Source organism: Pseudomonas peli (genome assembly GCF_050563605.1).
Lineage (GTDB): Bacteria > Pseudomonadota > Gammaproteobacteria > Pseudomonadales > Pseudomonadaceae > Aquipseudomonas > Aquipseudomonas peli_A.
On the sequence record NZ_JBNXUH010000014.1, the window covers coordinates 131 to 57,367 of the forward strand.

Here is a 57,237-nt window from a genome sequence, read left to right on the forward strand (position 1 = left end):
GGGCTTTAGCCGCGAGTTTTAACAGCAAAGTCGCGGCTAAAGCCCCTCCCACGGTTCACCTGATCTACCGGTACACCCATGACTGATGCACGCTCCCCTTCCCTGCTCGATGCCCTGCTGCCGATTGGCGTGCTGGTATTGCTGCTGGGCCTTTCCGTTTACCTGTATGGCGACAGCTCCTCCAGCGGGCCGAACCAGATCGCGCTGATGAGCGCCGCCTTTGTCGCCGGCCTGGTCGGCCTGAAGAATGGCCTGCAGTGGGCGCAGATCGAGGAAGGCATCCTCGCTGGCATCCATATGGCGATGAAGGCCAACCTGATTCTGCTGGCGGTCGGCGCGCTGATCGGCACCTGGATTCTCGCCGGCACCGTGCCGACCATGATCTGGCTGGGCCTCAAGCTGATTTCCGCAGAATATTTCTACGTCACCAGCTGCCTGATCTGCGCACTCACCGCGCTATCCATCGGCAGCTCCTGGACCGTAGCCGGCACCCTGGGCATCGGCCTGATGGGCGTGGCCGCCGGTTTGGGCCTGGACCCGGCGATTACCGCTGGGGCGATCATTTCCGGCGCCTACTTTGGCGACAAGCTCTCGCCGCTGTCGGATACCACCAACCTGGCGCCCGCCGCTGCCGGGGCCGAGTTGTTTGCGCATATCCGCCTGATGCTGCGCACCACGGTGCCGGTGCTAGGCATTGCCCTGGTGCTGTTCTTTATCCTCGGCCAGCGCGCCGATGGTAGCCATGACACCGCGCGTATTGCCGAGGTGCTGCAGGCGCTGGAAAGTCAGTTCAGCCTGGGCTGGCATCTGCTGCTGCCAGTGGCGCTGCTGCTGTTTCTCGCGGTGCGCCAGTGGGCGGCCTTTCCGGCGGTGTTTGTCGCCGCGCTGCTCGGCGGCGTGTTCGCCGTGGTCTTTCAGCCCGAGGTGATGGCGCGCCTGGCTGACCCGGCGGCCGGCAACCTGGCGCCGCTGAAAACCGTGTGGACCGCGCTGTTCGCCGGCTATGAATCCAGCAGCGGCAACCCGGCGCTGGACGGCCTGCTGTCCAAGGGCGGCATGGCTAGCATGCTCACCACGGTGTGGCTGATCATCTGCGCCATGTGCTTTGGCGGCGTACTGGAAAAGCTCGGCCTGCTCCAGCGCCTGCTGCAAAGCACCCTGCACCTGGCGAAAAGCACCAGCAGCCTGATCGCCAGCACCATTGCCACCACCATCGGCACCAATATCATCACCGCCGACCAGTACATCGCCCTGGTACTGCCGGGCCGCATGTACCGCGCCGAGTATGAAAAACGCGGGCTGGCGCCGGTCAATCTGTCGCGCGCCCTGGAGGACGGAGGCACCCTGACCTCGGTACTGGTACCGTGGAACACCTGCGGCGCCTATATGGCCGCCACTCTGGGCGTGGCGACCCTGAGTTACCTGCCGTACTGCTTCTTCAACCTGCTGATGCCGCTGTTGGCCATCTGCCTGGCGTTTATCTTCCCGCCACAGCCCGTCATGCCGGCCAGCGCCGAACGCGACGACCTGTCGCAGGCTTGACCCCACAGCCGCCCGCAGCTGCGCATAACCGCGCCGCTGGGGCGCGGCAGCGCTAACCAATCAGTCAGAAAAACCCTGCGCAAGTCGCAGGCAGGCTCGCTGCGCGATAAATCCCCTCCCAATTTCTGAGCAATTCAGGCATCTTCGTCGACGCATCAAAAGCCTCCGGCACCTCTAATTCAATAAAAAAGCCCTGCAAATGGAATTCTGACCATGTATGCGTTGATGGCATTGATCTTTGTCCTCGGTTACCTGTGCATCGCCCTCGAACATCCCCTGAAAATCGATAAAGCCGCGTCGGCCATCCTGACTGCGGTGATTTGCTGGACCCTGCTGGTACTCGGCGCGGACAGCATTCTGCCGCTGATTGGTGCCGCCACCGCCGGGGCAAGTGGCAATGACCATCACGTCACCGAAGAGCTGCGCCATCATCTGGGCGAAATCTCCGAGATCCTGTTCTTCCTGATGGGCGCCATGACCATCGTCGAGCTGATCGACGCCCATGAAGGCTTCAAGGTCATCACCGACCGCATTCGCACCAACAAGCGCGTCACCCTGCTCTGGGTGGTGGCGCTGATCACCTTCTTCCTCTCGGCCGTACTGGACAACCTGACCACCACCATCGTCATGGTTTCGCTGCTGCGCAAACTGGTCGCCGATCAGAAAGAACGCTGGTTCTACGTCGGTATCGTGGTGATCGCCGCCAACGCCGGTGGCGCCTGGTCGCCGATCGGTGACGTAACCACCACCATGCTGTGGATCGGCAATCAGGTCACCACCAGCGGCATCATCGCCAACCTGTTTATCCCCAGCGTGGTCTGCCTGCTGGTGCCGCTGCTGGTGCTGAGTATGACCATGAAGGGCGAAATCCAACGCCCACTGCTCAGCGAATCCGATGAAGAGCGCCGCGACCCGACGACACCGTTCGAGCGCAACCTGGTGTTTATCCTGGGCATCGGCGCCCTGGTATTTGTCCCAGTGTTCAAGACCGTGACCCACCTGCCGCCGTATATGGGCATCCTGTTCGGCCTGGGCGTGCTCTGGGTGGTCACCGAAGTGATTCACCGCGGCAAGAACGACGAAGACAAGCACCCGCTGTCGGTCGTCGGCGTACTGCGACGCATCGACACCACCAGCGTGCTGTTCTTCCTCGGCATCCTGCTGGCGGTCTCCAGCCTGGCCACTGCCGGCCACCTGACCCAGGTCGCCACGCTGCTGCGTGAAAGCCTGGGCAATGTGTACGCGATCAATATCGCCATTGGCCTGCTGTCATCGGTAGTGGATAACGTGCCGCTGGTAGCCGGTGCGATGAAGATGTACCCACTGATCACTCCGGAAGCCCTGGCACTGGCCGGTGCAGACACCGCCTGGCTGAGCAACTTCCAGGTCAACGGCACCTTCTGGGAAATGCTCGCCTATTGCGCCGGCACCGGCGGCAGCTGCCTGATCATCGGCTCGGCGGCCGGTGTAGCGGCGATGGGCATGGAGAAGATCAACTTTATCTGGTACCTGAAGAAGATCAGCCTGCTGGCCTTCCTTGGTTATATCTCCGGTGCGGCCACCTATATAGCGATCGCCACCCTGAGCTGACCCTCAATCAGGCCGTGCGCCAGTGGCGCACGGCATCAAGCCAGGAACAGGACCCATGGACGTCAGTAAAACCCGCACCAGCTTCTACCGCCGTCTGTATGTCGCTTGGCTAATCGACAGCGGCGCAGCCACCAGCGTGCCGGCGCTGATGACCGCCACCGGCATGCCGCGGCGTACCGCCCAGGACACCCTGGCCGCCCTGGCCGAGCTGGATATCGACTGCGCCTTCCAGCAGGAAAGCGGCGAACGCAATAACGCCGGGCACTATGAGATTCGTGACTGGGGCGCGATCAATCCGCAGTGGATTGCCGCCAATCTGCCGCAGATCAAGGCCGTGCTTGGTTATCCCTGAACGAAACTGTCAGGCCAGGTGTAACCCGCTGCGCAGCTGATTTACTGCTATCGACAAGCACGCCGCGCCCAGCTGTGGGAAAATCCCGCGCCCCAAGCCTTAGATCCGCCTGCCATGTCCCTGCCGCCGAAACGCCCCAGCCGTAAACCTGCCGCACCACGCCCTGCCCCGAGCAAGCCCACCGGTACGCCCGATACGGCCAAGGGCCAGCTGCACCCGCGCAATCGCCACCGGGGGCGCTATGACTTTCCCGCGCTGATCAAGGCCAGCCCGGAGCTGGCGGCCTTTGTGATCATCAACCCCTACGGCAATGAGAGCATCGACTTCGCCAACCCGGCGGCGGTCAAGGTGTTCAACCGGGCGCTGCTCAAGCAGTTCTATGGCATCCAGCATTGGGATATTCCGGCGGATTATCTGTGCCCACCGATCCCCGGCCGCGCCGATTACCTGCATTACCTGGCCGACCTGCTGGCCAACAGCAATGGCGGCGAGATACCGCGCGGTGCCAAGGTGCGCGCGCTGGATATTGGCGTGGGCGCCAACTGCATCTACCCACTGCTGGGTAACCGCGAATATGCCTGGCAGTTTCTCGGCTCGGACATCGCCGCCAGTGCCATCGCCTCGGCCAAAACCATAGTGCAGGCCAACCCAGGCCTGGGCGAGGCCATTGAGCTGCGCCAGCAGAGCGACAGCACGCATATCTTCCAAGGGCTGCTGCAGCGCGATGAGCGCTTCGATCTGACCCTGTGCAACCCGCCCTTCCACGCCAGTGCGGAAGAAGCCAGCAGCGGCAGCAAGCGCAAATGGCGCAACCTCGGCAAACTCGACCCCAAGCGCAAACTGCCAGTGCTGAACTTTGGCGGCCAGTCGGCGGAGTTGTGGTGCAAGGGTGGCGAAGCGGCGTTTGTCAGCCAGCTGATCAAGGAAAGTGTCGAGGTCGGCCAGCAGGTGCTGTGGTTCAGCAGCCTGATTTCCAAGGCCGGCAACCTGCCGGGCGTTTACAGCGCACTGAAGAAGGCCGACGCGTTACAGGTACAGACGGTGGAAATGGCCCAGGGCCAGAAGCAGAGCCGCTTTGTCGCCTGGACCTTTCAGACGCCCGAACAGCAGCAGGCCTGGCGGCAGAACCGCTGGAAATAACGGCTTACCAGGGCAGCCAGCCGCCCAGCCCTAGCCACAGCCCCGCCAGGCCCATGCTGAGCAAGGTCACCGGCACGCCGCTACGGGCAAAGTCGACAAAGCTCAGCGGTACGCCCTGACGCCGCGCGCTTTCGGCGACGATCAGGTTGACCACGCTGCCGATCAGCAACAGGTTGCCTGCCAGCGTCGACATGATCGCCAGCCCCACCAGCATCGACTCGGACGCCTCGGGCTGCACGCCCAGCAGCAGAATCACGAAAGGCACATTGCCAATCAGGTTGCTGGCCAACAGCGACGCACTGGCCAGGGAAATCACTCCCTCGGGTAACAACCCCCACTCCCCTAGGCTGCTGGCCATACCGGCGACCTGCGGCAGGCTGAGCGCCGCGCCGGTGACTACAAACAGACCAGCGAACAGCAGCAACAGGTTCCAGTCGACCTTGTGCACATAGTCGCGGCTATCCACCCGCCGCGAAATCATCACCAGCGCGGCAATCAGCAGCGCAGAAACCTCCCGTGGCATGTCGGTGGAAAACAGCCCGAGCAGTACCAGGCTAGCCAGCAGCGGCTTGAGGTAACTGCGCAGACCGTAGATGCGCTCCACCGGGGTTTCTGCCTGCACCAGCGGCTTGGCCGTGCCCCAACGCTTGCGCCACTGCAGCCAGATCACCGCGTAGGTAATGGCTAACGCCGCCAGTGCCGGCGGGCCGGCAATCCAGGTGTAGGACCAGAAATCCAGGCCGCCGGCCTGGCCGATCAGGATGTTCTGCGGGTTGCCGATCAGGCTCGCAGATGAGCCGGCATTGCACGACAGCGCCAATGCCAGGAGAAACGGCCGCGGGTCGAGGCCACGGGCCAGCAGGCTATGGCACAGCAGCGGGGTCAGGACGAAGGCGACGATGTCATTGACCAGCAACGCCGACAGCACGCCGCCCAGCAGTACCACGCCCAACAGCAGCAGCGCGGGCTGCTCGGCATAGTGGCTGAGTTGCTGGTTAAGCCAGGCGTATACCCCGGAGAAGTCGAACTGCGCACTGATCAGCATCAGCGCCAGCAGCAGCAACAGCGCACCGGCATCCAGATGGCTGGCCGACTCGCTGGGTGACTGCGCGCCGCTGACCAGCAGCAATACCGCCGCGCAGCCGGCAATCCAGCTGCGATCGACGCGCAGGCCACGAATGCCCCCTGCGGCCATGCCCAGGTAGGTCAATACAAACAGAATTGAAACGACCCAGAAGGTCATGCGCCAGCCATCCCCTGTTACCCGCACGATTGCGCTGCAGCACTCTAAAGGGCCCGAGGCTGGCGGGGAACTGGCCGCCAAGAAAAAAGCACCAGGAGTGATTTTCAACGTCGCGCAGCGACGGCCAGAAGGGTGGCCGCCAGGGATGGCAGGCCATAAAAAGCCGGCGCAAAGGCCGGCTTGTTTGGCACTCGGCCAGACGCATGCAGCGCGCCTGGCCGGCAACAGGCGTATTACTTGAGCAATTCGAACAGCGCGACGTTGCCGCTCTTCTCCAGGCCGGTGACCAGGAAATGCCGACCGTTGTGTTCAACGTGAGCCAGACCTTCCGGCGCCAACAGGCCGGAACCTGCGCCTTCACCGGCGCCGATTACCTGCAGCACCTTGGGTTGCGCCGCTTGGTCCAGATCGATCAGGGCCAGGGCATCCGCACGCTCCAGGGTAGCCACCGCCAGACGCTTACCGAAGGCATCAAAACTCACCACACCTTCCGGTTCGCTGCCTTTGTTTGGGCTGCGTACATCCGGATAAACACCGGCCTGGGCGGCCATATCATCGAGCTGGCTGCCGGTGTCGCCGAGCAGCTTGCCGCTCATGGCATCGAACACGCTGACTGTGCGCCCACCACCGCTGGGCAGGCCAGCCTTGGTCTTGGCGATTTTCGGGTCGGTATCGCCTTCATCGGCGCTGATCAGGTAACGACCATCGGCGCTCACCGCCAGCGCATCGGGCTCGCGCAGGGCAAACAGCTCGGCCGCCGGTGCGTACTTGCCGTCATCGACGATATCCGCCGCATGGCGCACAGTGCCGACGCCAAACACCTTGTCCAGCTTGCCTTGCAGCACATCCACCACGGCAATCGCGTTGTTCTCTTGCAGGCTGACGAAGGCCCGCGCGCCGTCCGGGCTGAAGGTCACGTATTCCGGCTCGATATGCTCCGGGCTGGTGCCGAACGGCACTTTCAGCTCTTCGCCGTCGATCACCCGCTCCAGCAGACGCTGATGCTCGGCCTGAGTGGTGCCCTCGACACCCGCCAGGTCCGGCAGTTTGATCAGGCTGTGCTTGGCCGCTGCAACGCCGCCGCGCAGGTCGATCAGACTGATCGAGCCTTCGCCACTGCGGAAACCCTCACCGTCGCGCACATAGCCTTCGCCTTCGTTGGCCACCACGATGAAGTCACCCTTCGGCGAGAACGCCAGGCTGTCCGGCCAGATGCCGATTTCCACGGTGTTGAGCAACTTGCCATCGGCCACCGAACGCAACTCGACCCGGCCGTTTTTCAGGCCATCGCTGTTGCGGATGCACACGGCAAACAGGTCTTCGCTGGGATGGAAAATCGCCGAGGTGATTTCCCCCGTGCCTGCTGCCACCAGGTTATGCCGGGCAATGCGGTTGAGGCCCTTGGTCGGGTCCAGCTGCAGTACATCCACCAAGCCTTCGGCGCTGTTGGAGACAATCACGCGCATGCTCGAGGCCTGTGCACTGACAATTTCAGTGCCGGCGGCAAAACCGCTCTGATACAACGCCAAGGGTTTAAGCTCCAGGGCCGAGGCCAATGGAGCCAGGGCAAACAGCGCACACAGTGTAGGGATTCGCAGCACAGCAACTATCCTTATGCAAAGACACGGGGATTGGACAAATCCGCAGCAGTCTTCACGCGCGCGATGACGTTTTAATGAAACATTAATGGCGTTTTATCTGCGCCTGCGCGGTGGTATTACTGGCTTATAACCACACGTACGCGATATTCCCGGTTGTCACTAAGGGGCTTCAATGAAGTGGAAAAACCTGTTCGTCGCCTTCTGCTTGCTGCTGGGCCTGCCCGCGCAAGCCAGCGAACAGCCTGAGCTGAAGATCAGTGTCGGTGACTGGCCGCCTTATCTGTCCAGCGAGTTGAAACACAACGGGGTGATCGCCCACCTGATCAGCGACCTGCTGGCCGATGAAGGCTATCGCGTCAGTTTCCAGTTTCTGCCCTGGCCACGGGCCTATGCTGCGGCGGCTGCCGGCCGCTTCGACGGCACCGCGGTGTGGATGCACAAGGCCGAGCGCGAGGCGGATTTTCTGTTCAGCGCTCCACTGCTTGATGAAAAGTTCGTGTTCTTTCACCTGAAAAGCCTGCCCTTTGACTGGCAGCGCTTTGACGACCTCACCGGCATGACCCTCGGCGGCGGCCTGGAATACAGCTACGGCGCGGATTTCGACGCCTTTCTCGCCGAGAACAAGGTGAAGATCGAGCGCGTCTCCAACGACCAGCAGAACTTCGACAAGCTGCTCAAGGAACGCGTGGTGCTCTACCCGCAGGAGATGAACGTGGGCTACGCCGCCCTGCGCAGCCACTTCAGTACGGAGGATCAGGCCAAGATCACCCATCACCCCAAGCCGCTACTGGTCAATCTCAGCTACCTGATGCTGTCGAAAAGCCTGGAAGGCAGCCCGGCGCTGCTCGAGCGCTTCAATAAACGCCTGCAGCTCTACCGTGACAGTGGGCGTTATCAGCGTTATTTCGATGATCTACAGCAAGGCAAGTACCAGCAGGAGCCATCAGCATCAACGGCAAGCGAGTAAAGCCCGGTCTTTTATGCACAACTGACTAGAGTGTTTTAGAGGATCACATGCATACCCAGAATAAGAAGAAATGGAAGGACGGGCCCTGCAGTGGCCTGCAACCATGGCAAGGAGCCTATCGATGACCTTTCGACAGCGGCTGTACGGCCTGGTCACCAGCTGCCTGCTGCTGCCGGGTTTTGCCAGCGCAGCGGAGCCTGGCCTGAGCACGGATGAAGTACGGATCGGCATGGTCAACGCGCAGAGCGGCCCTGCGGCGGCCCTGGGTTTGGGCATGCTCAATGGCGCCCAGGCCTACTTCAAGCGCGTCAACGCCGAAGGCGGAGTGCACGGCCGACGGATCAACCTGCTCAGCCTGGACGACGGCTACGAGCCCAGCCAAACCGCCGCGCATACCCGCAGCCTGCTGAAAACCCAACAAGTGTTCGCCCTGCTCGGTTATGTCGGCACGCCCACTTCACGCGCCGCCGTGCCGCTGGCGTTGCGGGCGCAGGTGCCTTACCTGTTCCCGTTCACTGGTGCAGAATTCTTGCGTACACCGGCGAAACCTGGGGTATTCAATATTCGCGCTTCCTATATCGAGGAAACCGAGCAACTGGTCGAGCGCGTGACCCAAGACCTCAAGCTGAGCAAGATCGCCATCCTGATGCAGGACGACTCCTTCGGTGAGTCGGTCAAGGGCGGCCTTAACGGCGCCCTGCTCAAGCGCGAGCTGAAGATTCATGCGCAGGCGCGCATCCAGCGCAACTCGCTGGACGTGACTGCGGCCATCAAGGCCCTGCAGCGCACCCAACCGGAAGCGGTGTTCTTTGTCGGCACTTACAGGCAGCTGGCGGCCGTGATCAAGCAGGCGAAAGCGCTGGGCTTCAATACGCGCTTTATCAGCGTGTCGTTTATCGGCACCGAAGGCTTTATCCGCGAGGCGGGTAACGACGGCGACGGGGTCTATATAACCCAGGTGGTGCCCTCCCCGCACGACAGCTCGCTGGCTCTAGTGCAGGCCTATCAGGCCGATATGCAGCCCGCAGACTTTGACCATGCTTCGCTGGAGGGTTATATCGGCGCGGCGGTGTTTACTCAGGCGCTGCGCAAGGCCGGCGCTGAACCGACACGGGAGGCGTTTCTTGACGCGCTGGAACACCTCGAAACGGACCTGGGAGGCTTCAAGGTGGCGTTCTCTCGCAGCCAGCATCAGGGCTCCAGCGCGGTATACCTGACCCGTATCGAGAATGGCCAAGCCATACCCGTCAAGACCATGCGCTAGAGCTGCCGCGCAGTTGCGGCTTAGCGCCCGGCCAATTGCCCCTGCAGCAGATCGGCCACCGGCAGCGCCACACCGAGGCGGCTGAGGTTCCAGTAATGCCCTTCCAGCGTGCGATTGACCAGCAAGGTAGCCGGTGCCGGTTGCAAGCTGCCCAAGGCCCCCAGCACATCGGGCAACAGCCGTTGCACCTGTTCATGCAGCGGCGTGGCGGCAAAGTCCCAGTGCACACCAGGCTGCAACAGCGGCCCGAGCAAACCATGCAGCTGGCGGTACAAACCATAGGGCGTGGTGGATTTCGGCTGGCGTGTACCGAGCGCCTGGAAGGCCTTTTCCAGCTGCTCGCCGTCGCGGGCCTGCAACGCCTTGTAGGTTTGCACATAGGCCGCCAGTAGCGGCGCGGACAGCGCCTGCACGCAGCCGAAGTCATACACCACCAGCTCACCCGCCGCGGTGTAGGCGAAATTGCCCGGATGCGGATCGGCATGCAGCAGACCCAGCTCGAAGGCCTGAGCACTCAACCAGCGCACCAGGGTCAAGGCCAGCCGCTCACGCACCTCGGCACTGGCCTGGCTGACCTCGGCAAACGGTAAGCCGGCTTCCTCGCTGAGCGCCAGCACGCCGGGTCGGCAAAGGTCTTCCTGCGGTTGCGGCAGGCGCAAGCCCGGCCAATCGGCGAAATGCGCGCGAAAGTCCTGCAAGCGACGCATCTCCGCGGGGTAATCCAGCTCGGCCTCAATCACCGCCGCCAGTTCCTGATACAGGCCTTCCAGCTGCTCGGCCGGCGCGCGGAACAAGCGCCCCAGCGGTAGCAAACGGCGCAGTTGACGCAGATCCGCCTGGCAGATTTCGGCGATACCGGGATATTGCACCTTGAGCACCAGCGCCCGCCCATCCGCCGCTATAGCGCGATGCACCTGGCCGAGGGACGCGGCGGCAAAGGGATGTTCGTCGATCTGCTGAAAAAACTGCCCGAGGTCCGCGCCATACACCTGCTGCAGATGCCCGCGCAGCGCGCTGAAGGGCAAGGCCGGCACACGGTTCTGCAGCGAGGCCAACGCCAGTGCCACCGGCTCAGGAAGCACACCCTGCCACTGCGAAGCCATTTGTCCCAGTTTCAGCACCGGGCCTTTCATCTCGCCCAGCACATCGGTGAGCAGATCGCCCACCGGCTGCCAATCAATCCCGCTGCGCCCTGGTCGCAAACTCTGCCCCAACACGCTGCCACTAATACGCGTAGCGGTGCCCGCCAACGTAAGAAAACGCCCAAGCGCAGAGGCAGACGGTGGAGCGGCGGGAGACTTGGCCATACGGCAATACTCATCGAGGCGAAGCACGATCATGCGCCTGCGCTTGGCAGGCACCAAGCATTAACCGGCTCAGGGCTGAGAACGTGCCAGAAAATCCCGCACCTGCTGCTGATAGGTCACCGACTCGCGCTGACGCTCAATTTCATCCCAGATACGCGCGGCATACGCGGGGTTAGCCGCCACATAGGCATTGGACAGCATCAGGTAGTAGGCCTTCTCTTCCAGCGGCAGTTTGACCTTCTCCAACCGCGCCGCCAGCTCAGGGTTGGCCTGCAGCACAAAGTCGCCGCGCAGACTCTGCAGCGCCGCCGCTTCGATGCGTTTATGTCTAAGCATCTGCAACAGCGCCAAGGGATCGCGGCTGGTTTCATCCACCTCGGCGCCCTGGGCACGAATAAAATCGACAATCGAAAAGCCGCTCAGGGAACCAACTCGCCCGTGCAACTGGCGAAACTCCTCGCCGTTCCAGCTCACCGGGCTGCCCTTGCGCCGGTACAGGGCGTAGATAGAGGTGTGCAGGCGTTTGCGCTCATCCAGGCGACCATCGGCATCCTGCGGGTAGCGGCCAAGAAGCAGACGCTCCTCCTTGAAGCTGGAGGCAAAGGCGCCGTCATAAGTGCCTTGGGCGAGCCCGGACAGGCAGCGCTTCCAGGGCACGGCAACGAAACTGAACTGCAGCGGCAAGGCCTCGTCGACCAGACGCAGCAACTGCAGATTGAGCCCGCTGCCGTCGGTCATCACCCAGGGGTAGGAGTTTTGATCCTCATAACAGAGAGTCAAGGCCTCGGCCGAACGCGGGGCCGCATGGACATCAACAACCAGGCAATAGCAGCACAGCAGGCAGATCAACAGCTTGACCAAGTGCAATGCTCCGAGACAGAGGTAACCGCAGCTCCTGGCGGATTTAGAGACCGCTTCCTGCGCGCTAAGCCTCAGTATAGGTAGGCATGGCCAAAGCAACGCTGGCGCAGATCAATTGTCCCGCGCATTCACCGCAAAGCGCTTATCCAGGCCGCTGTAGCCCATGCCGACACCCTTGTGCACTTTCAGCTGCACGGGGATGCGCTCCTTGAGTGCCTCGACGTGGCTGATTACGCCAATCATCTTGCCGCTGGCATTGAGGTTATCCAGGGCGTCCAGAGCCACTTCCAGGGTTTCACCGTCCAATGTGCCGAAGCCTTCATCGAGAAACAGCGAGTCGATGCTGGTCTTGTGGCTAACCAGATCGGACAGCGCCAAGGCCAGGGCCAGGCTGACCAGAAAGCTCTCGCCGCCGGACAGGGTCTTGGTGTCGCGCGCTGCATCGGCCTGCCAGGTGTCGATCACCTCCAGCTCCAGTTCACCACTGCTGCGCCGCGCCAACTGGTAGCGACCATGCAGGCGCTCGAGCTGCTGATTGGCCAGGTAGACCAGATGATCCAGGGTCAGGCCCTGGGCGAACTTGCGGTATTTGGCGCCATCGGCCGAACCGATCAAGCTGTTGAGCTGCTGCCACAGGTCGTATTCACCCTGCTTGGCGCTGATCGCGGCGAACAGGCTCTGCTGACTTTGCCGGCGCGCATCATCGCCCTGTAGCTGGGCGCGGATTTCGCCCTGGCGTTCACTCAGGGCTTTGAGCTGGGCATTAAGGGCGAGCAGTTCTTCATCCAACTCCGCCAGGCTGAGCATGGTGGCCGGGCTGGCTTGTAGAGCTGCCAATTGCTGCGCGGCAGCACTGGCCAGGGCCTGAGCATCGCTCAAGGCTTTATCCAGACGCTGACGCAATTGCTGCAACGCGGCGCGCTGAACGTCATCAAGCAAAGCGGCCCGATAATCGGCCTCGGCATTAAAGGGGCTGGCAACTAGAGCGGCCGACCACTGCTGTTCGGCCTGTTGCAAGCGCGCCTGGTCACCCTGCAGACGGCTGGCCAACGCCTGACGGCTACCAGCCAACTGCTGCTGACGGCGCTGCGCCTCTTCCAGCTGAACCTGCGCCTGCTGCAAGGCTGCCTGAACATCGGCGAGCTTGCCCAAGGCCGGCTGATCGGCCAGATCCAATGCAGCCCAACGCTGCTGCCAGAGTTGGGCCCGTTGCACAGCAGCCAGCAGGCCATGGTCCAGCTCACTGAGTTCGCGCTGTAAATCCAGGTTTTGCTGCTGATTGTGCTGCCAGCGTTGCCACTCTGTTTGGCGCTCGGTGAGCCAGGCGCTGGCGTCGTCCGGCAGCTGATAGCCGAACGACGCCAGGGCTTGGCTTAGGCTGGCGGTGCGTTCGTCGGCAACCTGCAACAGCTGCTGCAGGCGCAATTGGCCTTGGTCAACCTGCTCCTGGCGTTGCTGCATTTGCAGACGATTAAGCGCCTGCTGCTGTTCCAGCTCGGTGCACAACTGCTGCAAGACCAACCGCGCCTGCTGGCGCTGCTCAAGGTTGCTGTTGAGCTGTTGCAGCTGCGCAAGGCACTGCTGCAGTTGTTGCAACTCAACGCTCTGTTGCGCCTGTTGCTCAGCCAGCGCACTGGCATCGGCCAGTGGGTTTTCCAGCTGCGCATTAAGCGCCTGCCAGCGCTCGCCCTGCTCAGCCTGAGTCTGCTGGCCACGCTCAAATTGCTGTTGCTGCTGCTCCAGGCGTGCGGCGAGCTTTTCCAGTTCGCCAGCCAGTTGCCGACCTTGTTCGGTCAGGGCCTCAAGCTCGTTGCGCTTGCTGTTGAGCAACGCCTTGGTCGCCGAAACGTCCAGGGCCTGATAAGCGCTGATTGCCGGGTGCGACTCGGAGCCGCACAGCGGGCAGGCCTCGCCGGCTTGCAGTTGAGCGCGATGGGCTTCCAGGGCCTGGATACGCTGCTCCTGCTCCAGCAGTTTTTCTTGGGCTTGCACCTGTTGCTGCAAGTCCTTGTAACTCAGGCGCAACTGAGCCACCTCGGCACCCTTGGCCTGATGCTGCTCACGCAACAGCGTCAGGGCGCTGACCAACTGGGTTTGCTCGATTGCCAGACGCTGTTGGGTCGTGGCCAATTCGCTCAGTTGATTCAGTAGGCCGCCCTGGATATGCAGCTGCTGCCAGCGCTCACGCAAGGCTGCCTCACTGCGCCCGGCCAGCAACGCATGCTGTTGCTGCTGCGCGGCGTCTTCCTGCTCGCGCGCTTGCTGCAGACGAACCTGCTCAGTGCTGAGCTGTTCCGCCTGCTGGCCGAGATGCGTTTGCAAGGCGGCGATGGCTTCTTGCAGTTGCTGCTGGCTCAGTTGCAGCTGGGCGATTTCTCCGGCCAGTTGCTGACGTGTTTTAAGTTGCTCGCCCCAACTGCCCAGTTGCTCACCCAGAAGGCCATGCTGCGGCTGCGCGGCCAGTTGCTGCTGCAACGCCTGCAGGCGCTCGGCCAGCTGCTGACGCTGCGCTTGGCAATCGGCAAGCAGCAAGGCGCTAAGTTCGCGGGCCTGCCAGCTGTGCTCCGCAATGGACTGATCAACACTTCGCTGCTCGGCGGTATTCTGCTGTAGGCCCTGCTCGGTCTGCGTCAGGCTGTGGCGGGCCTGCTGCCAGTCATGGTGCAACGGCTGCAAACGCAGTGCCGGTTCGCTGGCGGCCAATTGCGCCAGCTGCGGCTCGGCCTGCTGTAAGTCACCCTGCGCCGCCTGCTCAGCCTGCTGGCTGGCGTGCAACTGAGCCTGGGTTTTGCTCAGGTCTTCACACCAGCGGCGCTGGCGCTGCAATTCGTCTTGCTGTAGGCCCAGCGCTGCTTCATCAATAGCCAGCTGCTCGGCCTGCGCTTGCAGCTCAATGCGCTGCTCTTCGCTGAGCAGTTCGACGCCTTCGGCCTTGGCGCGTAGCTGGTCGAGGGCGACCTTGACCTCGCGACACTGCTCAAACACCCGCTGGGAAATCTGCCCGTAGATATCGGTGCCGGTCAGCTCTTCCAGCAGCTCGGCACGCTGGTTGGCATTGGCTTCGAGAAAGGCTGCAAAACCGCCCTGGGCCAGCAGCATGGACTTGGTAAAACGCTCGAAATCGAGGCCCGTCAGGCGCTCGGTTTCGCGCAGCTTCTCGTTGATTTTGTCAGTGATGATCTGACCATCGGCGGCGGCCAGTTCCACCTTGGGTGCTTGCAGCGCGCCATCGGCTTTATCGCGGGCACGGCGCTGGCTCCAGAACGCGCGGTAGACAACGCCTTTGACCTCGAATTCGACCTCAGCCAGGCAGTCTGCAGTGTGTCGACTCATCAACTCATTGGCGCTGGCCGACACCGTATTCATACGCGGGGTGCGGTGATACAACGCCAGGCAGATGGCGTCGAGCAGCGTGGTTTTGCCCGCGCCAGTCGGCCCGGTGATGGCGAACAGACCGTTGTCTTTAAACGGCTCGGCGGTGAAATCGATCTTCCACTCACCCTTGAGCGAATTGAGGTTTTTCAGGCGCAGGCTAAGGATCTTCATACTTCGCCCTCGCGCAATTCGCTCACCACCTGTTGATACAGCCCCAGCAGGCGCGCCTGCTCGGTTTCGTCCAGGCTTTCGCTGCTTAGCCGTTGGGCGAAAACATCCTCCACGCTGAGCTCATCCAGGGTTTCCTTGGCCTGGCCCTGCAGGCTGGCGCTGGCATTGCCACGCTCGCGGCGGATACGCAACACTTCCACCGGCCGACCCTCACACAGCTCGGCGATACGCAGTTGCAAGTCACTCAAATAGTCATCGGTGCCGACCAGCACTTCCAGCCAAACCGGCTGCTCGGCGCTACCCTGCTTGGCCGCTTCCTGAATGGCGACTTCAAGTTCTTTAAGCGAGCCGCGCAGCGACAACAGCGGCTGAAAACGCGGCACCGGCAATGGCTGAATACTGCGCAAACCGCTGCCATTCAGCTCAACCAGCAGCACTTCCTTCTGCTGCCTGGCTTCATCGAAACTCAGCGCAATCGGCGAGCCGCAGTAGCGGATATGCTCCAGGCCGCCGACCTTCTGCGGGCGGTGAATATGCCCCAGGGCGATATAGGCCGCTGGCGGGAAAGCGCTGGTGGGAAAGGCCTCCAGGCTGCCGACATAGATCTCGCGCACCGAGTCGCTGGTGCTGGCACCGACTGTGGTCAGATGGCCCGTGGCAATAATCGGCAGCTCGCCGCCCAGCTCGGCACATTTCGCCTCGGCCAGGGCATAGAGGCTCTGGTAGTGCTGCTGGATCGCCTGCTGCAGCGACTGCTGTTTGTCCTGCGCACTCTGCCCGGCCTGGCTTTGCAGCACATCGCGTGGGCGGATAAAGGGGATACCGCAGAGAATCGCCCCCGGCGAGCCATCACGCCGATGCAGCACCAGCAGCTGCTCTTCCAAGTTCTCGCTAACGCCGGGAATCACCCGCGTACCCAGTTGCGCCAACAGCGTCTTGCTCTCACCGAGCATGGCCACCGAGTCATGGTTGCCGCCCAGCACTACCAGTTCGCAGCCGGTGGCGCGCAGCTCGACGATAAAGCGGTTGTACTGCTCGCGGGCATAGCTCGGCGGCGCGCCGGTGTCGAAGATATCGCCGGCGATCAGCACGACATCGACGGCCTGCTCGCGTACCTGTTCGATCAGCCAGGCGCAAAACGCCTGATGCTCGGCCTGGCGGGTCTTGCCCATAAAGTGCTGGCCAAGGTGCCAGTCAGAGGTGTGCAGGATGCGCATGCTTAGAACACCCAATCCTTGACCACCATATGAGTCTTGACTTTCTGCATCCCGGGAAAGTTCTCGATCTCGCCGCGAATCTCACTCAAACGCTGCATCGACGCGGCCTCGATGGACACCAGCATATCGGTCTCGCCACTGATGCCACTGCAGCGGCGCACCTCGGGGAACACGCGCATCAGCTCGACATAGTGCTCACAGCGCCCACCCTGGTAGAACAGCTCCAGATAGGCCTTGATCGCCCCATCGCCCGGCGCCGTCACCTGGGCGTGATAGCCGCTGATCACACCGGCCTGCTCCAGCTGACGAATGCGCTCGCTGACGGCCGAGCGCGACAGATTGACCTCGCGAGCGATCTGGCTGACGGGCAAACGCGCATCGGCGCGTAACAGGGCGAGTATCTGCTGATCGAACTTGTCCACAGGTCTTTCTCGACAATAAGGACCTGCTCAGAGGCTCGCGAGCTAGAGGTAAACGGTGGCGAAAAAACCGAGGAAGCGGAGTTTACGTGTTGTAAATGAGCATTCCGAGGCAGTTTTCAACGCCGTTTAGCCGAAGCGCAGCAGCCTGTGAGCAGGTCCGAGGCAATTTGACGGCCAATTCCGTCACTTTACCGGGTAACGCCGACGCTTCTACGGCGGTGTTTTGCAGGGCCGCGCCCTACCATAGCCGGCAAAACGCCAGAGCATACAACATGAGTCGTCTGAACCAGGAATTGGGCCTGCTGCAAGGGATTGGCCTGCTGAGTACCTCGCTGCTGGGCACCGGGATTTTCGTGATCCCGGCGCTGGCCGCCACTGCTGCCGGTGAGGCATCTTTATGGGCCTGGATGCTGTTGATCGCCCTGGTGCTGCCGGTGGCTTTTACCTTCGCTCAGCTGGGCCGCCACTTCCCCCATGCCGGCGGCGCGCCGCACCTGATTGGCCGCGCCTTCGGTGCACGGATGGAACGCCTAAGCGCCCTGCTGTTTCTCGCCGTGCTGCCTGTGGGTTTGCCGGCGGCGCTAAATATCGCCAGCGGTTTCTGGCAGGCGCTATTCGATCTCAGCCGTGGCCAGGCCTTGGCCATCCAACTGGGCACGCTCGTCGCCATGCTGTTGCTCGGCCAGCGCCCAGCCAAGGCCAGCGGGATGATTCAGGGCGCTATTGCCGTGGCGATTATCGCCACCATTGCGCTGATCTGGTGGGTCGGCGATCTGCCCGTCAGCAGTCAGCCACTGCTGCCACCCATCAACGGTTCCTGGCATCTGCTGCCGGCAGCGCTGGGGGTGATGTTCTGGTGTTTTGTCGGTATCGAGGCCTTTACCCATATGGGCGAGGAGTTCAAGAACCCCGAGCGCGACTTCCCCCTGGCCCTGCTGTTTGGCGTGCTGCTGGCTGGCCTGGTGTATTGGGCCTGCTCGGTGGCGGTGCTGAGTTTGCATACCTACGGCGATGTGCAGACCGATGCGGCATCGCTGCCGCGTATGCTCGACCTGCTGCTGGGCGACCAGGCGCGCTGGATCGCCGCCACTGTGGGTTACCTGGCCTGCTTCGCCTCAATGAACGTGTATATGCAGGGCTTCGCCCGACTGATCTGGAGCCTGGCCGACGAGGGCAAGCTGCCAACCAGCCTGGCCCAGCGCAACCAGCACGGCGCACCGGCCCGCGCCCTGTTGCTGGTGATCCTCAGCTGCGCCCTGTGCGCCAGCCTGGCCAGCGTGCTTGAGCTGACGGTGGATGACCTGATCCGCTACGCCAATGGCAATTTCGTCCTTATCTACCTGCTGAGCATGGCCGCCGGCTGGGTACTGCTGCGCGGCATCTGGCGCTGGCTGGCCGCATTCAGCGCGCTGCTGTGCGCCCTGGTGCTGCTGATGCTGGGTATGGATGCCGGGTATGCCCTGGGCTTGCTGGTGGTGCTCGGGTTACTAGACCGCTGGCGCGAGCAGCGCAGCATGCGCCTGGCTGGCGTAAGCAGCTGATCAGAACACACTCGGCATTTAGCTTGGCCAGTCATTGCGGCTATCCTCAGCCAAGTTAATGACAAGGACTGACCATGCGCCGCATTCTTCATGACCTGAAAATTCTGATCCTTACCAACCTGTGGATCGTGCCGGTAATTGCAGGCTTGGTTGGCGCGCTGTTCTATTTCGCTGCGCCGCCGCCACCGATGCATGCGCGCATGGCCACCGGCGCCGTAGGTGGTGGCTACCATGCGTTTGGCGAGCGTCTGCAGGCTGAGCTGGAGTTGCAGGGCTTTACCCTGGAATTGGTTGAGAGCGCAGGCTCTGAAGACAACCTGGGCAAACTCGGCAGCGGCGAAGTGGAGCTGGCGCTGGTGCAGAGCGGCCAGGAACTAACCCTTAGCGACGAAGCGCGCGGCAAGCTCAATGGTCTGGGCGTGATGTACCGTGAGCCGCTGTGGCTGTTTCTCGGTGACAAGGTCAAATTCGAGCGGCTGAGCGATCTGATGAAACTGCGCCTGGCTGTAGGCTCGCAGGGCAGCGGCACCCAGGCGGTGACTGCAGCCTTGTTCGCGGCCAATCGTATTGAACCGGCGCAGTACCCCAAGCGCTGGCAGCAATTGGGCGGCAGCAACGCCGCCGATGCGCTGATTGCGGGCAAGCTGGACGCCGCCTTCTTTATCGGCCCGGCGGAAAACGCGCTGATTCAGCGCCTGGCGGCGGAACCCAAGGTGCGCCTGGTCAGCCTACGGCGCACCGAAGCCTACCTGGCGCGCTTGCCGTATCTGAGCCAGCTGCAGGTAGGCGAAGGCATGCTCGATATGGCGCAGAACACTCCGGATCGCGACATCGTCACCCTCGGCCCGGTTGCCACCCTGGTAGCCGGCGAGGAGTTCCACCCCTCTCTCACCCCGCTGATCCTCGAAGCAGCGAAAACCGTGCTGAAAAACGGCAGCCTGCTCGATCCGGCCGGCAGCTACCCGGCCAAACCGCCGCTGTCACTGAACACTCTGGGCGAAGCCGATTACTACTACGACAAGGGCCTGCCGATCCTGCAGCGCTACCTGCCGTTTCGCATCGCCTCGCTGGCGGACCGCTACATCATCCTGGCCATTCCGCTGCTGGTGCTGCTGTTCCCGCTGTTCAAGGCCGTCGGCCCGATCTATCAGTGGCGCATCCGCGCGCGTATCTACCGCTGGTACAAGCACCTGCGCGAGATCGATCAGCAGCTGTACAAGGGCAAGCTGCCCAGCGACCTGGACGCAGAGATCGCCCGCCTGGAGCGTTTGGAAGACGAGCTGGCACGGGTCGAAGTGCCGCTGTCCTACTCCAGCGAGCTGTACCAGCTGCATATGCACCTGCGCTATATGATCGAGCGCCTGAACGCGCTGAAGCAGCGCCAGTTGACGGCCAGCTAAGCCCGCCGAACAAGCCGCCGCCCACAGTTATTGCAGACAAAGAAAACCCCGCCAAAGCTAAGCCCTGGCGGGGTTTTGCATTTCAGCCGATCACTTGATCCAGTGTTTACCCCAGTGGGTGATGTCGTAGCTCTGTGCACTACGCGCCACACTCTTCTCGGCCGTAGCGGCCTCGATCTGGTCATCCACCACTTTGGTGGAGAACGACAACCAGCTGGTCACAAAGGCCATCGCATCGCCGTTGATCTCCAGGGCACGCTGCGCGATGTTGTTCAGGTCATCGCAACTAGCGTGGTAGCAAGGGTCAAGCGCGATACCCGCCGTGCCGCCATAACGGGTTGCCTGCTCCGGGGTCTTCAACACCTCAGCACCGGTGAACAAACCACCGAAGGCGATGCCATCAAGGAAGAACTGCGCGTAATCCGAGCGGAAGGTGATCTCGTCGCCCTCAGAAGGCAGGCCGCGCAGTTTGTAGTACTCCTCAAACAGCTTCTCGATGGCTGCCGAACCGGGTGGGCCTTGCAGACCGAACGCAGAACCGTCGCCGTCATAGATGAAGTAGGCAAAGTTTGGCGAAGCGATCATGTCGAAGTTCAAGTACGCCTTGATCTTGCTCTTCTGCTCGGCTGGCAGCTGGCTGACATAGTAAGTCGAGCCGACCAGCCCTGACTCCTCAGCACCCCACCAGGCGAAGCGCAGCTTGTTCTTCGGCCGTACTTTCTGCAGCTGCAACGCCAGCTCCAGCAACGCGGCACTGCCTGATGCGTTGTCGTTGATACCTGCGCCCTCATACACAGAGTCGAGGTGAGCCCCGGCCATCACCACATTGTTGGCATTGCCGTGGCGACTCTCGGCGATAAGGTTGAAGGTCTGCGTGCGCTCGCGCACCACGTCGGCCAGCATGCGCACCTGGGTTTCAGTGCTCTGCGCCAGGCCAACCCCGACATCGTAGGTGGCGAAGAACACCGGGACACCGCCGGCATAGCTGTCGCCCAGGGTGGCGTTAAGCAGGCCCTTGCGGTCCTCGGTATCGCCCTGGTTGAAGATAATCACCCCTGAGGCTCCGGCCGCAGCGGCGTTCTCCGCCTTTATCTGAAAGTTACAGGTACCGCGCTGCAACAAGGCGATGGAACCGGAGGGGAAGTCGACAAAGTCCTCCGCCTCACAACCACTGCTGGACAGGTTGCCTGCGCCCAACGCGATATCCACAGCCGCCACTGGCGCACTGACGTCACCGTCTTCGGTTTGCGACAGGTAGGTGAAATCCACATCCCACTCAAACACCGCCGGCGTAGGCGCCAAGGCCTGCAGCTCGCCGGGCCCTTGCGGGTAATAGGCGGTAAAGGGGAATGGCTGAACCTCTACGCGATAGCCGGCACTTTCCAGGGTGGATTTCACGTAGTCGATTGAACGCTGGTAACCCGGCAAACCTGCAGCCCGATTGCCGCCATTGGCTTGGGCAATGTCCTTGAACATCTGCAGGTGAGTGGAGGTGTTGCTCGCCTGCATACAGCGCGGCAACCCCAATGTCGTGCTGTTGAGCAGGCCAAAACGACATTCCAGAGGTCCCAAGCGGGTCGGGCTCCAAAACGCATTAAACAGTTGGCTACTACTTTTGTTCGACTCTGCGAGCACCTCGCCCGAGATCGCCGCCAGTAGGCTTCCCACTATTAAGCCGCTTTTCACAATCTTGTTATGCATGCTGCCTCCAATCCATATATGGAGCTTTTAGGTGCGGCAGCGCTTGTGACACCGCCGCGATAGGTCCCTTTACTGCGTCGTGTGGACGCTACATAACCTAGACGTGGATATTCATCTGCGCGAATCGATATCTACAATTTTCTTGAAAATAAGAACTTATCGACGAACATGAGAGCAATTGGCCAGCATTGAGCCATTAGCTTATTGAGCTCCAGAAGCAGGTTTCGGGCGCGTTAACCGCCCGGCATGGCACGCGGGCAGATGGAGAGAGGCCTGTACTCAGGTAAACTCTGCGCACATTTTGTAGATCGGCTCTGTGTTGGCCTCGCCAACAACCGAGGAGCCATCACACACCCAGCGACTGACCTGAAGACCTAGCCCCATGCCGATCCGCCACTGCATCGTCCACCTGATCGACAAGAAGCCCGATGGCACGCCAGCCGTGCTGCATGCCCGGGACACCGAACTGGCCGCCTCGCAAGCCATCGAGAACATGCTCGCCGACCTCAACGAGAGCTATAACGCCAAGCAGGGCAAGGCCTGGGGGTTTTTCCATGAGGAGTCCGGGGCGTACCCGTTCAGCGGCTGGTTGAAGCACTACCTGGACGAGGGCCAGGACTTCGCTGCGTTCAGCCGCAAGGCCGTGGAGCAGCTGCAGAAGCTGATGGAAGAATCCAACCTGTCCACCGGCGGCCATGTGCTGTTCGCCCATTATCAGCAAGGCATGACCGATTACCTGTCGATCGCCCTGCTGCACCACAGTGAAGGCGTGGCGGTAAACGAGACGCTGGACGTAACCCCAGCCAAGCACCTGGATCTGGGCCAGCTGCACCTGGCGGCGCGGATCAATATCTCCGAGTGGCGCAACAACGCCAACTCCAAGCAGTACATCTCCTTTATCAAGGGCAAGAACGGCAAGAAGGTCTCGGAATACTTCCGCGACTTTATCGGCTGCCAGGAAGGCGTCGACGGCCCAGGCGAAACCCGCACCCTGCTGAAAGCCTTTAGCGATTTCGTGGAAAGTGAAGACCTGCCGGAAGAACAGGCCCGTGAGAAGACCAAGACCCTGGTCGGCTACGCCAGCAGCCAGGCCAAGATGGGCGAACCGATGACCCTGACCGAGCTGTCCGGGCTGATCGACGAAGAACGCCCGCAGGCCTTCTACAACCATATCCGCAACAAGGACTACGGCCTGTCGCCGGAGATTCCGGCAGATAAGCGCACCCTCAACCAGTTCCAGCGCTTTACCGGGCGCGCCGAAGGCCTGTCGATCAGCTTCGAGGCGCACCTGCTGGGCTCGAAAATCGAGTACGACGAAGGCACGGATACCCTGGTGATCCGCAACCTGCCGACGCAGCTCACCGATCAGCTTAAGCGCCGTAAAAACTAAGCATGGACCGCCTGCCGGATAACCTGTTGGATGCCTGCCGCTGTGACCCGGCAGCGCCCTTTGCCCAGGATCCGGCGCGCGATTTCGGCCTGAACAAGCAGGCGGCGCAGCTAGCCCTGGCTGAACTGCGCCCCTGGCTCAACCAGCAACAGCGCATGCTCTGGGCCAACCGGCGTAACGCCCTGCTGCTGATCCTGCAAGGCACTGACTGTGCCGGTAAGGATGGCATCATTCGCCGGGTAATCAGCAGCTTCGATCCCCAGGGCCTGCGCATTCACAGCTTTCAGAAACCCGATGCCTGCGAACAGCGCCATGATTTTCTCTGGCGCTACCAGCGGTGTTTGCCAGGGCTGGGCCTGCTCGGGGTATTTAACCGCAGCTACTACGAAGGGCTGATCAGCGATCCGCTGGATGGCCTATGTAACGCGGCCGAACTTCCTGCGCGCCAGCAGGCGATTCACACCTTCGAGGCGCAGCTGCTCAGCCAGTCGATTCAGCCGCTGAAATGCTTTTTGCAGCTATCCAAAGATGAACAAAAGCACCGCCTGCAAGAGCGCCTGGAACAACCGCATAAACGCTGGAAACTGCACAGCAGTGACCTGCAGTCCTATCGCGAATTCGAGCTACGCCAGCAGCGCTGGGCCGACCAGTTAACGGCCAGCCATAGCGACGCCGCGCCTTGGTATGCGATTCCGGCGGACCATCGCTGGTTACGCGACTGGCTGGTGGCAAGCCTGCTGGCTCGCGAGTTGGAACGTTTGCAGCTGGACTGGCCAGATACTCCGCCGCCGTTCAGCCTGAAAGATTTACAGCAACCATAAGCAACAATCGCGGGGCAGGCCCGCGATTGTCATCGTGCTTATAACGCCTTGATGGCAAAGCCCAGACGCGGGAAATGCACGTGCACAGTGCCGGCACGTTCATCCTCGCGGCGCAGGATTAGTTCTTCAGCGCCAGCGAACACGAGCTCACCCTCTACCGGGTCGACACCGTAATCGGTGGCAGCAATCTGCACCCGCTGACCGACCACGAAGCCGTTGGGTTCGACAAACTGCTCATCCGGCAGGGCCGCCGGCGTCGCAGCACGGGCGATCGCGATAGCTTCTTCTGCGCTCAACGCACTGGACGCACCGTGACCGAAGCCCAGCACGCGACCTAGCCAGGCGCTGACATGCGGATAGGCGTCGACCAGCGGCGCGGTCACCGGGGTGCCTTTGAGGAACCACAGACAATGGGCCAGAGAGAAGTCAGCAATCGACGGCTCACCGAACAGGAAGTCGCCCTCCTCGCGCGCCAGTTGCTGCTCCACCCGTGCCATCAGCGACGGCCAGTTGTGCTTGGCGACCTCAGCAGATAGACGCGTGGCGCTGCCGCCGCTGAACAGGCCGGCACGGTCGGCGATAAAGGCCTTGATCGCCTCCGGCGGCAGCTTGCCGAAACGCACGGCCACCGACTCCGGCTGAAACACCAAGCTCACCGCATGCTGAAATATCAGCGAATCAACCCACTGGGCAAAGCTCGCTGCGACGAATTCCTGACCCTCCGGAAACAGCGCTGGGATAGCCTTCTCCGCGTCCAGACGACGCGCAATCAGCGCGGTATCACAGTAGATATCGGCCCCCACCTGCAGCACCGGGGTCTTGCGATAGCCGCCGGTCAGCGCCAACAGATCGGGTTTGGGCATGATTCGCGGAATTTCCACCGAGCGCCAGGACAGCTGCTTGAAGCCCAGCATCAGGCGCGCCTTCTCGGCAAAGGGTGAGGCATCGTAGTGGTGCAGGATCAACTCGTGCATAACAGGCTCCGCTGCAATCAGATAAAGGGACCAGCTTAACCCTGCACAGCGCTGCAGCCTACCCGGCTAGGCTGATGATGCTTTATCAGCCGCAACGATAACCGCGGTCGCCACCAAGGCTTCCTTGGCCGCCTTGGCCAAGGCCTTGATCGCCCGCTCGCGACGCAGCGCATCACCTTTGCCGGCACAGCTTTCGATATACACCAGGGCCTGCGCCGGGCTGGAATGGAAAAAACGCGCACCCTTGCCGCTCTGATGCTTGGCGAAGCGCTTGTGCGGATCGTCGCTGATGCCGCAGTACAACGCTCCATTGGCCGCCCGCACCAGATAGACAAACCAGGGTTTGGCGGCAGGTGTTTCAGGCGCAGAAGAGGAGTCAGGCATCAGTTAAATCGGCAGGTAATTAACACGGCTGCCGAGCTTAACGACTCTTTTGAAAGGCGGCTAACCCTTTGCCCGCCTGCTGGCGAATGGCGTTCTGCACAAAAGGCGCCCAGCCCAGCAGGCGACCTTTAAGACCTAGCGCCTGGCCGGCCCAGCGCCAGAGGTCGAAGTGATCGCAGTGCTCGCAGATCTTGCCGTCGCGAAAGCGGAAGTTGGCCTCGATATGGTTGACCACCTGATTGCCGGTCTGGCTAAAGGTATAGGTCGCCACCCAGCGCGCACGCCCGGAATGATCATCCGCCGCCACGCCGTCAAAGGTCAGGGAAAAGCCCTGAGCCTTGGCGCAGAGCATGCGCCACATATCACCGGCAGCCGCACCGCGCAGGTCGGTAAACACCGGGTCGCTGAACTGTACGTCCTCGCTGTAACAGCTGGCCATGGTTTCGGCATCCAGCTGCTGGAAGGCTTGGTAGAAACGGGTGATCAGCGCGGCGTTGGGGTGAGTCATGGGGCGAACTCCGGTAGGGGACGTGCGAGCAGTATTGTCGTTAAATCACCACCGCGCGATTGGCGCAAAAGACATACTTGTGTCAATAATCGCCAAACCCTTGATCAAGCCTGAACACGTCATGCTGAAAATCGCTCTGTACGTCTGCCCGCAAACCGTGTGCTCCAGCCTGAGCATGGCCATGGACGCTTTTGTCCTGGCCAACCGCCTGGCCGAGCAGCGCCTGTTTGAATTGCAGCGCGTCAGCCTGGACGGGCAAGCGGTTGATCTGGGCTTTGCGCAGATCCAGGTCGATGGCGATCTGAGCCTGGCCGAGGATGCCGACCTGATTCTGCTCGCCGCCAGCGGTAGCGCCATCGACAGCACCCTGGCCGACAACGCCGCCTTGCTACCCTGGCTGGCGCAGCGCCCACCACGTCAGCAGTTAGCCAGCCTGTGCAGCAGCGCCTTTCTTCTGGCCGCTGCCGGTGTGCTCGACGGCCGCCGCGCTACCACCCATTGGGCGCTGGCAACTCAGTTCCGCCAGCGCTTCCCACAGGTCAATCTGCAGATCGAGCAACTGGTCTGCGAAGACGGCCACCTGCTCAGCTCCGGCGGCGCGCATGCCGGGCTCGATCTATGCCTGCACCTGATCGCCCAACATGGCGGCGACGGCCTGGCGCAGCAGGTGGCCAATGCCCTGGTCTTCGACAGCCAGCGCGGCCTGCAATCGCGCTTTGCCCCGCTGCTGCCACCGGCCAGCAGTGATTGCCAGCTCACTCCCGTGCTGCAGTGGCTGCACCTCCATCACAGCGAAGCCATCGACCTCAATCGCCTGGCCGCCCAGGCCAACTGTTCATCGCGCACCCTGCTGCGACGTTTCAAAGCCAGCACCGGGCTAACACCCAACGATTATCTGCAGCGTGTACGCATCAGCGCTGCGCAGCGCGCCCTGCGCAGCCCGGCGTCATTGGAGCAGATCGCCGAAAAGGTCGGTTATGCCGACCGCGCCACCTTTGCCAAGCTGTTCAAGCAGCTCTGCGGGGAAAGCCCAGGGGCGTTTCGCAAGCGCCTGCGTCAACCAGGCTAAACGTCGCAGCAACGTATCAAGATGCCGCGCCAGCGCTTGTCGAAAAAGACCATAAAGTCCAGAATGGATTTAATTGTTTAATTCGTTACGGAGCTGCCCATGTCGACCACCCCTTATGTGCTGGATAAAACCGCCGCCGAGCAGCTGCTGGCACAGGTCGATGTGCACCAGGCTATGGTCGCCATGTTCCGCGAGCTAGCCGCCGGTAATGCGGTGCAGCCGGCGCAGCAACTGGTGGAGTTTCCCAATGGCGGCGGCGACTTTATCAACTACCTCGGCGTGCTCGCCGGGGCCGGCGTGTATGGGGTGAAAACCTCGCCCTATATCGTCCGTGAGCAAGGCCCGCTGATTACCGCCTGGACCCTGCTGATGTCGATGCAGACCGGCCAGCCGTTGCTGCTGTGCGATGCCGGCAGCCTGACCACCGCGCGCACCGCCGCCACCACCGCCGTGGCCGTGGATGCCCTGGCCGCGCCAGAGGCCAGCCGCCTGGCGGTGATCGGCAGCGGCGCCGTGGCCCAGGCACATGTGCATTACGCCAAACAGCGGCGCCCCTGGCAGAGCATCCGCATCTACTCCCCAGGCCTGGCCGGCAAAACCGGTGCGCAGCTGCTCAAGCTGCAGCAACTCGACCCACGCATCCAGCTGTGCGCCAGCCAGGCAGACGCCATTCGCGATGCCGACGTGGTGATGCTCTGCACTTCCTCGGCGAAACCGTTGCTCGACCCAAGCGAGCTGGATAAACCGGCGCTGATCACCTCGATCAGCACCAACGCCCCGCGCGCCCATGAAGTAACGCCCGCCAGCCTGCTGAATATGGATGTCTACTGCGACTACCGCAGCACCACGCCAAACAGCGCCGGGGAAATGTGCCTGGCCAGCGAGCTGGGCTGGAGCAGTACCAATATCCTGGGTGATCTGGCCGAGCTCATCAGCGGTAAGGCCGTGCGCCCGGACTACCGCCGCTCGGTATTTTTCCGCTCCATCGGCCTGGGCCTGGAAGATGTCGCCCTGGCCCACGCGCTGTACCAGCTCAAGCAGGAGACCTGCTGATGCACCAGGCGGACTACCTGATCATCGGCGCCGGCATTGCTGGCGCCTCGACCGGTTACTTTCTCGCGCCCCATGGCAAAACCATCCTGCTGGAGCGCGAGCAGTTGCCGGGTTACCACTCCACCGGCCGCTCCGCCGCGCTCTATACCGTGGCCTACGGCACGCCCCAGGTACGCGCCCTGACCGCCGCCAGCCGGGCGTTCTACGATGCGCCCCCGGCCGGCTTTGCCGAACACCCGTTGCTGAGCCCGCGCGGCGAACTGGTGGTGGACTTCACCGGCGACGCCGCCGAGTTGCAGCGTCAATTCGACAGCGGCAAAGCCAGCGTGCCGGAGATGCGCCTACTCAGCGCCGATGAAGCCTGCGCCATAGTGCCAGTACTGCGCCGCGACAAGGTGCAGGCCGCCATGCTTGACCCCAGCGCCGCCGATATCGACACCGACGCCCTGCACCAGGGCTACCTGCGCGGCATTCGCCAGCAGGGCGGGGAAATCCACAATAGCTGCGAAGTGCTGCGCATCCAGCGCGACGGCGACGCCTGGCTGGTTGATTGTGGCAGCACGCAATACCGCGCCAAGACACTGATCAATGCAGCCGGCGGCTGGTGCGACCAGATTGCCGCCCTGGCTGGTGTGGCGCCTATCGGCCTGATCCCAAAACGTCGTGCGGCCTTTACCTTTAACGGCCCGGAGGGCATCGACTGCCATGCCTGGCCCTGTGTGGTCAGCCTGGATGAATCCTTCTATTTCAAACCCGATGCCGGCCTGCTGCTCGGCTCGCCCGCCAACGCCGACCCGGTCGAGCCCCACGACGTACAACCGGAAGAGCTGGATATCGCCCTCGGCATCTACCAGATCGAAGAACACACCAGCCTGAGCATTCGTCGCCCAGCGCATACCTGGGCCGGCCTGCGTTCCTTTGTCGCCGATGGCGATCTGGTCGGCGGCTTCGACCCGCAGGTGCCGGGCTTCTTCTGGGTCGCGGCCCAGGGTGGCTATGGCATCCAGACCTCCGCCGCCATGGGCATGGCCTGCGCCGCCCTGGCCCGTGGTGAGCCACTGCCCGAACACTTGCGCCAGTTTGGTTTAACTGAGGCCATGCTCTCCCCTGTCCGCCTGCTCAAATAATCAGTCGCAGCGCCCGAGGATGACGCCTCGGGCGCTTTGCGGCACACTCGCAACGCCTCCCAAGCCCGAAGAGTTAGCCGCATGACGCCGCCCCGCCCTGCCCCCGAGCTGGACAACTACCGCACCATCGCCGACGCCATCGCCACGCTGTTCTTCCCCCACGCCGAAGTGGTGCTGCACGACCTGCGCACGCAAAAGGTCGACTACATCGCCAACAACATCTCCAAGCGCGTGATCGGCGATGACGCAGCGTTAGAGGACATGCTTAGCGGCGAAATCGACGAACGCACCATCGGCCCCTACGAAAAGCTCAACTGGGATGGCCAGAAAATCCGCTCGGTCAGCAGCGTACTGCGTGATGCCAACGGCACGCCCATCGCCGTGCTGTGCATCAACCTGAATATCTCGATGTTTGAAACCGCCAAGCAGGCGCTGGAGCTGTTTCTCTCCTCCAGCAAGCTGGTGCCACAGCCCGACGCACTGTTCCGCGACGACTGGCAGGAGCGCATCAACACCTTCCTGCACAGCTGGTTGCGCCAACGCCAGCTTGGCCTCAACCTGCTAACCCGTGAGCACAAACGCGAGCTGGTCGAAGCCCTGCACGCCGAAGGCGCCTTCAAAGGCAAAAGCGCCGCCAACTACGTGGCCAACGTGCTGAATATGGGCCGCGCAACGGTGTACAAACACCTCAAAGAGATCAAGGGCGAGGCCTGAGCCCGCTCATTCGGCAAGGACTGCCAGACATGCAACGCTTTCTCGGTTTTATCCTCATAACCATTCAAGCACTGGGCATTCCGCTGGTAGCCGGGTTGTTTATCTGCGCCGTCACCGGTGAGCCGCGTCGCACGCTGGAATGGCCATTTTTAATCGATGTCGATTACCCGCTGCTGGAAATCCTGCTGCTCTCGCTGCCCAGCATATTGCTCTACGCCGCTCTAATCAGAGTGCTGAAAAGCCGCCGCTGGCGAGCTGCCAGCTTTGTTCTGCTCGCTGTACTTGCGGCCTATTTCAGCTGCGTAGTTTTCGCCCAGGCATTTGGCAATACCTGGACGCAGTCAGAAATTTTCTTCGCGCTGTTTCTCGGCCACCTGCACCTACTTGCAATCGCCCTGCTACCCGGCCTGCTGCTGTGGTGGTTTATAGATGGACTCCGCACGGTGATGTGCATGCGTCTGGCCGCATGCCGCGGCGATTGAGCTTCAACCGCCCGGCATATCTAAGTAAAGGCCAATAGAAATACAACTTAAACGACCCAGAGCAGGGCCGCTGCTGTCACTTCTGGCTGTAGCTCTGAATCAGGTTGGCATAGGCCGGCAGGTGGCCACCGAGGATGCCGCCAAACCCTTCGATATCGTTGCGCCAGTCACGGTGCAACTCACAGCCAACGCTGAACCAGTTGAGCATCTGTGCACCGGCATGGGCCATGCGCATTAGGGCCGCGTCACGCACGCTAGTGTTGAAGGTGCCCGAGGCATCGGTTACCACAAACACTTCGTAGCCGGCTTCCAGCGCCGACAGCGTCGGAAAGGCCACACACACGTCGGTCACCACACCCGCGATGATCAACTGCTTGCGCCCGGTCGCCTTGATCGCGTTGACGAAGTCTTCGTTGTCCCAGGCGTTGATCTGCCCCGGGCGAGCGATATAGGGCGCATCGGGAAACAGCGCCTTGAGCTCGGGCACGATCGGCCCGTTCGGGCCGCTCTCGAAGCTGGTGGTGAGGATGGTCGGCAGTTTGAAGAACTTGCCGATATCCGCCAGCGCCAGCACATTGTTCTTGAACTCATCCGGGCTGTAATCGCGCACCAGCGAAAGCAGGCCGGCCTGATGATCGATCAAAAGCAGAACGGCCTCATCCTTGTTCAACCGGTTGTATGTAAACGCCATGGTTTAACCTCCTGTGTAATAAACAATACGGACAGATGCCGACGAGGCGCTGCCGTGGGCTTTCAGCTTAGTGCGCAGAGCGCGGCCTAACCTCCCGGCTGCGGCCGAAATGGCTTTTCGATAAACGCGAACAATGCCTACCGGTAACCGCGGTTATCCTTAACCAATCCCCCTTCCAGAGAGCGCCATGAAGCTGGATCTGCAGGAAATCGAGACATTTATCCAAGTGGTCGAGCACGGCAGCGTCAGTGTGGCCGCCGACCGTCTGTCGATCTCCAAATCGGTGGTCAGTAAACGCCTGAGCGATCTGGAAAAACGCCTGGAAGCCAAGCTGCTGTTCCGCTCGACGCGCAAAGTGACACCTACCGAAAACGGCGTGCAGTTCTATCAGCAAGCCAAAGCGGCGGTGGCGGGTCTGCACGACGCGGCCGAAGCCGCCGCCTTCACCGACAACGGCCTGTGCGGCACCCTGCGCATCCTTGCGCCGATGAGTTTCGGCACACTCTGGCTGGCTCCGCTGATCGCCGACTTTATGCAGCTGCACCCACGCATCCAGGTGGCGTTGCAGTTGGACGACCGCGTTACCGACTTCGAACGTGAAGGCTATGACCTGTGCCTGCGCGTTTCGCGCCTCCGCGACAGTGCGTTGATTGCTCGCCAACTGGCTGTCAGCCCGCGCGTTCTCTGTTGCAGCCCGGAATATGCGGCGCGCCATGGCACGCCGAGCACCGCCGCGCAGATTCTCGAACATCCCTGTATTGGTTACTGCAATGTCGCGGCGGGCCAGGTTTGGTCGTTCGAGCCACTTGATGCGCCCGGCGAGCCAATCACCCTTGCACCCCAGGGCCGCTTTACCAGCAACAATGGCGAGGCCATGCGTGATATGGCCCTCCGTGGTTTAGGGCTGACCGTGCTACCGGCCTTTATCGTCCAATCACAGATTGCCAACGGCTCGCTGCTGGCTCTGGAGCCTGGCGTGCGGCCAACCGATGATCAGATCTACGCGCTCTACCCGCGTTCCAGCCGCGCCTCGCCCAAGGTGCTCGCGCTGTGCGACTTCCTCCATCAGGCCCTTGCCGCGCAACCCTGGACGCAGAAAAGCTCAGCTGCTGATACATGACACACCGTTACACTGCGGGCTTTACCCAGGAGAGCAGTCGATGCAACAGGTTGCGGTTTACGGTGTAGGCGATGCGTCCTATCAGGCTGCCGGCGGAATCGAGGGCCTGCGTCGCCTGGTTGCGGACTTCTACCGGTTGATGGATGAGTTGCCCGAAGCCGCAGAGTTGCGCCAGCTGCATGGCGAAAGCCTGGCGCTGGCAAGTGACAAACTGGCCTGCTTTCTCAGCGGCTGGCTCGGTGGTCCCAAGTTGTTCAGCGAGAAATATGGCTCAATCGCCCTCCCGGCCTTTCACGCCCAGTGGCCAATCAGCGAGCAGCTAAGCCTAAGCTGGCTCAGCTGTATGGCGCAGGCCATCGCCCTGCAGCCCTTTGCGCCAGCGTTTGCCGAGTACCTGCTGACCCAGTTGCGCGTGCCGGCCCAGCGAATTGTGCAGGCCAGCCGTAATCGGCACGGCTAGCCCGAGATATAAAAAAGCCGCGCACTGCGCGGCTTTTTTGTGCCCGGCGGAATCAGTCGCCGTAGATATCGAAGGTGAAGTACTTGGCCTGAATCTTCTGGTATTCGCCGCTGGCGCGAATCGCCTGGATGGCGGCATTCAGCTTGCCGAGCAGTTCAGCGTCGCCCTTGCGCACGGCGATACCGGCGCCTTCTCCGAAGTATTTCGGGTCGGTAAACGCCGGGCCGACGAAGGCGAAGCCCTTGCCGTTGTCGGTTTTCAGAAAGCCTTCATCCACCGGGATGGCGTCGGCCAGGGTGCCGTCCAGGCGCGCGGAGATCATGTCCAGGTAGATTTCGTTCTGCGAGCTGTAGCGCACCACTTCAACCCCTTGCGCGGCCAGCACTTCACTGGCGAAACGGTCGGTGGTGCTCGAACGCTGCACGCCGATGCGCTTGCCCTTGAGGTTGCTGAAATCGGAGGCGACTTCGCTGCCGGCCTTCATCACCAGGCGCGCCGGGCTGTAGTAGTACTTGCCGGTGAAATCCACCGATTTGCGCCGCTCATCAGTGATGGTCATGGACGACAGAATGGCGTCGACCTTCTTCACCTTGAGCGAGGGGATCAGGCCATCGAACTCCTGCTCGACCCATTGGCACTCAGTCTTCATCTCGGCGCACAGAGCGTTGCCAATATCCACGTCAAAACCGGCGATCTGGCCACTGGCTTCCTTGTAGGCGAATGGCGGATAGGCTGCCTCGATACCCAGGCGCAAGGGTTTGTCTGCGGCGAACAGACTGGATGCAATCAGGCTCAGGGCGATGCCGCCCGCCAGGACGATTTTCTTCATTGTGCGGATTCCTGCTGAGGGAGTGACAGGCCCACGCCACCTGGCATTGCTGCGCAGGTCGAGCGGGCAACGACGGTTGCTGCAAGACAGAAGAAAGACGCGTCAGGTTTGCACCTGAGCGAGAAGCGATGGCTGAGTAGCACGCATGGACGGGTCATATGCCAGCCTCGATTTATACTTTAAATTCCATACTGGACTTATATGTACAAGTCGTCAACCACCCACCAAACAGTTCCAGCACAATCCGCTGACCGGCATCGGTACAAGATGAAATGAGGCTTTCAGGGTTATGCGGCGCAGACGTTAACCAAGCCGGCTCTGCCCGCTAAGCCGGCGGATCGCCTTCAAGGTACTCAGAAAAGAAGCGGTCGAGCTGACCATCGTACTGGTCGAGGCTGTAGAGGGTGTCGGCGGCCAGAAGGTCGAGCAGGATCAGCCCATTGATGCTGGAATCCTCCTCGGCGGCGCTGCGCAGACGTTGGGCCATACCCAGATTAACCTGACGCAGGTTGCGGTAGACCGTACGCAGCCCTTGCAGGTCCCAGTCCGCAGCCTGGCCATGCTGCGTGCGCAGGTACTGGCCCAGCAGGTAGCTGCCCAGCACGCGAAACAAGGTTTCATCGCTGCCGCTGAACGGCTGATGGAACCAGGCCATGGCCTTGAGCAGCCGGGTATGCGGGCAACCGCTGGCTGCACCGATGGCCCCCAGCAACGAGCCAACCGCGCGCTGCAAGGTGGTGCTCTGGCTAATTTCCCGGTCACGCCAGCGCACCAGCACCTCAACCGGCGCGAAGGAGGCATGGCTGGAAAGCATGCTGATCGGTTGCTGCAAGGCCGCAGCGAAGGGACAGAGCTGGCTTTCTTCGACTGACAAGGGGCAGTGCGCGCACTGCTGAAAGTCCAGCCGCGTCCAGGCTGCCGCCTCGGCAGGAGCGGCCTGCCCCTGCAGATCGACGACGTGCTCGAGCGCCTGGCCGTCAGCGAAGGTGAAGCGGTAGCTAATCAGCCTGTCACTTTCGACATGTGGCATGGTCTAACCTCACGTCTTGGCTTAACAGCGCAGGAGATAGCCTCTCGCCACACAGCATATTTATGGCGCCTGGATTCTGGCTACCCTGAGTGATTCGACTAATACTCTAGCCCAAGAGTCCAGTCATGCTGCTAAAGGAGCTTGCGATGGAAGGATTCACGGCTCAACTGCTCTGCGCCCTGATCGGCAATATCCACCTTGGGATCATAGTGCTGGATAGGAATCTGCGGATTCAGTACTGGAACCAGTTTGTCAGCGAACGCTGCGCCACGCCCCTCGAACAGGCATGCGGACGGCCTCTGGCCGAAGTATTCCCGGAAGCCAATTCCGCCGAATTCAGCCACAGCATCGAACTGGCCCGTGACAAGGGCCGACACGTCTACAACCACTGGCTGCAAATGCCCCCGCTGCAACTGCAGACCGCCGGAGCCGAGCCCAACCTGCTGGCCTTGCAAAGCACCCTGCTGTTCCCCTTCGCCACTCCGGATGCGGCCGGCCATTTTGGCCTGGTGGTGTATGACACCGGCGCCGTCACCCAGGGCAACGAACAGCTGCGCGCCGCACTCAAGGCTCTGGGCAGCAAACAGGCCGAGCAGGACCAACTGCTGCGCAAGCTGGAAACCGCCAATAGCCAACTGCTGCAATCGGAAAAAATGGCGGCCATCGGCCAATTGGCCGCCGGAGTCGCCCATGAAATCAACAATCCCATCGGCTATGTGTTTTCCAACCTCAAGACCCTCGACGGCTATGTGCGCGACCTGCTGAAGATCGCCGATGCGGTGGATACGGCAGGCGATCTTGATGAACTGCGTCAACTCAAGCGCCAACTGGAATACGACTACATCCGCGGCGATGTGGCAGCGCTGATCAGCGAATCGGAAGACGGCATCGACCGGGTCACGCGGATCATCAGCGCGCTCAAGGACTTCTCCCATATCGACGAGGAGGAATTCCGCCCGGCCGACCTGCACCGGGGCCTGGACACCACCCTCAACGTGGTCAACAACGAGCTCAAGTACAAGGCCGAGGTGATCAAGGAGTACGGCGAGCTGCCCGAGGTCGAGTGCATCCTGTCGCAGATCAACCAGGTGACGATGAACCTGCTGGTCAATGCCGCCCACGCCATGGAGCAGTTCGGCCGCATCACCCTGCGCACCGGCTGCGATAGCGACTGGGCCTGGATCGAAGTTGAAGACAACGGCAAGGGCATCGAGCCCAAACTGCTCAACCGCATCTTCGAGCCCTTTTTCACCACTAAACCGGTCGGCAAAGGTACGGGTTTGGGTTTGGCGCTGTCCTACAACATCGTGCAGAAGCATAACGGCCGCATCGAGGTATACAGCCAGCCGAATATCGGCACGCGCTTTCGCATCAACCTGCCGATTCGTCAGGCCAATGCCAGGCCACAACCGGACGTAGCCCAGCCATGAACGCAGCCGAGAATCCGCAACTCGCCACCCTGCTGCTGGTCGATGACGAGGAGAACATCCTCAACAGCCTGCGCCGGGTGCTGCGCAACGAGCCCTACAAGCTGCTGACCTGCAACAGCGGTGAAGCGGCCCTGCAGCTATTCGCCGAGCAGCCTATCGACCTGGTGATTTCCGATGCGCGCATGCCGGGCATGGACGGCGCGGCGCTGCTGGCCCAGGTACAGCAGCACTGGCCGGACTGCCTGCGCATCCTGCTGACCGGTTACGCCGACCTGACCACCACGGTCAAGGCGATCAACGAAGGGCAGATCTACCGCTATATCAGCAAACCCTGGGACGACCACGAGCTGCGCCTGATCATCGGCCAGGCCCTGGCCTTCCAGCGCTCCGAACGTGAGCGGATGCGTCTCGAAGCCCTGACCCTTGAGCAGAACCTGCGCCTGCAGACGCTCAATGCGACCCTCGAGCAGCGCGTGCGCGACCGCACCGCCGAGCTTGAGCAAACCGCCGACATGCTCGACCTGGCCTACGCCGAACTGCGCAGAAGCTACGTCACCGCCACCGAAGTGTTCGCCAACCTGGTCGGCCAGCGCCTGAGCAAGGAGCAGCAGACCAATACCCAGGTGATCGCCCTGGCCAAGGCCTTCGCGGATTTCCAGCAACTCGACGAAAGCGCCAGTCATGACCTGACGATGGCTGCAGCCCTGTACAACATCGGCAAGCTGACCTGGGCCGACCACCTGCTGCAGAGCCCTTCCGACCTGTTGTACAAGGAGGAACGGGCTCGCTATCGGAAATACCCGGTGGTCGGCGAAAGCCTGCTGATGACCCTGGAGCCGGTGCAGGATGCCGGCCACCTGATCCGCCATCACCAGGAGCGCTGGGATGGCCAGGGCTACCCAGATCGCCTGGCGGGTGAAGCCATCCCCCTCGGGTCGCGCATTCTCAAGCTGGCGGTGGACTTTATCGAACTGCAGCGCGGCCTGGTGCTGGAGCGCCGGCTGAACCGCGACGAAGCCCTGCTGCTGATGCAGAAATACAGCGGCCGGCTCTATGACCCAACCCTTTGCGCGCACTTTATCGAACTGTGCACCACCCTGGCCCCCGATCTGGCCCTGGCCGATGCCAGCATCAGCGTCCTGGATAGCCGCCGCTTAGAGCCGGGCATGATCCTCGCGCGCGACCTCCATGCGGAAAGCGGCATGCTCCTGCTCAATCAGGGCAAGCCCCTGACCCTCGCGCTGATCGACAAGCTGATTGCCTTCGAAGCCTCCGAAGGGGGGCACTACACCCTGTTCGTGCGCAAGCCTGAAGTCGCGCAGGCGACACCCGAGGAAAGCCATGATGATCAAGATTCAACTGCTGGATGACGACCCGCATATCCTCAGCGCCCTGCAGCGGGTGCTACGCCCGCATCGCTGGGAGGTGCACAGCTACAGCGATGGCCAGGCGGCACTGGAAGCACTTACCGAGCACGAGTTCGCGGTAATCATTTCCGACTACCAGATGCCCAACCTGGACGGCATCACCTACCTGCAGTTCGCCAAGCAGCGCCAGCCGCATGCCATCCGCATGATGCTCAGCGCCCACGGCGATCGCCAGTCGATGATGCAGGCTATCAACCGGGCGGAAATCTACCGCTTCCTCTCCAAACCCTGGGACGACTACGAACTTGAAACCGCAATCAAGTCGGCCATCGACCTCTACGCGCTGCGCGTCGAAAACCAACGCCTGCTGGCCCAGGTGCGCAGCCAACAATCTGCCATCGACCTGCAGGAACAGGAACTGCTGCGCCTGGAAAACGAAAATCCCGGCATCACCCGGGTCAAACGCGACGCCCAGGGCATGATCCTGCTCGACCTCGACGAGCCGGAGTAACTATGCGCGGCGCATAAACCCTGCTGACTATGGTCTAAACGGGATTGATCACCACTACAGGAGTAGCGATGCATACCCGCCACCTGATCGCCGCCGCCTACCTACACGTGCTGGCATTCGCCATGCTCGGTATGGGCGCTATCAGCCTGACCGGTTACCTGCTGCTCGAACAAACGACCCGCCACAGCGTGGTGCTGCTGCCCGACAGCGCGCTGATGTCAGTGCTGATGGGCGGGCTGATTCTCGCCGCGACCCGGCAGGCCATCGCGGCGCGCAACCTGCTGGCCGCCCTGCTGGTCGCACTGACCCTCTACAGCTTGCTGCACAATCTGCTGGCGGGCGGCGCGGATATCGAGCAGTCCTGGCTTAGCGGCTTTTTACGCATGCGTAGCGGCCTGGCCCTGAGCATGCTGCTAGCCACCCTGGCGCTTTGCCTGAGCAGCGGCGCACGCCTGGCCAGCCGCTGCGCACTGCTAATTGGCGGCGCGCTGATGGCCCTGGCTGTACTTTCGCATCTGGCTGAAAACTGGCCGGTATTTGGCGTCATCCGCCTGGGCTTCAAATACGACTCGACTCATGTCGCCAACCTTTTTGTCCTGTGTCTGGGCCTGAGCATCATTTTGCTCAGTCTGCGCCCACGCGGAGAACAGGACCTGCTCGACCCGCGCACACTCAGCGCCGGCATCTTCGGCACACTGCTCGCCTGCAGCAGTTGGTACCTGCTGAGCACGCAAGCAATCAACATCATCACTCGTGAAGGCGACCTGCTGCTGGCGAAGACGGCAAGCGCTACGACCCAGGATCTGCAGAGTCACTTGGCACTGATGCAGCGCATGGCCGATCGCTGGCAGACAGTCGGGCGCTTGCCGAGCACCAGCCTCTGGCAGCAAGAAGCGCATAGCTATCTGCGCGACTTCCCCAATCTGGAGCTGCTGGCGCTGCTCGATCACAACTTCGAGCCAAGCCGCGTCGAAGCCCGCAACCCGGGCCAAGCCGCCTGGCTGCGGCAGTTTTTGACCGATGCCGACCAGCACAGCTGGCTGCAGCAGATGCGCGATAGCAAGCACCCACACATTGGCCAGACCCGCGGCTATGGCGACCCACACGTACGCAATACGCTGATTGCCACCCCGCTGCACTTGCCCGGACAACCGCCGCTACTGCTGGTCGCCAGCCTCAACGTAGCCGGCGTACTGGATAGCCTGCTGGGCCGCGACCTGAAGGGTTTTATCGTGCACGCCCGCGAAGGTGATCGGCTGCTGTACGACTCGACCGACGGCCCCAGCCAATACACCACCCCAGTCAGCCAGCACGACCTGCTGCTGCCCCACGGTCAGACCTGGCACCTGAGTGCCTACGTCGATAATCCCAAAGCCCTGAATGCCGCCAAACACCTAGCCACCCTGACCCTGCTATTCGGCCTGACTCTGAGTTTCTTCCTGCTGCTCAGCCAGCGCCTGGCCTGGCTGGCCACCCAGCACTCGCAGCAACTGCAAAATGCCAACCATGAGCTGCAGCAAAGCCTGGCACTGCAGCTGCGCACGCAAAACCTCAACCAGCGGATCATGCAGTTCACCCACGACGTGTTCTGCTCGATCGACCGTCAGGGGCGCTTCCACGAACTCAGCCCATCCTGCGAGAAGCTTTTCGGCTACTCGGTTGAGGAGCTGATCGGCCGGACCTTTATCGAGTTGGTGCTGGCCGAAGACCGCCAGCAGACCCAGGAGGAAATCATCGCCAGCATGCACGCACGCGCCAGCTACACGCTGCGTAACCGCTGCCGGCATCGGGATGGGAGCATCGTGCATGTGCACTGGACGGTCGACTGGTCCACCCCGGACCAGACGCTGTTTGCCGTCGCCCATGACATCACCCAGCTGGTGGAGAACGAGGCCTACGCCGAAAGCCAGCGGGAGATCCTCAGCATGATCTCCAACGACCGACCGCTGGGCGAAATCCTCGAAGCGCTTTGCCTGATGATCGAGAGTCAGCAGCCCGACGCCCTGTGCTCGGTGCTGCTGCTCGACGCCACTGGGCAACAGCTGCACACCGGGGCCGCACCCAACCTGCCAGAGGCCTATAACCAGGCCGTGGATGGTCTGACCATCGGCCCCAACACCGGCAGCTGCGGCACGGCGGCGTTCCAGCAAAAGCTGGTGATCACGGCCGACATTCGCAGCGACCCGATCTGGCAGGACTACCGCGACCTGGCCCTGGTCCACGGCCTTATGGCCTGTTGGTCGTTCCCGTTGATCTCCCACGATGGCAAGTGCCTGGGCACCTTCGGCGTGTATTACCGCCAGCCCCGAGTGCCGAGTGACGAACAGATCCAGAGTCTGGCCACCGCCGCCCAGCTGGCAGCCATCGGCATCGCAAGGGCAGCCGACCGTCACCACCTGCAGGAAAGCCAGCAGCGCTTCCGCTCGTTGTTCGCCTTCAACCCCGACCCGGTATTTTCCTTTGACCTGCAGGGCAACTTTCTCAGCATCAACGATGCCGGCCAACAGCTGCTGGGGCTAAGCGAAGCCGAGATCATCGGCCAGCACTTCACCCAGCTGATCGCCAGCGACCAGCAGGCAACGATCCGCGAGCACCTGCAGGCGGCCAGCGCCGGCACACCGCAGCACTATGAAACGCGCCTGCAAGGCCGCCAGCACAAACCCCTGATCCTGGACGTGACCAATCTGCCGATCATGGTCGATGCGCAGATCGTCGGGGTATTCGGCATCGCCAAAGACGTCAGCGAGCGCCATCAGACCCAGCAAGAGCTGCAGGCAACCCTGCTCGAACTGGAACGTAGCAACAAGGAATTGCAGGAGTTCGCCTTCGTCGCCTCCCATGACCTGCAAGAGCCGTTGCGCAAGATCCAGGCCTTCTCCGAGCGCCTGGCCAGCCGAAACACGACTCTCGGTGACGAAGACCGCGACTACCTGCAGCGCATGAACTCGGCCGCGGCGCGCATGCAGGCGCTGATTGTCGACCTGCTCAACTACTCGCGGGTCAACACTCGCGGCCAGCCCCTGCAGCCGCTGGACCTCAACCAGCTGCTCGGTGAGGTACTCGGCGATATGGAGGCTGCCATCGAACAGAGCCAGGCGCGTATCGAATACCCGCAACTGCCGGCGGTGCTGGGCGACCCCAGCCAGTTGCGCCAGGTGCTGCAGAATCTGCTAAGCAATGCCCTGAAATTCCAGCCCCCCGGCAACCAACCGCTGATCCGTTTGTATGTGGAGGCGCAGGACGGTGCACACTGGACCCTGTGCATTGCCGACAACGGCATCGGTTTCGACGAGAAATACCTCGACCGCATCTTCAACCCTTTCCAGCGCCTGCACGGGCGCGAGGCTTATGCCGGCACCGGGATCGGCCTGGCCATCGTCAAGAAAATCGTCGAACGCCACGGCGCGCGTATTACGGCCAGCAGCTCGCCGGGCCAGGGCAGCGTATTCCGTATCACCTTTCCCACTCTCGACAAGGCCAGCCCATGACCACAGCTCAATTGGTACAGATCGTGATTGCCGACGACGATCAAGACGATTGCCTGATGACCCGCGAGGCCTTCACGGAGTGCCGCATCCACAACCCCCTGCACTTCGTGCATGACGGCGAAGAGCTGATGAACTACCTCAAACGCCGTCCACCCTACGAGGATGCGACGCGCTACCCGCTACCGGGGCTGATCCTGCTCGATCTCAATATGCCGCGCATGGACGGCCGCGAAGCGCTGCAGGCGATCAAGAGCGATGCCCAGCTGCGCAGCATCCCCGTGGTGATCCTCAGCACCTCCTCGGCCGACGAAGATATCCGGCGCAGCTACGCCATGGGGGTCAACTCCTTTATCACCAAGCCGGTGAGCTTTAGCGGCCTGCTTGAGGTAGTAAACAACCTTGGTCGCTACTGGCTGCAGGTCGTCGCACTGCCCACAGACGGAACCCGCAATGATTAAAAATGCATCCGGCTGGAAACTGCTGCTGATCGATGACGATGAGGACGACTTCATCATCACCCGCGACATCCTGCGGCAGAACCTGGACATGCCGCTCGAGCTGGACTGGTGCAACAACTTCCAGCAAGGCCTGGAGCTGGTGCTGAGCGAGGAATACGACCTCTACCTGGTGGATTACCGCCTGGGCGCGGACTCCGGCCTGGAGCTGATCGACAACGCCCTGCAGCGCGGCGTGGTCAAACCGATCATTCTGCTGACCGGCCAGGGCGATACGCACCTGGATGCCAGCGCCATCGAACTGGGCGCCGCCGATTACCTGGTCAAGGGCCAGTTCGACAACCGGCAACTGCTGCGCAGCATTCGCTACGCGATCGACCGCAGCCTGGCCAGTGCCGAACTGACCGACAGCGAAAACCGCTACCGCCTGCTGTTCGAGGCCAACCCCGAGGCCATGTGGGTGTTCGACAAGGAAACCCTGTGCTTCCAGGCCACCAACCTGGCTGCCACTCGCCTGCTCGGCTACTCCCAGGCCGAATTCAAGAATATGAGCGTGCTGGATATCCGCAGCCAGGACGAGCAGCAGCGCTTTCTCGACTACTACAACAGCCGCCTGCGCGACACGCCGATTGCCGACCCGCAGGCCGGCGTCTGGACCTACCAGCACAAAGCCGGGCATGAGCTGCACGCCGAAGTGCTGGTGCACGACTTCGAGTTCGACAAGCAACCCAGCTGCCTGGTGCTGGCCATCGACGTCACGGAAAAACACAAGATCCATCAACAGGCCGCCCGCCGCGAGCTGTCATTCCGCAAGCTGCTCAATGACACCCGCGATGCGCTGCTGGTGGTCGATGAACAGGGCCAGCTGTGTTACGCCAATCCGGCGGCCGAGCAGCTGTTCAAGACCAGCCAGGCGCAGCTACAAGAACAGACCTTCGACCTGCCGCTAGACGCCGAGGAACTCTTCGAGTGGCACCTGACTACCCCGGCCGGCGAGCTACTGGAGGTGGAAATCCACCTCTCGGAAACCGACTGGGAGGGGCGCCAGGTGCGCTTGCTGTCGCTGCGCGATATCAGCGAACGCAAGGAGGCAGAAAAACAGCTGCGCTTGCTCAAGCGCGGTCTGGCCTCCAGCTACAACGGCGTGGTCATCACCGACGCCCTGGCCAAGGATCAGCCGATCATCTATATCAACCCGGCGTTCGAACGCATCACTGGCTACACCGAGGCCGAGGCGCTGGGGCGCAATTGCCGCTTTCTGCAGAACGATGAGCGCGATCAACCGGCCCTGGAGCTGATCCGCCACAGCCTGGCGCAGCAGATCGAAGTGCACGTGGTGCTGCGCAATTACCGCAAGGATGGCAGCCCATTCTGGAACGACCTGTATATCTCTCCGGTGCTCGACGAGCAGGGCCAGGTCAGCCACTTTATTGGCGTACAGAACGACATCAGCGAAGAGAAACGCTACCAGGCCGAACTGAGCTTCAATGCCAGCCATGACGTGCTCACCGGCCTGCCCAACCGCGCCCTGCTGGAAGACCGTCTGCGCCAGGGCTGCCAGATATCCCAGCGCTACCAGCGCAGCCTTGCGGTGATGTTTATCGATCTGGATGGTTTCAAGCCGATCAACGATTCGATCGGCCACCATTCCGGCGATCAGATCCTTATCGAAGTGGCCCGGCGCATGTGTACCCAGGTGCGCCCCGGCGATACCGTGGCGCGCATGGGCGGCGACGAATTTCTGGTGTTGCTGCCGGACCTGGCCCGTGAAGAAGACGTGCTGCTGGTGGCCGAGCGCTTGCTCAGCGACATCGCGCGGCCCTATAGGGTAGACGGCCTCGACCTGCACGTCACCGCCAGTATCGGCATCACCCTCAGCGACGGGCTGCTGGCGCAACCCTCGCAACTGATCCAGCAGGCCGACCTGGCCATGTACAAGGCCAAGCAGGAAGGCCGCAACAATTACCAGTGGTACACCAACGACCTCAACCAGCGGGTCGGCGAACGGATGACCCTGCGCAACGAACTGCAGAAGGCCCTGGATAGCCAGGCGTTCGACCTCTACTACCAGCCGCAGATCGATGGCCGCACCGGTCGCGTGGTTGGCGTCGAGGCCCTGCTGCGCTGGAATCACCCCGAGAAAGGCTTTATTCCACCGACCCTGTTTATCCCCATAGCCGAAGATACCGGGCAGATCATCCCCCTCAGCGCCTGGGTGCTGGACACCGCCTGCCGGCAGATGCACCAGCTCTGCGAGCAGGGCATGAGCGGACCGACGGTGGCGGTGAATATCTCCTCGATCCACTTCCAGCGCAGCAACTTCGTCGAGAGTATTCAGGCGGTACTGCACAAGCATCAGCTCAGCGCCGAACGGCTGGAGCTGGAGATCACCGAGGGCGTGCTGCTCAACCATGCAGAGCAGGCGATCAGCACCCTGCACCAGCTGAAAAAGCTCGGGGTGAAGATCGCCATCGACGACTTCGGCACCGGTTTCTCAAGCCTCAACTACCTCAAGCGCCTGCCCATCGACAAGGTCAAGATCGACCGTTCCTTCGTCGAGGAGATCGTCAGCGACCAGCACGATGCCGCTATCACCCAGGGGATCATTTCCATGGCCCACCACCTGCGCCTCAAGGTGATCGCCGAGGGTGTGGAGACCGAGCCACAGTTCGCCTTTCTGAAGAAGAGCCACTGCGACCTGTTTCAGGGCTATTACTTCGCCAAGCCCATGCCCTTTGCCGAGCTTGAGGTGTTTCTCCGCGAGCGCATGCTGACCCAAAACCCGAGCCTGCCGCAGCTAAGCGGCAACGACCCGGCGCAGACCCTGCTGTTGCTGGATGACGAGGAAAATATCCTGCGCTCCCTAGCCCGCTTGCTGCGCCGCGATGGCTACAAGATTCTGATGGCGACCCGCGCCCAGGATGCCTTCGAGCTGCTGGCCAAGCACGACGTGCAGGTGATCCTGTCTGACCAGCGCATGCCGGAGATGAGCGGCACCCAGTTTTTCAGCCGGGTCAAGGACCTACACCCCGACACCATGCGCATCGTGCTCTCGGGTTACACCGACCTGAAATCGGTCACCGACGCGATCAACCAGGGCGCCATCTACCGCTTTCTGACCAAACCCTGGGACGACGAACAGCTGCGTCAGATCATTGCCCAGGCCTTTCGCGAGCACCGCAGCAAGGACATGGCACGCGACAGCCAGACGCCGCAGCGACCCTCAGCCTGAGGTTTTCCAGCGCTCGGCGGCAGCCTGGTCGGAACAACGCCCTTCGACCCAGCGCGGGCCGTCGGCGGTGTCTTCCTTCTTCCAGAACGGCGCGCGGGTTTTCAGGTAATCCATGACGAAGTTGCAGGCGTCGAATGCCGCCTGACGGTGGGCGCTGGTGGTGCCGACAAACACAATCGGCTCGCCCGGTTCCAGGCGCCCGATACGGTGGATGATCTCGATACCCAGCAACGGCCAGCGCTGGGCGGCTTCGTCGGCAATCTTGCCCAGGGCCTTCTCGGTCATGCCAGGGAAGTGTTCGAGAAACATGCCGCCGACTTCGCGCCCTTCGTTGAAATCGCGCACATAGCCGACAAAGCTGACCACCGCGCCAATGCCCAGGTTGGCGGCATGCAGGGCGTTAAGCTCAACGCCCGGATCGAAGGGGTGCGACTGGACGCGGATGGCCATACTCAGCCTCCGGTGACAGTGGGAAAGAACGCCACTTCATCGCCGGCGGCCAATGGCTCATCCAGGCTGCAGAGTTCCTGATTGCGCGCGCACATCAGGTTCTGCTCAGCCAGCACATCCCAAACCCCACCGCGACTCAGCAGGTGTTGGCGCAGCTGATCAAGGCTGGCGAACTCGCCGCTCAGCTGCTCGCCATCCAGACCCAGGGCCTCGCGGTAACGGGCGAAATACTGCACGCGGATCATTCTTCTTCCCCAGCAACAAAATGTCCACTCTTGCCGCCGACCTTCTCCAGCAAACGCACGCCTTCGATCACCATGCCGCGATCCACCGCCTTGCACATGTCATAGATGGTCAGCGCGGCGACGCTGGCGGCGGTCAGGGCTTCCATTTCCACGCCGGTCTGCCCGGTCAGCTTGCAACGCGCGGTGATGCGCACGGCATCCGCGCCCTCAGGCGTCAGTTCAACCTTGACGCTGGTGAGCATCAGCGGATGGCACAGCGGGATCAGATCGCTGGTTTTCTTCGCTGCCTGAATACCGGCAATGCGCGCCACGGCAAACACATCACCCTTGGGGTGATCGCCCTGGGCAATCATCTGCAGGGTTTGCGGGCGCATGCGCACCAGGGCTTCTGCCACGGCTTCACGGACGGTCAGGGCTTTATCGCTGACATCGACCATATTGGCGCGGCCTTGGGAATCGAGATGGGTTAACACAGACAGACTCCAGGCAGGTGTCCGGCGATTGTAAACCCAGGGGTCAGGTTTCGGCACCTGTGAATGCCAAGGGATTCAGACGAGAGGTTATGCGGCGAGGTCCGCACCCGGCCCTGCAGCCGTAACGGCCTGCAGGGCGAGCGAGGTGGAGGGGTGTTACATATGGGTTTCGGCGTACTCGGCGAGGATCGAGCGCGGCACCCCTTGCAGAGTGATGTGCACGCCATGCTCGAAGTCTTTGAAGCGCTCCGTTAGGTAGGTCAGGCCCGAGCTGGGCGCCGACAGGTAAGGGGTATCGATCTGCGCCAGGTTACCCAGGCACACCACTTTGGAGCCGCTGCCGGCACGGGTGATGATGGTTTTCATCTGGTGCGGCGTGAGGTTCTGGCATTCGTCGATCAGGATCAGGCTCTGCTGGAAGCTGCGGCCGCGAATGTAGTTGAGGGATTTGAACTGCAGCGGGACCTTTTGCAGGATGTAGTCGACGCTGCCGTGGGTGTTCTCGTCGTCCATATGCAGGGCTTCGAGGTTGTCGGTAATCGCGCCGAGCCAAGGCTCCATCTTCTCGGCTTCGGTGCCGGGGAGAAAGCCGATTTCCTGATCCAGCCCCTGCACGCTACGGGTGGCGATAATCCTGCGGTAACGCTTGCTGACCATGGTCTGTTCAATGGCCGCTGCCAGGGCCAGGATGGTTTTACCAGAGCCGGCCGCGCCGGACAGGTTGACCAGATGGATGTCCGGGTCAAGCAGGGCAAACAGCGCCAGTGACTGGTAGATATCCCGCGGACGCAGGCCCCAGGCCTCCTGGTGCATCAAGGGTTCCTGGTGCATATCGAGAATCAGCAGTTCGCCGTGCTTGATGCCCTTGATCCAGCCGACAAAGCCCTGCTCGTCGATGATGAACTCGTTGACATGCACCGCAGGCAGGTTATCGGTGAGCTGCACGCGGTGCCAGGTACGGCCATGGTCCTGGCGGGTTTCCACCTTGTTCACGCGGTCCCAGAAGGAGCCGTCCATGTTGTGGTAACCCTGCGACAGCAAGGACACGTCGTCGACCAGCTGGTCGGTGTGGTAATCCTCGGAATCGATGCCACAGGCGCGCGCCTTCAGGCGCATGTTGATGTCTTTGGTAACCAGCACCACGTTGAGACCGGGGCGCCGGGACTTCAGCTCGACCAGCTGATTGATGATCTTGTTGTCGTTGAGGTCTTCCGGCAGCCAGGTCACCGGGGTAGCGCTCTTGCTCATAAGAATTGAGAGAAAGCCGCAGGGGCCGCTCTTGTCACGCTGGATGGCGACGCCGTGTTCCACTTCCTCGGGGTTGGCGCTGCCGAGAATCTTGTCGATCAGACGGATGGCCTGGCGGCACTCGGCGGCCACGCCCTGTTTGCCGGTTTTAAGCTTGTCCAGTTCCTCCAGTACGGTCATGGGAATTGCAACGTGGTGCTCCTGAAAATTCAGCAGCGCGTTGGGGTCGTGGATCAGCACATTGGTATCGAGGGCGTACAGGGTTGGGGCGGTGGGCTTGGAGCGTCCGTGGTCATCCATACTCGGTCACCTTCTTGTAGTAGCCAAGCAACGCAGGGGCGAGACTGCGCCGCGGAGGGGCCGTCGACTCCTCAGTGCCGAGGCTGAGAAGGCTGCAAAAAGGTGAGGGCCAATGGCCGCCACCTGTCTGCAGGGTTCGGCGGTCTTGCCTTTTAATTACTCCAATTCAGATGACAGAAAAACGTTTTTTTCAGCATTTACAGGTTTATTTGTCGGAGCGACAAATAGCGCTTGGCGCACTGCGCGGTCGCCGTTAAAGTCGGAAGTCCCACCGGCTTTCGAGCTGCGCAGATTTTTCCATTCACCCCCGCTCCACCCCGTGCACATCGGCACAGCGATTGACCTCCACGGTCACATGCACCAGCTCCGCAATCCCCGCCAGCCGCGCCTTGTAGCGATCCGCAGAACCGTCGCCATGGGTTACCACGCTGACGATGCAGGCGAACTGCGCCCGGCCAACGCGCCATAGATGCAGATCGGCCAGTTCAGTGTCCGCCTCCTGGGCCAAGGCAGTGCGCACGCGCTCGACCACCGGGCTGTCCATCTCGCGATCGAGCAGCACCTTGCCGGTTTCGATCAGCAGGCCCTTGGCCCATACCGCGATAATTACCGCGCCGATCACGCCCATCAGCGGATCGAGCCAATCCCAGCCCAGCAGCAAGCCGCCGAGCAAGGCGACGATGGCCGCCACCGAGGTCAACGCATCGGCCAGCACATGGATAAAAGCGGCGTGGCGATTAAGGTCCTTTCCCGCCGCTGGCGCTGTGTGGTCGTGGTCGTGGTCGTGGTCGTGGTCGACACGATCATGCGCGCCGGCGTGGCTATGGCCGTGAGCATGACCGTGATCATGGCTATCGCGTAGTAACCAGGCGGAGACCAGGTTGACCAGCAAGCCGATCACCGCCACCCACAGGGCCATCTCGAAGGCGATTACCTGAGGCTGCAACAAACGCCAGAAGGACTCGAACGCCAGCATCGCCACCACGACCAGCAACATCAGTGAGCTGGCAAAGCCCGCCAGCACCTCAACCTTCCAGGTGCCAAAAGCAAAACGCGGGTCGTTGGCGTAGCGCCGCGCCAGCAGGTAAGCCAGCGCCGTCAGGCCGATGGCGAGCATATGCGAGGCCATGTGCCAGCCATCGGCGAGCAAGGCCATGGAGTTGAACGCATAGCCGGCGACAATTTCTACCAGCATGGTCACCCCGGTCAGCGCGGCAACACGCCAAGCCTGACGTTCGGCGGTGGTTTCCAGCGGGCGGTAGTCGTGGGATGGCTCCCAGCGCGAATGGTTGCAAGCGGTCATGACAGCTCCTTGAGAGTTCGACCTGGGCAGACTACAACCCCGTGGCGGCCCCTGGGTCAAGCGCCTCAATCGCCCTTATAGGTAGTCTCAAGCGCCAGCAGCTTCTAGAATCGCCGCAGACTTTTAGGAGCACAGCTTATGTTGATGGTGATTTCCCCGGCCAAGACCCTCGATTACGACACCCCGCCTGCGACCCCGCGTTTTACTCAGCCCGAACACCTCGACCACGCGCAGGACCTGATCCAGCAGCTGCGCGACTTCACTCCAGCGCAGATCGCCGAACTGATGCACCTGTCGGACAAACTCGCCGGCCTCAATGCCGCGCGTTTCGGCAGCTGGGAGCGGCCGTTCAATCCGTCCAACGCCAAGCAGGCGCTGCTGGCGTTCAAGGGCGATGTGTACACCGGGCTTAACGCCGAGGATTTCAGCGAGGCCGACTTCGATTTCGCGCAAACACACCTGCGCATGCTCTCCGGCCTGTACGGCGTGCTGCGCCCGCTAGATCTGATGCAGCCCTACCGCCTGGAAATGGGCACCAAGCTGGCCAACCCGCGTGGCAATAACCTCTATGACTTCTGGGGCGAGCGCATCAGTGGCTGGCTGAATGAGGCGCTGGCGGCCCAGGGCGACGAGGTGCTGCTCAATCTGGCGTCCAACGAATACTTCAGCGCGGTGAAACGCAAGGCGTTGAATGCGCAGATCATCGACACCGAATTCAAGGACCTGAAGAACGGCCAGTACAAGATCATCAGCTTCTACGCGAAAAAAGCCCGCGGTCTGATGGCACGCTATATGATCAAGGAGCGTCTGACCAACCCGGCCGGCCTCAAGGACTTCACCTACGAGGGCTACGCCTACTCAAGCGCCCAGTCCACCCCCAGCAAACTGGTTTTCTTGCGTGAGCATGCCGAGCAATAGTGCTCGGCAGCGAAAATTTATTCTTCACTTGCGAACCACCAATTATTGACGCCAATTAATTATCGCGACTGTTTGACGCGCTATTAATTGGCCACCCGCCTGATTTCGTTAAACTTTTTAACCCCCTCAACCGCAACAACCCTCCTTTATCGCCGACACGCCATTAATGTGCGCCGTCGTATTTATGGCGCCAGACATATTCTGTTAAAAAGTTCGGTGACAACCGGAACTATAAGAAACGCCGGGCACTCAGACCCATGTAAGCGATTTCTTCACCGCCTCAGAGGCGTGAAGAACAGTTGCAAGTTACTGAGCAGATAAGTATCTGCGCGACTGCACTTACTCCAGCAAAAGTCTTATGGCACTTAAAGGAATAGGTTACCTAGACGCGATCCAGCAGAAACACTGAGCCAGAGCCCCGCGCGGTGATCAGCCAAACGTAAAAAAGGGCATGCTTTATATAAGCCCCAACTCTGCACCTCTTATTTAGTGCCTACTTTTTCATGCCCGGATTAATACATTCGTGCATTTTGCAATGCACTCAAAAAATAGCAGTGGCATATAGCCACGCTTAAATTTCGTAATACATGGACGAGGTAAGTGCGATGCGAATCAGTATTTTCGGTTTAGGTTATGTCGGTGCTGTTTGCGCAGGCTGCCTGTCAGCTCGAGGCCATGATGTTATTGGCGTGGATATCTCTTCCACCAAGATAGACCTTATTAACAATGGCAAGTCGCCTATTGTTGAACCGGGCCTGGAAGAGTTGCTGCAACTGGGTAAAACCACGGGGCGCCTGCGTGGCACCACCGATGTAGCAGCGGCGGTGCGCGATAGCGAAATGTCGTTTATTTGTGTCGGTACGCCGAGCAAGAAGAACGGCGATCTGTCGCTCAACTACATCGAAGGCGTGTGCCGCGAAATCGGCCTGGCCATCCGCGACAAGAGCGCCCGGCATACCGTGGTGGTGCGCAGCACCGTGCTCCCAGGCACGGTGAAGAATGTGGTGATCCCGATCCTCGAAGAGTGCTCAGGCAAGAAAGCCGGGGTCGATTTCGGCGTCGCGGTCAACCCCGAGTTCCTCCGCGAAAGCACAGCGATCAAGGACTACGACTTCCCGCCCATGACCGTGATCGGCGAGCTGGACACCGCGTCCGGTGATTTGCTGGAAAGCATCTACCGCGAACTCGACGCACCGGTGATCCGCAAGGCCATCGATGTCGCCGAAATGATCAAGTACACCTGCAACGTCTGGCACGCCGCCAAGGTCACCTTCGCCAACGAGATCGGCAATATCTCCAAGGCTGTCGGCGTAGACGGCCGCGAAGTGATGGACGTGATCTGCCAGGACCACAAACTCAACCTGTCCCGCTACTACATGAAGCCCGGCTTCGCCTTCGGCGGCTCCTGCCTGCCGAAAGACGTGCGCGCCCTGTCCTACCGCGCCAGTTCTCTGGACGTCGAAGCGCCGCTGATCGGCTCACTGATGCGCAGCAACACGGTGCAGGTGCAAAACGCCTTCGACATCATTGCCGGCTACGACAAACGCAAAGTCGCCCTGCTCGGTTTGAGCTTCAAGGCCGGCACCGATGACCTGCGCGAAAGCCCGCTGGTAGAGCTGGCCGAGATGCTGATCGGCAAAGGTTACGAGCTGAGCATCTTCGACCGCAATGTCGAATATGCGCGGGTTTACGGCGCCAACAAGGAGTACATCGAATCGAAGATTCCGCATATCTCCTCGTTGCTCAATAGCGACTTCGACGCGGTAGTGGCCAAGGCCGACATCATCGTCCTCGGCAACGGCGACGAGCACTTCGCAAGCATTGCCAATCATGCCCTGGCAGGTAAGCAAGTGGTCGACCTGGTGGGCTTTATGCCGACGGTTTCCCGCGCCGGTGCCGAAGGCATCTGCTGGTAAACCCGAGGCCGTAACCACGGTTGCAGCAGCACCTGGGCACAGCACCACAAGGTCAGTGCCGCGCCCAGGCGCTAACCCGCACATCTGAATATGGACATGCACATGGACAAGCTCAAAGCGAGCCTTAGCCAGGCCAGCGGCTGGCTGTTATACCTGACGGTGCTGATGGCACTGGCACTGGCCCTACCGCGGACGGTCTTCACCCCTGAGTCGCGCGACTTCATCCTGTTGCTCGGCGTGGTGGGCATCTGGCGTTACTCCATGGGCGCGCTGCATTACGTGCGCGGCATGCTGTTTCTCTATGTGGTTTTTCCGCATTACCGGCGCAAGGCCAAGGCACTTGGCAGCGCTGCCGATCCCTCCCATGTGTACCTGCTGGTAACCAGCTTTCGCATCGATGCGCTGACCACTGCCCAGGTCTACCGCTCGGTGATTGAGGAGGCCAGCAACTGCGGCTACCCCTGCACCCTGGTCTGCTCCATCGTCGAACTGTCCGATGAGTTGCTGATCAAGAATCTCTGGGGCCGGCTCAACCCACCGGACCAGGTCAAACTGGATTTCGTGCGTATTCCCGGCACCGGTAAGCGTGACGGCCTGGCCCACGGCTTCCGCGCTATTTCCCGGCACATGCCGGATGAACGCGCGGTGGTTGCGGTGATCGACGGCGACACCGTGCTCAGCCCCGGCGTGATTCGCAAGACCGCGCCGTTCTTCCAGCTGTTCGACAACCTCGGCGGCCTCACCACCAACGAGTACTGCGAAGTTCGCGGCAGCTACATCATGAGCGAGTGGCACAAGCTGCGCTTCGCCCAGCGCCATATCAACATGAGCTCGATGGCGTTGAACAAACGCGTGCTGACCCTGACCGGGCGCATGTCGGTGTTCCGCGCCAAGGTGATTACCGATCCGGGCTTTATCGCCGACGTAGAAAGCGACCACTTGCAGCATTGGCGCCTGGGTAACTTCAAGTTCCTCACCGGCGACGACAAATCCAGCTGGTACAGCCTGATGCGCCTGGGCTACGACACCTTCTACGTACCGGATGCGGCGATCAACACGGTCGAGCACCCGCCGGAAAAGAGCTTTATCAAGGCCAGCCGTAAATTGATGTTCCGCTGGTACGGCAACAACCTGCGGCAGAACGCCCGCGCCCTGCGTCTGGGTGTCAATCGCCTGGGCGGCTTCACCAGCCTGGTGCTGTTCGACCAGCGCGTATCGATGTGGACCAGCCTGCTCGGCCCCTGCGTGGCGATCATCGCCACCATCAAATACGGCTTCGCCTACATGCTGCTGTACATCGTCTGGATCGGCCTGACCCGCCTGATTCTGACCCTGCTGTTACTGGCCTCCGGACACCGCATCGGCCCGGCCTACCCGCTGATTCTTTATTACAACCAGATCATCGGCGCGATGGTGAAGGTCTACGTGTTCTTCCGCCTCGACCAGCAGTCATGGACCCGCCAAAAAACCAAACTCAACCGGGATCTGGCGAGCTTTCAGCGCTGGTTCAACACCTGGTCGTCACGAACCATGACCTTCTCTGCCGCCAGCGTTTTTGTAGCTGCCTTGATGTGGGTGGTGTGAATGCCACGAGCGTGGCATCGCCGCACCTTAAGCCCTGATCGACCATTAATGACCTAAGGAAATAATCATGAGCGCAGTCGTAAACCCCGTTAGCGGCATCAAAAACAGCAGCAATACCAACAGCAATGTGGTGCATGAGGCCGAGGCCCAGCGCCAGCACGCCCGGCTCAAACTGCCGGCCAAGGTGCGCTTCCTCAACGCCGAAGGCAAAGCCACGGAGCTGCCGCTGCTGGATCTGTCCGCCGGCGGTTTCAGCCTGGAGGCGAACAAAGGCGTACTGGTGGAAGGCAAGCACTACAACGGCAAACTGCTGTTTGAGGTCGACGGTATCGGCTTCTCCATGATGATCAACTTCCAGGTGCGCTCACTCGGTGAGAACCGCGTCGGCTGCGAATTTCATAACCTGCGTCCGCGCGAAGTCTCGGCCCTGCGCCACATCCTCAGCGGCTTTATGAGCGGTGAGCTGATTAACGTCGGCGACCTGCTCAACACCCTGCAGCGGGAGAACTTCACCAAGGCGCGCAGCCGCACGAGTGAAGGCGGTGGCGGCCTGTTCTCACGGATCAAGGCCATGGGCATCAGCCTGCTGGTGTTCCTGATTGGCGTGGCCGCCTGCAGCTACGTGCTCTATCAGCTGTACGACATCTACTTCATCACCCATGCCGACTCGGCCCAGGTCAGCACCCTCGGCCAACCCGTGTCGATGCCACGTGAGGGCACCCTGCAGAGCCTGGTGGAAGTAGGCACCGTAGTCAGCAAGGGCGCGCCTATCGCCACCTACTCGGCGAGCATGCTCGATGCGCTGAAGGGCGTGCTGCCGGAAAGCGAGATGACCACGGAAAACCTCGAGCGGCTGTTTAGCAAGAGCGTCCAGGGCACCCTGACCAGCCCATGCGATTGCAAAGTGGTAGCGCAACTGGTGGGTGACGGCCAACTGGCCAGCAAAGGTACTGCGGTGTTCACCTTGGCCCCGGTGGACAGCGTCGCCAGTGTCGAAGCGCGCTTCCCTTACCGCGCCTTCGATGAACTGCAACCGGGCACCGAAGTGACCTTTCTGGTCGGCGGCGAACACAGCCCACGCAGCGGCACCATCAGCAGCATGGTGTTGCAGGATGGCGGCCTGGCCTCGGATATCCGGGTGATCATCACCCCAACCGAAGCCCTGGACATCGCCCTGTCCAAGCGCCCGGTGGATGTGCGCATCCAGCCGCTGGGTGGTCTGTGGAGCACCACCACCGTGGCGATCGGTAAATGAAGCGCGCGGCCTTAACCGGCCCCCTGCTTGGCCCCCTGATCGGCCTAAGTCTGCTGACGGGTTGCGCCGGCAGCCTGCCCGATCTGGACCTGGCCAAGCAGGCCAAGGCCGGCGGCGACCTGAGCGCGGCGGAGGCGAACTTTCGCCCGCTCGCCGAGCTCGGCTATGTCGAGGCGCAGATCGGCCTGGCCGATGTGCTGATTCGCAGCGCATCGGCGCAGCAGCAGGCCCAGGGCGAGGCGCTCTATCGCCAGGCCCTGGGGCAATCGCCGCTGGCCGCGCCGCGCCTGGGCAAATGGCTGGCCAGCAAGACGCCGAACAGCCCAGAAGAACGTGCCGAGGCCACGCGCCTGCTGCGCCAGGCCATGGCCGACGGCGACAACAGCGCGCTGTTGCCCTGGGTGCGCGTGCAGCTGCAAGACCCGCAGCAGCTCAAGGATCCGGCGCTGGAGGCGCAACTGACGCAGTGGCAAAACCAGGGCATTGGCGAGGCGCAACTGGGCAAGATCCAGCTGTACCGCGCCCGTGGCGACTACAACCAGCACCTCGAGGAAATCCAGGCCACCTGCGAACGCTGGTTGGCCCAGGTCAGCGAGTGCTATGTCGAACTGGCCAGCATCTATCAGATCCAGGGTAATCAGGACAAACAGCAAGCCTTGCTGGAACGCCTGCAAAGCGACTACCAGCGCGCCCTGCTACCGCCCGAGCGCATCCAGGCCGTGGCTAAGGTATTGGCCGACAGCAGCCTGGGCCAGCCCGCGCCGAAAAGCGCAGAAAGCCTGTACCTGAGCATCACCGAGGTCTACCCGGACGCCTGGCACAGCCTCGGTGAATTGCTCGTGCGCAATCCCGAGCTGGGCGATGAGCAAGCGCTGCGCGCTTACCTGCAACAGGGTGTGGACGCCGGCTCGACGCGGGCCGGGTTACTCCTGGGGCAACTGCTGATCAAGGGCCGCGAGCTACCCGCCGACCCACAGGCCGCCGAGCGCTACCTGCTGCAGGCCGCTGTCGATCAACCGAAGGCGCATTTAACCCTCGGCAAGCTGTACGCCAGCGGCCAGTTGGGCGAAATCGATCCGCAAAAGAGCCTGGAGCACCTGCTGCTCGCTGCTCGCCGCGGTGACGTGACGGCCGACCTGGCCTTGGCCCAGCTGTTCGCCGATGGCCGTGGCGTGAAGATCAACCGGGTCTACGCCTACAGCTTCGCCCTGCTCGCCCAGCAGCACGGTCTGGCCTATGGCCAGGTGCTCGTGGAGCGCCTGGCCAGCCAACTGCAACCCGCCGAAAAAACTCAGGCCCAGGTCTTGCTCGCCCGCGAGCTCGAAGCCCGTGGCGCGCAACCGTTCAGCCTAAGCCACGCCGCAGTCTCGAGGCAGAAATCGCTATGACCCCACACAAACACACTCCGGCTTTAATGCTGTTCGCGGCCAGCCTGCTCGGCAGCCCGCTGCTGATCGCCGCGCCCCTGCCGCCTGGCTTGTCCAGCGGGGTGAATATGAAACTCACCGCCCAAGCCCTGGATGACCAGGACCTGGGCACCCGTGACGGTGGCGACTTCAATGGCGCCGGTATCAGCGTGCGGCCCTGGGTTTATGGCCTGAGCGGCAGCTGGAGCGCCTACCTGCTGGGCGAGGCGTTTCTTGCAACAGATGTGATCGAGTCCAACCCCAGCGAATCCACCACCTTCGATCCCAACGATGCGCGCACCCGCGACGACAAGTTCCTCGCCCTGCACGAATTCTGGGTCGACTACAGCGGCCTCACCGCCTACCCCGGCGAATCCTTGCGCCTTGGCCGGCAGAAACTGCGCAGCGCCGACGGCCTGTGGTGGGACAGCAATATCGAAGCGCTGCGCTGGAACTTCGACACCACCCTGCTGACCGCCCATGCCGGGATCGCGCAACGCTTCAGCGACTACCGCACCGACCTCGACGACCTGGCGCCCCAGGACGAAGAGCGCCTGCACCTGCTGGCCGATATCAACTACCAATGGCTGCCGGGCCACTGGGCCGGGCTGAAACTGCACCACAGCGATGACAGCGGCAGCCTGGCCAGCAACGGCGAGCAGCTCGACCTGCTGAGCAAGACCTACAGCGGCAAGCTGACCTGGCTCGGCGCCGAACTCAACGGCGATTTCTACGGCTCACGCCCGCAGTCGCCAGTCAGCTACTGGGCCAGCGCCACCATGCTCACGGGTGAAGTCGACAGCCTGCGCAGCGCGACTGTCGGCGACCAACGCCTGGTGACCGGTCAGGACAGCCAGGACCTCGACGCCTGGGCCGTCGACCTCGGCCTGCGCTGGAATATCGATGAGCACTGGCGCATCGGCAGCACCTACAGCCGCACCAGCGGCGGCGTCAGCAGCAATGGCAGCGATTCCAAGCAATTCCTGCAAACCGATCTGCAAAGCAACCGCTCCACCTTCACCGGCACCAATTCCGCCCTCAACCGCTTCGGCGAAGCCTACCGCGGCGAGCTGAACAACCTGCAGGCGGTCAGCCTGTTTGCCGGTTTGATCGTCGACGAGAACTACGACGCCAGCCTGGTCTACCACCGCTTCTGGCGCGTGGACGCCGACCAAGACAGCGCCAACGGCCTGCAGGCCGATCTGCTGCCTGGGGAAAAAGACCTCGGCCAGGAAGTCGACCTGGTGCTCACCCGCTACTTCAACCAGGGCCAGATGCCGCCGCAGTTGGGCTGGCTGGGTGCCAAATCG

The 57,237-nt window shown here is 61.8% G+C and carries 48 protein-coding genes and 1 pseudogene (1 of these 49 running past the window's edge); 30 read left to right on the top strand and 19 right to left on the bottom strand.

Annotated elements, in window-relative coordinates; all coding sequences use genetic code 11:
- The first annotated feature begins 78 nt into the window (after positions 1-78).
- The 4 genes from nhaC to rlmF all read left to right on the top strand — a co-directional run bounded on the left by nhaC (position 79) and on the right by rlmF (position 4,624).
- The gene (nhaC, locus tag ACQ4LH_RS16215; protein ID WP_430698098.1) at positions 79-1,542 is read left to right on the top strand and encodes a Na+/H+ antiporter NhaC; all 1,464 of its coding nucleotides are present in this window, start codon (positions 79-81) and stop codon (positions 1,540-1,542) included.
- 213 nt (positions 1,543-1,755) lie between these two features.
- Positions 1,756-3,132 carry a sodium:proton antiporter NhaD gene (gene nhaD / locus ACQ4LH_RS16220; RefSeq protein WP_430698099.1) on the top strand — a complete coding sequence of 459 codons (1,377 nt, stop codon included), beginning with the start codon at positions 1,756-1,758 and terminating at the stop codon, positions 3,130-3,132.
- Between the two features lie 55 nt (positions 3,133-3,187).
- Positions 3,188-3,484, top strand: a complete 297-nt coding sequence (locus ACQ4LH_RS16225) for a winged helix-turn-helix domain-containing protein (RefSeq protein WP_430698100.1) — start codon at positions 3,188-3,190, stop codon at positions 3,482-3,484.
- Between the two features lie 114 nt (positions 3,485-3,598).
- Positions 3,599-4,624: a 23S rRNA (adenine(1618)-N(6))-methyltransferase RlmF gene (gene rlmF / locus ACQ4LH_RS16230; RefSeq protein WP_430698101.1), complete on the top strand. Its 1,026-nt coding sequence runs from the start codon at positions 3,599-3,601 to the stop codon at positions 4,622-4,624.
- A 4-nt stretch (positions 4,625-4,628) separates the two neighbouring features.
- Here the strand turns inward: rlmF and ACQ4LH_RS16235 are convergent, their stop codons facing one another.
- Positions 4,629-5,867, bottom strand: a complete 1,239-nt coding sequence (locus ACQ4LH_RS16235) for an SLC13 family permease (RefSeq protein WP_430698103.1) — start codon at positions 5,865-5,867, stop codon at positions 4,629-4,631.
- 233 nt (positions 5,868-6,100) lie between these two features.
- A complete protein-coding gene (locus ACQ4LH_RS16240; RefSeq protein ID WP_430698104.1) occupies positions 6,101-7,468 on the bottom strand; it encodes a choice-of-anchor I domain-containing protein in 1,368 nt (455 codons plus the stop codon).
- Positions 7,469-7,640: 172 nt separating this feature from the next.
- Here ACQ4LH_RS16240 and ACQ4LH_RS16245 point away from each other — a divergent pair, with 172 nt between their 5' ends.
- Together ACQ4LH_RS16245 and ACQ4LH_RS16250 are read left to right on the top strand one after the other, a co-directional pair.
- The gene (locus ACQ4LH_RS16245) at positions 7,641-8,435 is read left to right on the top strand and encodes a substrate-binding periplasmic protein (RefSeq protein WP_430698105.1); all 795 of its coding nucleotides are present in this window, start codon (positions 7,641-7,643) and stop codon (positions 8,433-8,435) included.
- Between the two features lie 121 nt (positions 8,436-8,556).
- Positions 8,557-9,699 (top strand): ABC transporter substrate-binding protein, encoded by a 1,143-nt coding sequence (locus ACQ4LH_RS16250; protein ID WP_430698106.1) that lies wholly within the window; start codon positions 8,557-8,559, stop codon positions 9,697-9,699.
- Between the two features lie 20 nt (positions 9,700-9,719).
- Here ACQ4LH_RS16250 and ACQ4LH_RS16255 read toward each other — a convergent pair whose 3' ends face one another.
- The 5 genes from ACQ4LH_RS16255 to ACQ4LH_RS16275 form a co-directional block, all read right to left on the bottom strand.
- Positions 9,720-11,039 (bottom strand): ABC1 kinase family protein, encoded by a 1,320-nt coding sequence (locus ACQ4LH_RS16255; RefSeq protein ID WP_430698107.1) that lies wholly within the window; start codon positions 11,037-11,039, stop codon positions 9,720-9,722.
- A 36-nt stretch (positions 11,040-11,075) separates the two neighbouring features.
- Complete coding sequence (locus tag ACQ4LH_RS16260) at positions 11,076-11,867, bottom strand: substrate-binding periplasmic protein (RefSeq protein WP_430698108.1); 792 nt, start codon at positions 11,865-11,867, stop codon at positions 11,076-11,078.
- Positions 11,868-11,978: 111 nt separating this feature from the next.
- Complete coding sequence (locus ACQ4LH_RS16265; protein ID WP_430698109.1) at positions 11,979-15,413, bottom strand: SbcC/MukB-like Walker B domain-containing protein; 3,435 nt, start codon at positions 15,411-15,413, stop codon at positions 11,979-11,981.
- Positions 15,410-16,630, bottom strand: coding sequence for an exonuclease subunit SbcD (gene sbcD / locus ACQ4LH_RS16270; RefSeq protein WP_430698110.1), 1,221 nt, complete (start codon positions 16,628-16,630; stop codon positions 15,410-15,412). The genes ACQ4LH_RS16265 and sbcD overlap by 4 nt, the downstream gene beginning before the upstream one ends.
- 2 nt (positions 16,631-16,632) lie before the next feature.
- Positions 16,633-17,052 (bottom strand): Lrp/AsnC family transcriptional regulator, encoded by a 420-nt coding sequence (locus ACQ4LH_RS16275; protein ID WP_430698111.1) that lies wholly within the window; start codon positions 17,050-17,052, stop codon positions 16,633-16,635.
- 272 nt (positions 17,053-17,324) lie between these two features.
- Between ACQ4LH_RS16275 and yjeH the strand changes: the two genes are divergently transcribed.
- Both yjeH and ACQ4LH_RS16285 read left to right on the top strand, forming a co-directional pair.
- Positions 17,325-18,593 (top strand): L-methionine/branched-chain amino acid transporter, encoded by a 1,269-nt coding sequence (yjeH, locus tag ACQ4LH_RS16280; RefSeq protein WP_430698112.1) that lies wholly within the window; start codon positions 17,325-17,327, stop codon positions 18,591-18,593.
- A 74-nt stretch (positions 18,594-18,667) separates the two neighbouring features.
- Complete coding sequence (locus ACQ4LH_RS16285; RefSeq protein ID WP_430698113.1) at positions 18,668-19,993, top strand: TAXI family TRAP transporter solute-binding subunit; 1,326 nt, start codon at positions 18,668-18,670, stop codon at positions 19,991-19,993.
- A gap of 90 nt (positions 19,994-20,083) precedes the next feature.
- On the opposite strand, the gene ACQ4LH_RS16290 is transcribed toward ACQ4LH_RS16285, so the two are convergent.
- A complete protein-coding gene (locus tag ACQ4LH_RS16290) occupies positions 20,084-21,694 on the bottom strand; it encodes a M28 family metallopeptidase (RefSeq protein WP_430698115.1) in 1,611 nt (536 codons plus the stop codon).
- 382 nt (positions 21,695-22,076) lie between these two features.
- Here ACQ4LH_RS16290 and yejK point away from each other — a divergent pair, with 382 nt between their 5' ends.
- Together yejK and ACQ4LH_RS16300 are read left to right on the top strand one after the other, a co-directional pair.
- Positions 22,077-23,084, top strand: a complete 1,008-nt coding sequence (gene yejK, locus ACQ4LH_RS16295) for a nucleoid-associated protein YejK (RefSeq protein WP_275960973.1) — start codon at positions 22,077-22,079, stop codon at positions 23,082-23,084.
- Between the two features lie 2 nt (positions 23,085-23,086).
- Positions 23,087-23,905, top strand: a complete 819-nt coding sequence (locus ACQ4LH_RS16300) for a PPK2 family polyphosphate kinase (RefSeq protein WP_430698116.1) — start codon at positions 23,087-23,089, stop codon at positions 23,903-23,905.
- Between the two features lie 38 nt (positions 23,906-23,943).
- Here ACQ4LH_RS16300 and ACQ4LH_RS16305 read toward each other — a convergent pair whose 3' ends face one another.
- From ACQ4LH_RS16305 to ACQ4LH_RS16315, 3 genes are all read right to left on the bottom strand, one after another.
- Positions 23,944-24,879: a glutathione S-transferase family protein gene (locus tag ACQ4LH_RS16305; RefSeq protein WP_430698117.1), complete on the bottom strand. Its 936-nt coding sequence runs from the start codon at positions 24,877-24,879 to the stop codon at positions 23,944-23,946.
- A 66-nt stretch (positions 24,880-24,945) separates the two neighbouring features.
- The gene (locus ACQ4LH_RS16310; RefSeq protein WP_430698118.1) at positions 24,946-25,263 is read right to left on the bottom strand and encodes a GIY-YIG nuclease family protein; all 318 of its coding nucleotides are present in this window, start codon (positions 25,261-25,263) and stop codon (positions 24,946-24,948) included.
- Between the two features lie 37 nt (positions 25,264-25,300).
- On the bottom strand, positions 25,301-25,771 hold the full coding sequence (locus tag ACQ4LH_RS16315) for a nuclear transport factor 2 family protein (RefSeq protein ID WP_430698119.1): 471 nt from the start codon (positions 25,769-25,771) through the stop codon (positions 25,301-25,303).
- Positions 25,772-25,892: 121 nt separating this feature from the next.
- Here ACQ4LH_RS16315 and ACQ4LH_RS16320 point away from each other — a divergent pair, with 121 nt between their 5' ends.
- From ACQ4LH_RS16320 to ACQ4LH_RS16340, 5 genes are all read left to right on the top strand, one after another.
- A complete protein-coding gene (locus tag ACQ4LH_RS16320; RefSeq protein WP_430698159.1) occupies positions 25,893-26,840 on the top strand; it encodes a GlxA family transcriptional regulator in 948 nt (315 codons plus the stop codon).
- A gap of 99 nt (positions 26,841-26,939) precedes the next feature.
- Entirely contained in the window at positions 26,940-27,893 is a 954-nt protein-coding gene (locus ACQ4LH_RS16325) for an ornithine cyclodeaminase family protein (RefSeq protein ID WP_430698120.1), read from the top strand.
- On the top strand, positions 27,893-29,020 hold the full coding sequence (locus tag ACQ4LH_RS16330; protein WP_430698121.1) for an NAD(P)/FAD-dependent oxidoreductase: 1,128 nt from the start codon (positions 27,893-27,895) through the stop codon (positions 29,018-29,020). Before ACQ4LH_RS16325 ends, ACQ4LH_RS16330 begins: the two co-directional genes overlap by 1 nt.
- An 81-nt stretch (positions 29,021-29,101) precedes the next feature.
- The gene (locus tag ACQ4LH_RS16335; protein WP_430698122.1) at positions 29,102-29,734 is read left to right on the top strand and encodes a helix-turn-helix transcriptional regulator; all 633 of its coding nucleotides are present in this window, start codon (positions 29,102-29,104) and stop codon (positions 29,732-29,734) included.
- 29 nt (positions 29,735-29,763) lie between these two features.
- Positions 29,764-30,216 carry a hypothetical protein gene (locus tag ACQ4LH_RS16340; protein WP_430698123.1) on the top strand — a complete coding sequence of 151 codons (453 nt, stop codon included), beginning with the start codon at positions 29,764-29,766 and terminating at the stop codon, positions 30,214-30,216.
- Between the two features lie 76 nt (positions 30,217-30,292).
- On the opposite strand, the gene ycaC is transcribed toward ACQ4LH_RS16340, so the two are convergent.
- Positions 30,293-30,907: an isochorismate family cysteine hydrolase YcaC gene (ycaC, locus tag ACQ4LH_RS16345; RefSeq protein ID WP_430698124.1), complete on the bottom strand. Its 615-nt coding sequence runs from the start codon at positions 30,905-30,907 to the stop codon at positions 30,293-30,295.
- Between the two features lie 187 nt (positions 30,908-31,094).
- Here ycaC and ACQ4LH_RS16350 point away from each other — a divergent pair, with 187 nt between their 5' ends.
- Together ACQ4LH_RS16350 and ACQ4LH_RS16355 are read left to right on the top strand one after the other, a co-directional pair.
- On the top strand, positions 31,095-32,027 hold the full coding sequence (locus ACQ4LH_RS16350) for a LysR family transcriptional regulator (RefSeq protein WP_430698125.1): 933 nt from the start codon (positions 31,095-31,097) through the stop codon (positions 32,025-32,027).
- A gap of 40 nt (positions 32,028-32,067) precedes the next feature.
- Complete coding sequence (locus ACQ4LH_RS16355; protein WP_430698126.1) at positions 32,068-32,487, top strand: group II truncated hemoglobin; 420 nt, start codon at positions 32,068-32,070, stop codon at positions 32,485-32,487.
- 52 nt (positions 32,488-32,539) lie between these two features.
- Here ACQ4LH_RS16355 and ACQ4LH_RS16360 read toward each other — a convergent pair whose 3' ends face one another.
- Together ACQ4LH_RS16360 and ACQ4LH_RS16365 are read right to left on the bottom strand one after the other, a co-directional pair.
- A complete protein-coding gene (locus ACQ4LH_RS16360) occupies positions 32,540-33,316 on the bottom strand; it encodes an ABC transporter substrate-binding protein (RefSeq protein WP_430698127.1) in 777 nt (258 codons plus the stop codon).
- A gap of 325 nt (positions 33,317-33,641) precedes the next feature.
- Positions 33,642-34,346: a DUF6901 family protein gene (locus ACQ4LH_RS16365; protein ID WP_430698128.1), complete on the bottom strand. Its 705-nt coding sequence runs from the start codon at positions 34,344-34,346 to the stop codon at positions 33,642-33,644.
- Between the two features lie 146 nt (positions 34,347-34,492).
- Here ACQ4LH_RS16365 and ACQ4LH_RS16370 point away from each other — a divergent pair.
- The 7 genes and pseudogenes from ACQ4LH_RS16370 to ACQ4LH_RS16400 form a co-directional block, all read left to right on the top strand.
- A pseudogene (locus tag ACQ4LH_RS16370) lies at positions 34,493-34,714 on the top strand (PAS domain-containing protein); the annotation flags it as partial.
- Between the two features lie 30 nt (positions 34,715-34,744).
- The gene (locus tag ACQ4LH_RS16375) at positions 34,745-35,776 is read left to right on the top strand and encodes an ATP-binding protein (protein WP_430698160.1); all 1,032 of its coding nucleotides are present in this window, start codon (positions 34,745-34,747) and stop codon (positions 35,774-35,776) included.
- Positions 35,773-37,146 (top strand): HD domain-containing phosphohydrolase, encoded by a 1,374-nt coding sequence (locus ACQ4LH_RS16380; RefSeq protein ID WP_430698129.1) that lies wholly within the window; start codon positions 35,773-35,775, stop codon positions 37,144-37,146. Before ACQ4LH_RS16375 ends, ACQ4LH_RS16380 begins: the two co-directional genes overlap by 4 nt.
- Complete coding sequence (locus tag ACQ4LH_RS16385; RefSeq protein WP_430698130.1) at positions 37,121-37,654, top strand: response regulator; 534 nt, start codon at positions 37,121-37,123, stop codon at positions 37,652-37,654. Before ACQ4LH_RS16380 ends, ACQ4LH_RS16385 begins: the two co-directional genes overlap by 26 nt.
- Before the next feature lie 68 nt (positions 37,655-37,722).
- Entirely contained in the window at positions 37,723-41,142 is a 3,420-nt protein-coding gene (locus tag ACQ4LH_RS16390) for a PAS domain-containing sensor histidine kinase (RefSeq protein WP_430698131.1), read from the top strand.
- Complete coding sequence (locus ACQ4LH_RS16395; protein WP_430698132.1) at positions 41,139-41,600, top strand: response regulator; 462 nt, start codon at positions 41,139-41,141, stop codon at positions 41,598-41,600. The genes ACQ4LH_RS16390 and ACQ4LH_RS16395 overlap by 4 nt, the downstream gene beginning before the upstream one ends.
- On the top strand, positions 41,593-44,829 hold the full coding sequence (locus tag ACQ4LH_RS16400; protein WP_430698133.1) for an EAL domain-containing protein: 3,237 nt from the start codon (positions 41,593-41,595) through the stop codon (positions 44,827-44,829). The genes ACQ4LH_RS16395 and ACQ4LH_RS16400 overlap by 8 nt, the downstream gene beginning before the upstream one ends.
- On the opposite strand, the gene moaE is transcribed toward ACQ4LH_RS16400, so the two are convergent.
- The 5 genes from moaE to dmeF form a co-directional block, all read right to left on the bottom strand.
- Positions 44,821-45,279: a molybdopterin synthase catalytic subunit MoaE gene (gene moaE, locus ACQ4LH_RS16405; RefSeq protein WP_430698134.1), complete on the bottom strand. Its 459-nt coding sequence runs from the start codon at positions 45,277-45,279 to the stop codon at positions 44,821-44,823. The two genes, ACQ4LH_RS16400 and moaE, sit on opposite strands and share 9 nt — an antisense overlap.
- A 2-nt stretch (positions 45,280-45,281) precedes the next feature.
- The gene (locus ACQ4LH_RS16410; RefSeq protein WP_160013380.1) at positions 45,282-45,524 is read right to left on the bottom strand and encodes a MoaD/ThiS family protein; all 243 of its coding nucleotides are present in this window, start codon (positions 45,522-45,524) and stop codon (positions 45,282-45,284) included.
- Positions 45,521-45,997, bottom strand: a complete 477-nt coding sequence (gene moaC, locus ACQ4LH_RS16415) for a cyclic pyranopterin monophosphate synthase MoaC (RefSeq protein WP_430698135.1) — start codon at positions 45,995-45,997, stop codon at positions 45,521-45,523. The genes ACQ4LH_RS16410 and moaC overlap by 4 nt, the downstream gene beginning before the upstream one ends.
- Positions 45,998-46,153: 156 nt before the next feature.
- Positions 46,154-47,545 (bottom strand): PhoH family protein, encoded by a 1,392-nt coding sequence (locus ACQ4LH_RS16420; RefSeq protein WP_275960946.1) that lies wholly within the window; start codon positions 47,543-47,545, stop codon positions 46,154-46,156.
- A 301-nt stretch (positions 47,546-47,846) separates the two neighbouring features.
- A complete protein-coding gene (gene dmeF, locus ACQ4LH_RS16425) occupies positions 47,847-48,848 on the bottom strand; it encodes a CDF family Co(II)/Ni(II) efflux transporter DmeF (RefSeq protein ID WP_430698137.1) in 1,002 nt (333 codons plus the stop codon).
- A gap of 138 nt (positions 48,849-48,986) precedes the next feature.
- On the opposite strand from dmeF, the gene yaaA reads away from it, so the two are divergent.
- The 6 genes from yaaA to ACQ4LH_RS16455 form a co-directional block, all read left to right on the top strand.
- Positions 48,987-49,766, top strand: coding sequence for a peroxide stress protein YaaA (yaaA, locus tag ACQ4LH_RS16430; protein WP_430698138.1), 780 nt, complete (start codon positions 48,987-48,989; stop codon positions 49,764-49,766).
- Between the two features lie 605 nt (positions 49,767-50,371).
- Complete coding sequence (gene algD, locus ACQ4LH_RS16435; RefSeq protein WP_430698140.1) at positions 50,372-51,682, top strand: GDP-mannose 6-dehydrogenase; 1,311 nt, start codon at positions 50,372-50,374, stop codon at positions 51,680-51,682.
- Between the two features lie 102 nt (positions 51,683-51,784).
- Positions 51,785-53,266 carry a glycosyltransferase family 2 protein gene (locus tag ACQ4LH_RS16440; protein WP_430698141.1) on the top strand — a complete coding sequence of 494 codons (1,482 nt, stop codon included), beginning with the start codon at positions 51,785-51,787 and terminating at the stop codon, positions 53,264-53,266.
- A gap of 67 nt (positions 53,267-53,333) precedes the next feature.
- Complete coding sequence (locus ACQ4LH_RS16445; protein WP_430698142.1) at positions 53,334-54,521, top strand: PilZ domain-containing protein; 1,188 nt, start codon at positions 53,334-53,336, stop codon at positions 54,519-54,521.
- On the top strand, positions 54,518-55,909 hold the full coding sequence (locus tag ACQ4LH_RS16450) for an alginate biosynthesis protein AlgK (protein WP_430698143.1): 1,392 nt from the start codon (positions 54,518-54,520) through the stop codon (positions 55,907-55,909). The genes ACQ4LH_RS16445 and ACQ4LH_RS16450 overlap by 4 nt, the downstream gene beginning before the upstream one ends.
- Positions 55,906-57,237, top strand: partial view of an alginate export family protein gene (locus ACQ4LH_RS16455; protein ID WP_430698144.1) — the 5' portion only. It continues 108 nt past the right edge of the window; 1,332 of the gene's 1,440 nt are visible here — the first part of the coding sequence; it begins with the start codon at positions 55,906-55,908; the stop codon falls past the right edge of the window. Before ACQ4LH_RS16450 ends, ACQ4LH_RS16455 begins: the two co-directional genes overlap by 4 nt.

Excerpts from the sequence above, each read along its gene's own strand:
- ACQ4LH_RS16440 (WP_430698141.1), top strand. The coding sequence starts at position 51,785 with ATGGACAAGCTCAAAGCGAGCCTTAGCCAGGCCAGCGGCTGGCTGTTA.
- ACQ4LH_RS16305 (WP_430698117.1), bottom strand. The coding sequence starts at position 24,879 with ATGCACGAGTTGATCCTGCACCACTACGATGCCTCACCCTTTGCCGAG.
- sbcD (WP_430698110.1), bottom strand. The coding sequence starts at position 16,630 with ATGCGCATCCTGCACACCTCTGACTGGCACCTTGGCCAGCACTTTATG.
- ACQ4LH_RS16225 (WP_430698100.1), top strand. The coding sequence starts at position 3,188 with ATGGACGTCAGTAAAACCCGCACCAGCTTCTACCGCCGTCTGTATGTC.
- ACQ4LH_RS16300 (WP_430698116.1), top strand. The coding sequence starts at position 23,087 with ATGGACCGCCTGCCGGATAACCTGTTGGATGCCTGCCGCTGTGACCCG.
- ACQ4LH_RS16445 (WP_430698142.1), top strand. The coding sequence starts at position 53,334 with ATGAGCGCAGTCGTAAACCCCGTTAGCGGCATCAAAAACAGCAGCAAT.
- ACQ4LH_RS16255 (WP_430698107.1), bottom strand. The coding sequence starts at position 11,039 with ATGATCGTGCTTCGCCTCGATGAGTATTGCCGTATGGCCAAGTCTCCC.
- ACQ4LH_RS16335 (WP_430698122.1), top strand. The coding sequence starts at position 29,102 with ATGACGCCGCCCCGCCCTGCCCCCGAGCTGGACAACTACCGCACCATC.
- rlmF (WP_430698101.1), top strand. The coding sequence starts at position 3,599 with ATGTCCCTGCCGCCGAAACGCCCCAGCCGTAAACCTGCCGCACCACGC.
- ACQ4LH_RS16340 (WP_430698123.1), top strand. The coding sequence starts at position 29,764 with ATGCAACGCTTTCTCGGTTTTATCCTCATAACCATTCAAGCACTGGGC.
- ACQ4LH_RS16285 (WP_430698113.1), top strand. The coding sequence starts at position 18,668 with ATGCGCCGCATTCTTCATGACCTGAAAATTCTGATCCTTACCAACCTG.
- ACQ4LH_RS16450 (WP_430698143.1), top strand. The coding sequence starts at position 54,518 with ATGAAGCGCGCGGCCTTAACCGGCCCCCTGCTTGGCCCCCTGATCGGC.
- nhaC (WP_430698098.1), top strand. The coding sequence starts at position 79 with ATGACTGATGCACGCTCCCCTTCCCTGCTCGATGCCCTGCTGCCGATT.
- ACQ4LH_RS16325 (WP_430698120.1), top strand. The coding sequence starts at position 26,940 with ATGTCGACCACCCCTTATGTGCTGGATAAAACCGCCGCCGAGCAGCTG.
- yejK (WP_275960973.1), top strand. The coding sequence starts at position 22,077 with ATGCCGATCCGCCACTGCATCGTCCACCTGATCGACAAGAAGCCCGAT.
- yjeH (WP_430698112.1), top strand. The coding sequence starts at position 17,325 with ATGAGTCGTCTGAACCAGGAATTGGGCCTGCTGCAAGGGATTGGCCTG.
- ACQ4LH_RS16235 (WP_430698103.1), bottom strand. The coding sequence starts at position 5,867 with ATGACCTTCTGGGTCGTTTCAATTCTGTTTGTATTGACCTACCTGGGC.
- ACQ4LH_RS16385 (WP_430698130.1), top strand. The coding sequence starts at position 37,121 with ATGATCAAGATTCAACTGCTGGATGACGACCCGCATATCCTCAGCGCC.
- ACQ4LH_RS16400 (WP_430698133.1), top strand. The coding sequence starts at position 41,593 with ATGATTAAAAATGCATCCGGCTGGAAACTGCTGCTGATCGATGACGAT.
- ACQ4LH_RS16410 (WP_160013380.1), bottom strand. The coding sequence starts at position 45,524 with ATGATCCGCGTGCAGTATTTCGCCCGTTACCGCGAGGCCCTGGGTCTG.
- ACQ4LH_RS16420 (WP_275960946.1), bottom strand. The coding sequence starts at position 47,545 with ATGGATGACCACGGACGCTCCAAGCCCACCGCCCCAACCCTGTACGCC.
- dmeF (WP_430698137.1), bottom strand. The coding sequence starts at position 48,848 with ATGACCGCTTGCAACCATTCGCGCTGGGAGCCATCCCACGACTACCGC.
- ACQ4LH_RS16310 (WP_430698118.1), bottom strand. The coding sequence starts at position 25,263 with ATGCCTGACTCCTCTTCTGCGCCTGAAACACCTGCCGCCAAACCCTGG.
- algD (WP_430698140.1), top strand. The coding sequence starts at position 50,372 with ATGCGAATCAGTATTTTCGGTTTAGGTTATGTCGGTGCTGTTTGCGCA.
- ycaC (WP_430698124.1), bottom strand. The coding sequence starts at position 30,907 with ATGGCGTTTACATACAACCGGTTGAACAAGGATGAGGCCGTTCTGCTT.
- ACQ4LH_RS16375 (WP_430698160.1), top strand. The coding sequence starts at position 34,745 with ATGCCCCCGCTGCAACTGCAGACCGCCGGAGCCGAGCCCAACCTGCTG.
- ACQ4LH_RS16365 (WP_430698128.1), bottom strand. The coding sequence starts at position 34,346 with ATGCCACATGTCGAAAGTGACAGGCTGATTAGCTACCGCTTCACCTTC.
- ACQ4LH_RS16395 (WP_430698132.1), top strand. The coding sequence starts at position 41,139 with ATGACCACAGCTCAATTGGTACAGATCGTGATTGCCGACGACGATCAA.
- ACQ4LH_RS16355 (WP_430698126.1), top strand. The coding sequence starts at position 32,068 with ATGCAACAGGTTGCGGTTTACGGTGTAGGCGATGCGTCCTATCAGGCT.
- ACQ4LH_RS16315 (WP_430698119.1), bottom strand. The coding sequence starts at position 25,771 with ATGACTCACCCCAACGCCGCGCTGATCACCCGTTTCTACCAAGCCTTC.
- yaaA (WP_430698138.1), top strand. The coding sequence starts at position 48,987 with ATGTTGATGGTGATTTCCCCGGCCAAGACCCTCGATTACGACACCCCG.
- ACQ4LH_RS16290 (WP_430698115.1), bottom strand. The coding sequence starts at position 21,694 with ATGCATAACAAGATTGTGAAAAGCGGCTTAATAGTGGGAAGCCTACTG.
- moaE (WP_430698134.1), bottom strand. The coding sequence starts at position 45,279 with ATGGCCATCCGCGTCCAGTCGCACCCCTTCGATCCGGGCGTTGAGCTT.
- ACQ4LH_RS16360 (WP_430698127.1), bottom strand. The coding sequence starts at position 33,316 with ATGAAGAAAATCGTCCTGGCGGGCGGCATCGCCCTGAGCCTGATTGCA.
- ACQ4LH_RS16320 (WP_430698159.1), top strand. The coding sequence starts at position 25,893 with ATGCTGAAAATCGCTCTGTACGTCTGCCCGCAAACCGTGTGCTCCAGC.
- ACQ4LH_RS16330 (WP_430698121.1), top strand. The coding sequence starts at position 27,893 with ATGCACCAGGCGGACTACCTGATCATCGGCGCCGGCATTGCTGGCGCC.
- nhaD (WP_430698099.1), top strand. The coding sequence starts at position 1,756 with ATGTATGCGTTGATGGCATTGATCTTTGTCCTCGGTTACCTGTGCATC.
- ACQ4LH_RS16390 (WP_430698131.1), top strand. The coding sequence starts at position 37,723 with ATGCATACCCGCCACCTGATCGCCGCCGCCTACCTACACGTGCTGGCA.
- ACQ4LH_RS16265 (WP_430698109.1), bottom strand. The coding sequence starts at position 15,413 with ATGAAGATCCTTAGCCTGCGCCTGAAAAACCTCAATTCGCTCAAGGGT.
- ACQ4LH_RS16380 (WP_430698129.1), top strand. The coding sequence starts at position 35,773 with ATGAACGCAGCCGAGAATCCGCAACTCGCCACCCTGCTGCTGGTCGAT.
- ACQ4LH_RS16250 (WP_430698106.1), top strand. The coding sequence starts at position 8,557 with ATGACCTTTCGACAGCGGCTGTACGGCCTGGTCACCAGCTGCCTGCTG.
- ACQ4LH_RS16350 (WP_430698125.1), top strand. The coding sequence starts at position 31,095 with ATGAAGCTGGATCTGCAGGAAATCGAGACATTTATCCAAGTGGTCGAG.
- ACQ4LH_RS16245 (WP_430698105.1), top strand. The coding sequence starts at position 7,641 with ATGAAGTGGAAAAACCTGTTCGTCGCCTTCTGCTTGCTGCTGGGCCTG.